The sequence below is a fragment of the Robertmurraya massiliosenegalensis JC6 genome, assembly GCF_000311725.1.
Lineage (GTDB): Bacteria > Bacillota > Bacilli > Bacillales > Cytobacillaceae > Robertmurraya > Robertmurraya massiliosenegalensis.
In genome coordinates this window covers 152546-210216 of sequence record NZ_HE978516.1, presented here as the reverse complement: position 1 = coordinate 210216, position 57671 = coordinate 152546, and the positions used below count along the sequence as shown (strand labels likewise).

The 57671-nt window shown below is 38.2% G+C and carries 55 protein-coding genes and 3 riboswitches (1 of these 58 cut by a window edge); of the genes, 44 read left to right on the top strand and 11 right to left on the bottom strand.

Annotation, left to right across the window (positions count from 1 at the left end; genetic code table 11):
- The 3 genes from ppdK to BMSHG_RS19905 all read left to right on the top strand — a co-directional run.
- Positions 1-1673, top strand: the 3' portion of a protein-coding gene (gene ppdK / locus BMSHG_RS19915; protein WP_019156236.1) for a pyruvate, phosphate dikinase. 991 nt of this gene lie to the left of the window's left edge; only the last 1673 of its 2664 coding nucleotides appear in the window; its start codon lies beyond the left edge, outside the window; its stop codon occupies positions 1671-1673.
- A 162-nt stretch (positions 1674-1835) separates the two neighbouring features.
- Positions 1836-2273, top strand: a complete 438-nt coding sequence (locus tag BMSHG_RS19910; protein ID WP_019156235.1) for a MarR family winged helix-turn-helix transcriptional regulator — start codon at positions 1836-1838, stop codon at positions 2271-2273.
- Between the two features lie 8 nt (positions 2274-2281).
- Positions 2282-3472: an MFS transporter gene (locus BMSHG_RS19905; RefSeq protein WP_019156234.1), complete on the top strand. Its 1191-nt coding sequence runs from the start codon at positions 2282-2284 to the stop codon at positions 3470-3472.
- Positions 3473-3513: 41 nt separating this feature from the next.
- Here BMSHG_RS19905 and liaG read toward each other — a convergent pair whose 3' ends face one another.
- The gene (gene liaG, locus BMSHG_RS19900; RefSeq protein WP_019156233.1) at positions 3514-4368 is read right to left on the bottom strand and encodes a LiaG family protein; all 855 of its coding nucleotides are present in this window, start codon (positions 4366-4368) and stop codon (positions 3514-3516) included.
- A 207-nt stretch (positions 4369-4575) separates the two neighbouring features.
- Between liaG and BMSHG_RS19895 the strand changes: the two genes are divergently transcribed.
- The 9 genes from BMSHG_RS19895 to BMSHG_RS19855 all read left to right on the top strand — a co-directional run bounded on the left by BMSHG_RS19895 (position 4576) and on the right by BMSHG_RS19855 (position 13595).
- Complete coding sequence (locus BMSHG_RS19895; protein WP_019156232.1) at positions 4576-4908, top strand: metal-sensitive transcriptional regulator; 333 nt, start codon at positions 4576-4578, stop codon at positions 4906-4908.
- A gap of 19 nt (positions 4909-4927) precedes the next feature.
- Entirely contained in the window at positions 4928-5134 is a 207-nt protein-coding gene (gene copZ, locus BMSHG_RS19890) for a copper chaperone CopZ (RefSeq protein ID WP_026073552.1), read from the top strand.
- Between the two features lie 93 nt (positions 5135-5227).
- On the top strand, positions 5228-7633 hold the full coding sequence (locus BMSHG_RS19885) for a heavy metal translocating P-type ATPase (protein ID WP_019156230.1): 2406 nt from the start codon (positions 5228-5230) through the stop codon (positions 7631-7633).
- A gap of 176 nt (positions 7634-7809) precedes the next feature.
- Entirely contained in the window at positions 7810-8385 is a 576-nt protein-coding gene (locus BMSHG_RS19880) for a nitroreductase family protein (RefSeq protein WP_019156229.1), read from the top strand.
- A 142-nt stretch (positions 8386-8527) separates the two neighbouring features.
- Positions 8528-9277, top strand: a complete 750-nt coding sequence (locus BMSHG_RS19875; RefSeq protein WP_019156228.1) for a glucose 1-dehydrogenase — start codon at positions 8528-8530, stop codon at positions 9275-9277.
- A 260-nt stretch (positions 9278-9537) separates the two neighbouring features.
- Entirely contained in the window at positions 9538-10491 is a 954-nt protein-coding gene (locus tag BMSHG_RS19870; RefSeq protein WP_019156227.1) for an ABC transporter permease, read from the top strand.
- Complete coding sequence (locus tag BMSHG_RS19865; RefSeq protein ID WP_019156226.1) at positions 10481-11434, top strand: iron chelate uptake ABC transporter family permease subunit; 954 nt, start codon at positions 10481-10483, stop codon at positions 11432-11434. The genes BMSHG_RS19870 and BMSHG_RS19865 overlap by 11 nt, the downstream gene beginning before the upstream one ends.
- Complete coding sequence (locus BMSHG_RS19860; RefSeq protein WP_019156225.1) at positions 11431-12198, top strand: iron ABC transporter ATP-binding protein; 768 nt, start codon at positions 11431-11433, stop codon at positions 12196-12198. Before BMSHG_RS19865 ends, BMSHG_RS19860 begins: the two co-directional genes overlap by 4 nt.
- 353 nt (positions 12199-12551) lie before the next feature.
- Positions 12552-13595: a siderophore ABC transporter substrate-binding protein gene (locus BMSHG_RS19855; RefSeq protein WP_019156224.1), complete on the top strand. Its 1044-nt coding sequence runs from the start codon at positions 12552-12554 to the stop codon at positions 13593-13595.
- Between the two features lie 91 nt (positions 13596-13686).
- Here the strand turns inward: BMSHG_RS19855 and BMSHG_RS28770 are convergent, their stop codons facing one another.
- On the bottom strand, positions 13687-13836 hold the full coding sequence (locus BMSHG_RS28770; protein WP_019156223.1) for a hypothetical protein: 150 nt from the start codon (positions 13834-13836) through the stop codon (positions 13687-13689).
- A 502-nt stretch (positions 13837-14338) separates the two neighbouring features.
- Between BMSHG_RS28770 and BMSHG_RS19845 the strand changes: the two genes are divergently transcribed.
- Together BMSHG_RS19845 and BMSHG_RS19840 are read left to right on the top strand one after the other, a co-directional pair.
- The gene (locus BMSHG_RS19845; protein ID WP_019156222.1) at positions 14339-14617 is read left to right on the top strand and encodes a hypothetical protein; all 279 of its coding nucleotides are present in this window, start codon (positions 14339-14341) and stop codon (positions 14615-14617) included.
- Between the two features lie 20 nt (positions 14618-14637).
- A complete protein-coding gene (locus BMSHG_RS19840) occupies positions 14638-15198 on the top strand; it encodes a spore coat protein (protein WP_019156221.1) in 561 nt (186 codons plus the stop codon).
- Positions 15199-15323: 125 nt separating this feature from the next.
- On the opposite strand, the gene BMSHG_RS19835 is transcribed toward BMSHG_RS19840, so the two are convergent.
- The 4 genes from BMSHG_RS19835 to BMSHG_RS19820 form a co-directional block, all read right to left on the bottom strand.
- Positions 15324-16058, bottom strand: a complete 735-nt coding sequence (locus BMSHG_RS19835) for an ABC transporter ATP-binding protein (protein WP_019156220.1) — start codon at positions 16056-16058, stop codon at positions 15324-15326.
- Positions 16055-16753, bottom strand: a complete 699-nt coding sequence (locus BMSHG_RS19830) for an ABC transporter permease (protein ID WP_019156219.1) — start codon at positions 16751-16753, stop codon at positions 16055-16057. Before BMSHG_RS19830 ends, BMSHG_RS19835 begins: the two co-directional genes overlap by 4 nt.
- 102 nt (positions 16754-16855) lie before the next feature.
- On the bottom strand, positions 16856-17752 hold the full coding sequence (locus BMSHG_RS19825; protein WP_019156218.1) for a substrate-binding domain-containing protein: 897 nt from the start codon (positions 17750-17752) through the stop codon (positions 16856-16858).
- 12 nt (positions 17753-17764) lie between these two features.
- Entirely contained in the window at positions 17765-18661 is an 897-nt protein-coding gene (locus BMSHG_RS19820) for a substrate-binding domain-containing protein (RefSeq protein WP_019156217.1), read from the bottom strand.
- Positions 18662-19094: 433 nt separating this feature from the next.
- On the opposite strand from BMSHG_RS19820, the gene BMSHG_RS19815 reads away from it, so the two are divergent.
- Both BMSHG_RS19815 and BMSHG_RS19810 read left to right on the top strand, forming a co-directional pair.
- Complete coding sequence (locus BMSHG_RS19815; RefSeq protein WP_026073551.1) at positions 19095-19859, top strand: DUF4931 domain-containing protein; 765 nt, start codon at positions 19095-19097, stop codon at positions 19857-19859.
- Between the two features lie 100 nt (positions 19860-19959).
- Positions 19960-21126, top strand: coding sequence for an FtsW/RodA/SpoVE family cell cycle protein (locus tag BMSHG_RS19810; protein WP_019156215.1), 1167 nt, complete (start codon positions 19960-19962; stop codon positions 21124-21126).
- 435 nt (positions 21127-21561) lie between these two features.
- On the opposite strand, the gene BMSHG_RS19795 is transcribed toward BMSHG_RS19810, so the two are convergent.
- The 4 genes from BMSHG_RS19795 to BMSHG_RS27805 form a co-directional block, all read right to left on the bottom strand.
- Positions 21562-22641, bottom strand: coding sequence for a Ger(x)C family spore germination protein (locus BMSHG_RS19795; protein ID WP_019156212.1), 1080 nt, complete (start codon positions 22639-22641; stop codon positions 21562-21564).
- On the bottom strand, positions 22638-23726 hold the full coding sequence (locus BMSHG_RS19790) for a GerAB/ArcD/ProY family transporter (RefSeq protein ID WP_019156211.1): 1089 nt from the start codon (positions 23724-23726) through the stop codon (positions 22638-22640). Before BMSHG_RS19790 ends, BMSHG_RS19795 begins: the two co-directional genes overlap by 4 nt.
- An 11-nt stretch (positions 23727-23737) precedes the next feature.
- A complete protein-coding gene (locus tag BMSHG_RS19785; protein WP_019156210.1) occupies positions 23738-25219 on the bottom strand; it encodes a spore germination protein in 1482 nt (493 codons plus the stop codon).
- A gap of 351 nt (positions 25220-25570) precedes the next feature.
- Positions 25571-25702, bottom strand: a complete 132-nt coding sequence (locus BMSHG_RS27805; protein WP_019156209.1) for a YuzL family protein — start codon at positions 25700-25702, stop codon at positions 25571-25573.
- A 328-nt stretch (positions 25703-26030) separates the two neighbouring features.
- Between BMSHG_RS27805 and BMSHG_RS19775 the strand changes: the two genes are divergently transcribed.
- The 27 genes from BMSHG_RS19775 (at position 26031) to BMSHG_RS27800 (ending at position 55344) form a co-directional block, all read left to right on the top strand.
- A complete protein-coding gene (locus tag BMSHG_RS19775) occupies positions 26031-28412 on the top strand; it encodes a 3-hydroxyacyl-CoA dehydrogenase/enoyl-CoA hydratase family protein (RefSeq protein ID WP_026073549.1) in 2382 nt (793 codons plus the stop codon).
- Positions 28413-28470: 58 nt separating this feature from the next.
- A complete protein-coding gene (locus tag BMSHG_RS19770) occupies positions 28471-29646 on the top strand; it encodes an acetyl-CoA C-acetyltransferase (RefSeq protein WP_019156207.1) in 1176 nt (391 codons plus the stop codon).
- A 64-nt stretch (positions 29647-29710) separates the two neighbouring features.
- A complete protein-coding gene (locus BMSHG_RS19765) occupies positions 29711-31495 on the top strand; it encodes an acyl-CoA dehydrogenase family protein (protein ID WP_019156206.1) in 1785 nt (594 codons plus the stop codon).
- A gap of 823 nt (positions 31496-32318) precedes the next feature.
- On the top strand, positions 32319-32681 hold the full coding sequence (locus BMSHG_RS19760; protein WP_019156205.1) for an arsenate reductase family protein: 363 nt from the start codon (positions 32319-32321) through the stop codon (positions 32679-32681).
- Positions 32682-32803: 122 nt separating this feature from the next.
- Positions 32804-33187 (top strand): glycine cleavage system protein GcvH, encoded by a 384-nt coding sequence (gene gcvH, locus BMSHG_RS19755; protein ID WP_019156204.1) that lies wholly within the window; start codon positions 32804-32806, stop codon positions 33185-33187.
- A 308-nt stretch (positions 33188-33495) separates the two neighbouring features.
- The gene (locus tag BMSHG_RS19750) at positions 33496-33849 is read left to right on the top strand and encodes a toprim domain-containing protein (protein ID WP_019156203.1); all 354 of its coding nucleotides are present in this window, start codon (positions 33496-33498) and stop codon (positions 33847-33849) included.
- A 26-nt stretch (positions 33850-33875) separates the two neighbouring features.
- Positions 33876-34178 carry a thioredoxin family protein gene (locus BMSHG_RS19745; protein ID WP_019156202.1) on the top strand — a complete coding sequence of 101 codons (303 nt, stop codon included), beginning with the start codon at positions 33876-33878 and terminating at the stop codon, positions 34176-34178.
- Positions 34179-34315: 137 nt separating this feature from the next.
- Entirely contained in the window at positions 34316-35584 is a 1269-nt protein-coding gene (locus BMSHG_RS19740) for an MFS transporter (RefSeq protein ID WP_019156201.1), read from the top strand.
- 154 nt (positions 35585-35738) lie between these two features.
- Positions 35739-36116 carry a hypothetical protein gene (locus tag BMSHG_RS19735; protein ID WP_019156200.1) on the top strand — a complete coding sequence of 126 codons (378 nt, stop codon included), beginning with the start codon at positions 35739-35741 and terminating at the stop codon, positions 36114-36116.
- A gap of 33 nt (positions 36117-36149) precedes the next feature.
- A riboswitch (SAM riboswitch) is annotated at positions 36150-36251 on the top strand.
- A gap of 240 nt (positions 36252-36491) precedes the next feature.
- Positions 36492-37808 (top strand): O-acetylhomoserine aminocarboxypropyltransferase/cysteine synthase family protein, encoded by a 1317-nt coding sequence (locus BMSHG_RS19730; protein ID WP_019156199.1) that lies wholly within the window; start codon positions 36492-36494, stop codon positions 37806-37808.
- A 126-nt stretch (positions 37809-37934) separates the two neighbouring features.
- Positions 37935-38038, top strand: a riboswitch (SAM riboswitch).
- 174 nt (positions 38039-38212) lie between these two features.
- Positions 38213-39241: a methionine ABC transporter ATP-binding protein gene (locus BMSHG_RS19725; protein ID WP_019156198.1), complete on the top strand. Its 1029-nt coding sequence runs from the start codon at positions 38213-38215 to the stop codon at positions 39239-39241.
- A complete protein-coding gene (locus BMSHG_RS19720) occupies positions 39231-39899 on the top strand; it encodes a methionine ABC transporter permease (protein ID WP_019156197.1) in 669 nt (222 codons plus the stop codon). Before BMSHG_RS19725 ends, BMSHG_RS19720 begins: the two co-directional genes overlap by 11 nt.
- Positions 39900-39910: 11 nt before the next feature.
- Positions 39911-40771, top strand: a complete 861-nt coding sequence (locus BMSHG_RS19715; RefSeq protein ID WP_019156196.1) for a MetQ/NlpA family ABC transporter substrate-binding protein — start codon at positions 39911-39913, stop codon at positions 40769-40771.
- A 276-nt stretch (positions 40772-41047) separates the two neighbouring features.
- A complete protein-coding gene (locus tag BMSHG_RS28615; protein ID WP_019156195.1) occupies positions 41048-41233 on the top strand; it encodes a hypothetical protein in 186 nt (61 codons plus the stop codon).
- Positions 41234-41742: 509 nt separating this feature from the next.
- Positions 41743-42528, top strand: coding sequence for a Fe-S cluster assembly ATPase SufC (sufC, locus tag BMSHG_RS19705; protein WP_019156194.1), 786 nt, complete (start codon positions 41743-41745; stop codon positions 42526-42528).
- A 17-nt stretch (positions 42529-42545) separates the two neighbouring features.
- Positions 42546-43856: a Fe-S cluster assembly protein SufD gene (gene sufD / locus BMSHG_RS19700; RefSeq protein WP_019156193.1), complete on the top strand. Its 1311-nt coding sequence runs from the start codon at positions 42546-42548 to the stop codon at positions 43854-43856.
- Entirely contained in the window at positions 43857-45086 is a 1230-nt protein-coding gene (locus BMSHG_RS19695; RefSeq protein ID WP_019156192.1) for a cysteine desulfurase, read from the top strand.
- Positions 45076-45510 carry a Fe-S cluster assembly sulfur transfer protein SufU gene (gene sufU / locus BMSHG_RS19690; RefSeq protein WP_019156191.1) on the top strand — a complete coding sequence of 145 codons (435 nt, stop codon included), beginning with the start codon at positions 45076-45078 and terminating at the stop codon, positions 45508-45510. Before BMSHG_RS19695 ends, sufU begins: the two co-directional genes overlap by 11 nt.
- Before the next feature lie 62 nt (positions 45511-45572).
- Positions 45573-46970, top strand: a complete 1398-nt coding sequence (gene sufB / locus BMSHG_RS19685; protein WP_019156190.1) for a Fe-S cluster assembly protein SufB — start codon at positions 45573-45575, stop codon at positions 46968-46970.
- Positions 46971-47036: 66 nt separating this feature from the next.
- On the top strand, positions 47037-47882 hold the full coding sequence (locus BMSHG_RS19680; RefSeq protein ID WP_019156189.1) for a DUF72 domain-containing protein: 846 nt from the start codon (positions 47037-47039) through the stop codon (positions 47880-47882).
- Between the two features lie 36 nt (positions 47883-47918).
- The gene (locus tag BMSHG_RS19675; protein WP_019156188.1) at positions 47919-48743 is read left to right on the top strand and encodes a sulfite exporter TauE/SafE family protein; all 825 of its coding nucleotides are present in this window, start codon (positions 47919-47921) and stop codon (positions 48741-48743) included.
- Between the two features lie 76 nt (positions 48744-48819).
- Positions 48820-49122: a YunC family protein gene (locus tag BMSHG_RS19670; protein WP_019156187.1), complete on the top strand. Its 303-nt coding sequence runs from the start codon at positions 48820-48822 to the stop codon at positions 49120-49122.
- Positions 49123-49466: 344 nt separating this feature from the next.
- Positions 49467-50573 (top strand): HD-GYP domain-containing protein, encoded by a 1107-nt coding sequence (locus tag BMSHG_RS19665; RefSeq protein ID WP_026073548.1) that lies wholly within the window; start codon positions 49467-49469, stop codon positions 50571-50573.
- Between the two features lie 51 nt (positions 50574-50624).
- Positions 50625-51371: a sporulation protein YunB gene (yunB, locus tag BMSHG_RS19660; protein ID WP_019156185.1), complete on the top strand. Its 747-nt coding sequence runs from the start codon at positions 50625-50627 to the stop codon at positions 51369-51371.
- A 48-nt stretch (positions 51372-51419) separates the two neighbouring features.
- Positions 51420-51598: riboswitch (Lysine riboswitch) on the top strand.
- 282 nt (positions 51599-51880) lie between these two features.
- Positions 51881-53443: a Na+/H+ antiporter NhaC family protein gene (locus BMSHG_RS19655; RefSeq protein ID WP_019156184.1), complete on the top strand. Its 1563-nt coding sequence runs from the start codon at positions 51881-51883 to the stop codon at positions 53441-53443.
- 285 nt (positions 53444-53728) lie between these two features.
- A complete protein-coding gene (locus BMSHG_RS19650; RefSeq protein WP_019156183.1) occupies positions 53729-55237 on the top strand; it encodes a sodium-dependent transporter in 1509 nt (502 codons plus the stop codon).
- Complete coding sequence (locus tag BMSHG_RS27800) at positions 55237-55344, top strand: methionine/alanine import family NSS transporter small subunit (RefSeq protein ID WP_019156182.1); 108 nt, start codon at positions 55237-55239, stop codon at positions 55342-55344. Before BMSHG_RS19650 ends, BMSHG_RS27800 begins: the two co-directional genes overlap by 1 nt.
- Positions 55345-55415: 71 nt before the next feature.
- On the opposite strand, the gene BMSHG_RS19640 is transcribed toward BMSHG_RS27800, so the two are convergent.
- The gene (locus BMSHG_RS19640) at positions 55416-56372 is read right to left on the bottom strand and encodes a M23 family metallopeptidase (protein ID WP_034659189.1); all 957 of its coding nucleotides are present in this window, start codon (positions 56370-56372) and stop codon (positions 55416-55418) included.
- Positions 56373-56675: 303 nt separating this feature from the next.
- On the opposite strand from BMSHG_RS19640, the gene lipA reads away from it, so the two are divergent.
- Complete coding sequence (gene lipA, locus BMSHG_RS19635; RefSeq protein ID WP_019156180.1) at positions 56676-57593, top strand: lipoyl synthase; 918 nt, start codon at positions 56676-56678, stop codon at positions 57591-57593.
- Positions 57594-57671: the final 78 nt, after the last annotated feature.

The following is a 57671-nucleotide window of genomic DNA, read 5'->3' as shown; positions in this document are numbered from 1 at the left end:
TCATTTTACAAACGAGAACAGGGAAGCGGACGGCGCAAGCAGCGATTCGCATAGCCGTTGAAATGGTAAAAGAAGGCTTGATTGATAAAAATACGGCACTTCTCCGCGTCGATCCTGATCAGTTGAATCAGCTTCTCCACCGTCGCATTGATGAATCCTATGCTCGTCAAATTTTAACAAAAGGGTTGCCAGCTTCACCAGGTGCAGCAACTGGGCAGGTTGTCTTTGATGCTGATGAGGCTGAAGCATTAGGGAATGAAGGGAAAAAGGTAATTCTGGTGCGCCCAGAAACAACTCCTGATGACATCCATGGAATTATTGCGGCGCAAGCGGTTGTAACGAGCCGTGGGGGAATGACGAGTCATGCTGCAGTCGTAGCTAGAGGAATGGGGAAAGCATGTATTTGTGGATGCGAAGCACTGAAAATCGATTTGAAGGCAAAGCAATTCTTCGTGGGGGAGACGGTTATCTCCGAGGGTGAAATGATCACAATTGATGGTGCTACAGGAGAAATCATGATGGGCGAAATTCCAATGATAGAACCACAGCTCTCTGAGGAATTCCAATTACTTTTACAATGGGCAGATGAAACGAGGAAGCTTGGAGTGAGGGCGAACGCCGATAATCCAGAGGATGCCAAGAAAGCATTTGAATTTGGTGCAGGTGGAATTGGCTTATGCCGCACAGAGCATATGTTTATGGATGCAAAAAGAGTCCCAATTGTTCAAAAGATGATTCTTGCGGAAAACTATGCAGAACGGAAGGAAGCTTTAAATGAATTACTGCCGATGCAGCAAGGGGATTTTGAAGGCATTTTTGATGCAATGCATGGTTTCCCAGTCACGATTAGATTATTAGATCCGCCATTACATGAATTTTTACCTGATAAGGAAGAGTTATTAGTCGAAGTGACGAAGCTGCAAATTTTGAATCCTGATGCTCCAGAATTGGTTGAAAAGGAGCTTCTTCTGAAAAAGGTTCGTCAATTAGATGAGTTCAATCCAATGCTTGGGCACCGTGGCTGTCGCTTAGGAATGATTCATCCAGAAATTTATGAAATGCAAGCAAAGGCAATCTTTTATGCAATTGCTAACTTAGAAGATAAAGGTGTTTCCGTTAAACCAGAAATTATGATTCCGCTTGTAGGTCATGTCAATGAACTGAAAGAAATGCGTCAACTTGTGATAGATTCCGCTCTTCAAGTACAGGAAGAAACGGGGAAGAGTTTCGAGTATTCTATCGGAACGATGATCGAAATCCCTCGGGCAGCACTTACGGCCGATGAAATTGCCGAAGAAGCTGACTTTTTCTCCTTCGGAACGAACGATTTAACACAAACGACTTTTGGTTATAGTCGGGATGATGCGGAAGGAAAATTCTTGCAAGCATATATTGAAAACAAAGTGCTCCCGGAAAACCCATTTGCTGTTCTGGATCGTGATGGGGTTGGAAAGCTCGTTGAAACTGGTGTCAAGCTTGGAAGGGCGACAAAGCCGGAGCTGAAAACAGGAATTTGCGGTGAGCATGGTGGTGAAAAGAGTTCGATTGACTTTTGTTATGAAACGGGATTGGATTATGTGAGCTGCTCTCCATATCGAGTTCCGTTGGCAAGATTGGCAGCGGCTCAGGCAACCATTCGTAAACAAGAGAAATCACTACAGGTTCAAGTATAACTATAGGAAAAGACGTATCAATACGATACGTCTTTTCTTTCTGTCATGGCTTTTTAAGGAGATATTGTTTATCTACATAAATATAGTTTGTATACAAAATATATTTACACGAATAATATTTTGCGGTATAATTGCACTTATTGCTTTGAGGAGTTGTTTCGTATGTCAATGGATAAATCAATTGGCTCAGCGTCCGTTCGTTTAAGTAAAAAGATTACACGGATCGTTAATTTTCATTTAAAGCCCTACCATATTACTACAGAACAGTGGGCCGTATTAAGAACGCTTCATGAAACCGATCAGATTACTCAAAAAGAGCTTTCACATAGAACCGATAAGGATCAAGCGACCCTCACGAAAATTCTTGATTTAATTGAGAAAAGAGGGTGGATCCAAAGAATTTCAAATCCAGCTGACAGGCGTTCCTTTTTAATTGAAATTACAGAACAAGGAAGAGCCTTAGTGCAAGAGTTAACCTCTTATATAGAAGAAATTTTTACGAAAATGATTGCTGACATCGAACAAGAAAAACTCAAAGTTTATCAGGAAGTCATGCATCTAATGGAAAGCAACATCGATCAATTACTAGATAGAGAGTAGGAACCATATTGAAAGAAGCATCTAAGTTATGGACAGGACGCTATATCACGATTTTAGTGATGGCTTTTTTATTTTTTCTCGGAATCCAGATTTTAACTGCGGGTTTTCCAGCTTATATTACAGATTTGAAAAATAATCCGACACAGGGTGGAATGATGACCACCGTATTTATGTTGTCTGCGATTATGACAAGACCATTGATTGGCTACTTCATGCATAAAGTGAATTTGATGGTGCTCAATATGGCAGCTCTTGTCCTCGTTGCCGTATCCATTGGCGCAAGTTATGGACAGGATTCCACCGTCTTACTCCTTTGTTTGCGCGCTCTACATGGGATAGGATTTGGCATATTATCGACCGTTTTAGCGACGATGGCAACAAATATGATTCCGACTAAAAAGTTAGGTGAAGGGATTGGCTATTACGGGCTGGCGACTAGTGTAGGCACAAGTATTGCTCCTATGATCGCATTATCACTACTGCAACTAACTTCTTATAATTTCATGATTCTATTAACGGTAGGACTTACAATCGCTACGCTGGTGATTTCCTTTTTTGTAAAATCACCACAAAAAAATCCATTGCCACAAAAAAAGAATATTTCTTTTAAAGAATCGATTTTTGATAAAGATGCCTTTATTCCATGTAGCCTAACGATCTTTTTTACGATTTCATTAGGCGGGGTCATTAGCTTCATGGGAGAGCTTGGCAAAGAGGCTGATTTAGCAGCTTCGGTGCCATTTTTCTTCTTAGTTTTATCGATCATGATGGTCCTTGTTCGACCGTTATCAGGAAGATTATTTGATCGTTATGGACATAAAGTGATCCTTTATCCAGGTGTGATGAGTGGCATAATTGGTTTAATCCTATTAGCAATAATGGATAGCACGGGTATCCTTCTTCTAGCAGGGATGTTTTATGGAATTGCTTATGGGGTGGTTACTCCAACCCTTCAAGCAATTGCGGTGAAAAAAGTAAAGAAGGAAAAACAAGGTACAGCGAATGCGATGTTTTTTTCCGGAATGGACTTTGGAATTGCGATTGGTTCAATCGGACTTGGAGCATTAGCTGCTATTACTAGCTATCACTTTATTTATGGTTTCTCCATTGCGTTTTTAATCATGCTTCTTTTGATTTATACAGTTGTCTTATTTGAAAGGAAAGGACAGGTAGATAAAAAGATATCAGAAGTAATGTAAAAAAAATGCTCCGCGCTCGATATCGAGTACAGAGCATTTTTTTATTGAATTTTCACAGTACCATTCGATACATTAATGTCAATATTATGCTTGCCCGTTCCGAGCGTTCCTTTAACATGATGTTTGTCTTGCTCTTCTATCGTTAATGGAAGATTGTAAGAAATATTCCCAGAACCAATTTTACCGTCTAAAGTGAAGTCCGCTTGATCTGGTAAGTCAAGTGTAACAGTACCAGAGCTTACGCCAATTTCAACCGAATCAACGAGCTCAGCAAACCCGATATCCAGTTTTCCTGATGAAATGTCCGCTTCTAATTCACCACTAAAATCAGTTACTTTGATATTTCCAGAGCTAATATTGATGGTACTCGATTTGGATGAAAGACCATCAATGGATGCATTTCCTGATGACCCATCATGAGAAAAATCATTTACCTGAAGATGACGTAGATTGATACTCCCTGACCCCATATCGATTGCAAGATCGTCAAGGGTGAATGGCTGTTTCTCCGAATTTCCAGCGAGTTCAACACTTCCAGAACCGATATTGATTTCCATATCTTTTTGATAATCTTCTGGAATGTAGACTATTAGTTTAGAATGATTGAAAAAAGAAAACCAAGAGTTCCATCCGCGTTCATGGGATACGGTAATCGCATTTCCACTCTGACGCACGTTGATCTTTCCCTTGCCATCAAAAACAGCTTCTAAGTCATTCCGTTTTTCAGGAATGATTTCTAAATTAACCGATGAAATATCAAAATCAATGCTCTTTATTTTATTCGTGATCTCTGCCTTCGTGTTATCTTTATCGGAAAACCAAGTCAGATTGCCAACCGTAGTGAATAAAATATACCCTCCAACAAGAATAATAAAAATTAATAAAATTCGTTTCATTGTCAAATTTCCTCCATACTTTATGCAAATATTTTTTTATAATTAGTATATAGCATGATCTCAAAACCTTGTATCTTCATCATAATTGATAAGCTCATAATAATCATTGCTCTAAAGCTTTATTTTAAACTAAGACTCTAGTCGTATGTATTTTATGTTTGCATAGGGTAGGTGGGTATAGTACAATGAAAGCGAGGAGGAATGTGAATGGAGAATATCGAACCTCAAGAAATGGAAGAATGTTGTCACGACCATGATGGAAGAAAGAGCCATCATTCAGATAAAACGAAGAAAAACCTTGTGACAAGACTTAACCGAATTGAAGGACAAATTCGGGGGATTAAAGGGTTAATTGAAAAAGATACGTATTGTGATGATGTCATCACGCAAATTTCAGCAACGACTGCAGCATTAAATAGTGTAGCCAAAATATTATTAGAAGCTCATATGAAGAGCTGTATATTAGAAAGAGTTCAAGATGGAGATCATGAAGCGATTGATGAGTTACTCATAACGATTCAAAAGCTAATGAAAAAATAAATGAAAGAGGGCAATAATGATGGCAAATGCAACATTAAACGTAAAAGGAATGTCTTGTGGACATTGTGTAAAAGCAGTTGAAGGAAGCGTTGGAAAATTAGCTGGTGTAAGTGAAGTCAAGGTTAATCTTGAGACAGGAACTGTTGCTGTCGATTTTAATAGTGATGTCGTAACGCTTGATGTCATTAAGGAAACAATTGATGATCAAGGGTATGACGTAGAATAAATTTATAGAAAAAGACGTGCTACATAAACACTAGCACGTTCTTTTATCCATTATATATACCCTTTGGGGGTATAAAAATAGAGGTGTAATGGTATGAGTGCCATAAAAGAAACGAATATGCAAATTACAGGGATGACTTGTGCTGCATGTGCGACACGAATAGAAAAAGGTTTGCGCAAGCTTGAGGGCATAGAAGCAGCAAATGTTAACTTGGCGTTAGAACGCTCGGTAGTTAAATATGACCCGAAGGTAACAAATATAGAAACGATTCAAAAAAAGGTTCGAGATCTAGGCTATGATGTTGTGACTGAGAAGGCAGAGCTTGAAATCACTGGAATGACTTGCGCTGCCTGCTCGGCGAGAATCGAAAAGGGTTTAAATAAGCTTGATGGTGTCGCAAATGCCAATGTCAATCTCGCCCTTGAGAAAGCAACAATTGAGTATAATCCGACAGAGATCGCAACAGGGGATCTCATTAAAAAAGTTCAGGATTTAGGCTATGGAGCGCGTGCGAAAGAAGAGGGCAAAGAGACGATCGATCATCGAGAAGCTGAAATTCAGAAACAGCAGCGAAAATTTATTTTTTCACTCCTATTATCACTTCCACTATTATGGTCTATGGTCGGTCATTTTGAATTTACTTCCTTCATTTATGTGCCAGATCTATTTATGAATGCTTGGTTTCAGCTACTCCTTGCAACGCCAGTACAATTTTATATTGGAAAGCAGTTTTATATTGGTGCCTATAAGGCTTTGAAAAATAAAAGCGCCAATATGGATGTGCTTGTCGCTTTAGGAACATCCGCGGCCTATTTTTACAGCCTATACTTATCTTTTAAAATGGTGGGCATGGATGGGCATTCACCAGAGCTTTACTATGAAACAAGTGCTGTTCTCATCACGCTCATTGTTTTAGGAAAATTATTCGAAGCGAAAGCAAAGGGACGCTCTTCTGAAGCGATTAAAAAGCTTATGGGCTTACAAGCCAAAACCGCCATTGTCGAACGCAATGGGGAGGAGCTAGAAATTCCGTTAGAGGAAGTTGTTGTAGGAGATCTCTTTTATGTGAAACCAGGTGAAAAGATTCCCGTTGATGGAGTAATTTTCGAAGGTCAGTCGGCGATTGATGAATCGATGCTGACGGGGGAAAGTGTCCCTGTTGACAAAATGAGTGGCGATGAAGTAATCGGTGCAACGATTAATAAAAATGGGTTCTTAAAGGTCAAGGCAACAAAAGTGGGCAAGGATACTGCGCTTGCACAAATCATAAAAGTAGTGGAAGAGGCACAAGGAACGAAAGCGCCGATCCAACGGTTAGCAGATAAAATTTCGGGGGTTTTCGTACCGATTGTTGTTGGAATAGCACTTTTAACCTTCCTTGTATGGTATTTTGTTGTCGCACCAGGAGAATTTGCGGAAAGCTTGGAAAATCTAATTGCCGTTCTTGTCATTGCCTGTCCTTGTGCATTAGGTTTGGCGACACCAACGTCGATTATGGCAGGTTCAGGTCGTGCCGCTGAGTTCGGGATTCTTTTTAAAGGTGGAGAACATCTAGAAACAACCCATCGAATTACCACTGTTGTATTGGATAAAACCGGTACGGTGACAAATGGTGCTCCTGTTTTAACCGATATTTTGACAAGCTCGGATGAAGAGGAATTTTTGATGCTTGTTGGAAGTGCGGAAAGAAAGTCTGAACATCCTTTAGCAGAGGCGATTGTCGCAGGTGTGAAAGAAAAGGGAATAGCTTTTAAGGAAGTGACAGATTTTGAGGCAATTCCAGGCTTCGGTATTCGAGCTACAGTTGAAGGGAAGGAACTCCTCATTGGTACGAGAAAGCTCATGGATCGATTTGAAGTAAACGCAAGTAAGTATTTCGTTGAAATGGAAGCCCTCGAAAAAGAAGGAAAAACGGCAATGCTTGTAGCTGTGAATCATGAGGCTTCCGGGTTGGTTGCGGTCGCAGATACGATTAAAGATACTTCAGTTGTGGCGATTCAGCGACTTAAAGAAATGGGTTTAGATGTTATTATGATCACTGGAGATAATGAAGAGACTGCTAAAGCGATCGCAGGTAAAGTTGGTATTGAGCATTATATTGCGGAAGTCCTTCCTGAAGGAAAAGCGGAAGAAGTGAAAAAACTTCAAGTGAATGGGAAAAAGGTAGCAATGGTTGGAGACGGGATTAATGATGCACCTGCATTGGCCGTTGCTGATATCGGGATGGCAATCGGTACGGGTACGGATGTAGCGATGGAGGCAGCAGATATCACGTTAATCCGTGGAGATTTGAATAGCATTGCTGATGCGATTGCGATGAGTCGCAAAACGATACGTAATATTAAACAAAATCTATTTTGGGCATTTGGCTATAATACGCTCGGAATTCCGATCGCTGCTATGGGCTTCCTCGCTCCGTGGCTTGCAGGAGCGGCAATGGCATTTAGTTCGGTTTCAGTTGTTCTCAATGCACTACGTCTGCAGAAAGTGAAATTATAAACTACATTTTTCTTGAGCTATCGATTGATTCGATAGCTTTTTTTTCGTGCTTTTCTATACAGGTAAAGGTGTTATTACTATTTATATAGTATTTATATAAGTTATACTCAAATTAATGGTTATTAGTGATATTACTGTTCATATACTTTTAATAGTTTTGAAATGGAGGAGAGCGGATGGAGGCTTTTGAAGCGTTACGTACAAGAAGAAGTATTGGTAGAGTACAAGAAAAGGAAGTAGCAAAAGAATTAGTTGAAAAAATTATAGAGACCGCAACATGGGCTCCAAATCATGTGAAGACGGAGCCATGGCGATTTTTTGTTTTAACAGGGGATGGCCGCAAACGTTTAGGAGAAACACTGGCACGTATTGTGGCAAGAGACATGGATGATCCGACAACAGAAGACAATCAGAGAAAAATAGAAAAAGCTAGAAAGAACCCTTTTCGAGCGCCAGTTATTATCGTTGCAGCAGTCGAGCCAAGTGATCACCCAAAGGTTATTTTGAAAGAGGAATATGCAGCTGTAAACGCAGGAGTACAAAATATGTTGATCGCAGCTCATGCTCTAGGACTAGGGGCTATTTGGCGGACAGGAAAGCCTTGTTATGATCGGGAAGTAAGTCATCTTTTCGGGTTATCAGAAAAGGGAGAAGTGCTCGGTTTCATTTATGTAGGCTATCCAGATATGACTCCACCAGCAAGAAAGATAAAATCAGTTGAAGAAGTTACCACTTGGATTGATAAAGAATAGAAATTGCTATACGGCACTGTCACTTAAGTGACAGTGTTTTTAGATTTAGTGAGTCGTGTAGATTGTCTGATGAAATGATTTGCTCTTTCACCCTAATTTTGCCAAAATTAAAGCTAGAATCGAAAGAAAGGTGGGAACAAAAATGAGCATTCAACATACAGTTGCCATTATTACTGGTGCTGCAAATGGTATTGGAAGAGGTGTTGCACAGGCGTATGCCAAAAAAGGAGCAACGGTTGTGTTAGCAGATGTAAATGAAGAAGAAGGGCAAAAGGTAAAAGAAGAGCTTCTTTCAATGGGTGTGCAATGTATGTTTGTTCACACAGATGTGCGCAAAGAACAAGACATCATTGACTTAATGAAAGTTACAAAAGATACGTACGGAAAAATTGATGTTTTGATCAATAATGCGGGAGTGAGCCAGTTTAAAAATGTGTATGATGTATCGCTTAACGAGTGGGACGATGTGATCAATACGAATTTACGAAGTGTCTTTTTAGGCTCAAGGGAAGCGGCGAAATATATGCGTGAAAATGATAAAGGCGGATCCATCGTTAATATCGCTTCAACGAGAGCCATCATGTCTGAACCTCACTCAGAAGCTTATGCTGCATCAAAGGGAGGAATTGTGGCCATAACCCACGCTTTAGCTGCTTCATTATCAAACGATCACATCACTGTTAATGCAATTTCTCCTGGCTGGATTGAAACAGGTGACTATTCGCAATTAAAGGAAAATGATCATAAGCAACATTTTTCTCATAGAGTTGGAAGAGTAGAAGATATCGCAAATGGTTGTTTATACTTAACGGATCCAGCGAATGATTTTGTCACAGGTATCAATCTAATTATTGACGGCGGGATGACAAGAAAGATGATTTATGAGGAGTAAAAATGATTTCAAACATACGTAAGAAAATGCTAGTTTTTAGTTCCTTGTCTTTTTTAGATAAGGGATTTTTTTTGTGAAATTATAGGAATATAAAAGGTTAAAATCATTCACCAAATTTTCATATTCTTGCTACTTCTCTCATTTCAATTAGCGTTTTAGGGTTGATTTTAGGGATATATTTACTTATAATGAAAATGCACTTGGAATGATAATCGTTTTCAATTATAGTTCCGAGAATAACCATGTAATGAGGATTATAAATGAGACTTTGGATGTTGATAATTGCAGCTATAGTCCTGTCTTTTGTATCGCTATTTGTCGGAGCAATTGATATTAAGCCGAGTGATTTACTAGATTGGGAGTCAGATGAAACACAAATATTCCTAATTAGTCGCGTCCCTCGACTAATGGCCATTATATTAGCAGGAGCAGGAATGAGTATTGCAGGTTTGATCATGCAGTCATTAAGCCGTAATAAATTTGTATCGCCTACAACTGCAGGGACTTTAGATGCAGCTAAACTAGGGATCTTAATTTCTATGCTTTTTTTCACTAATGTAACATATACACAACAAGTCATCTTTAGTTTTGCTTTTGCCTTAGTAGGTACTCTAGTATTCATGCAAATTCTTGATCGGATCAAATTTAAGGATGCCATTTTCGTTCCGTTGATTGGAATTATGTATGGAAATATTTTATCCTCTATTACAACATTCTTTGCATACGAACAAGACCTTCTGCAAAATATCTCTTCTTGGTTAATGGGAAGTTTCACTTTAGTTATATCTGGAAGATACGAGCTTTTGTATGTCAGCATACCAGCTGTCATTTTAGCATATCTATATGCTAATAAATTCACGGTCGCTGGAATGGGAGAAGATTTTGCGAAAAATTTAGGCTTAAGTTATAAGCTTGTATTAAATTTAGGTCTTATTCTCGTCGCCGTTATTGCTACAACTGTTGTTCTTACTGTCGGAGTTATTCCATTCTTAGGTCTAATTGTTCCGAACGTTGTTTCTCTTTATTTAGGAGATAATTTACGGAAAACGATTCCACATACAGCCGTGCTAGGGATTGTGTTCCTCTTAATTTGTGATATTATTGGACGCATTATTGTACACCCTTATGAGATACCAGTTAATGTTACCGTGGCAGTAATAGGCAGTGCGATCTTCTTAATTATGTTATTTAGGGGGAGAGCATATGCGAAATAGTACGAAGCTGATTTTATTAGCAGCCATTGCGATTGTCTGTATTTTGCTTTATGGATTTTATGATATAAAAGGTGGATTTGATTACGCCTTTCCACGCCGAATGATTCGAGTCAGTGCAATGATTGTAACAGGAGTTGCGATTTCATATTCAACCATCGTTTTCCAAACGATTACCCATAATCGAATCTTAACACCGTCTGTTATGGGACTTGACTCGATGTATCAAGTAGTTCAGACGATCATTTACTTCTTCGCAGGATCAATGTCGATTTGGGTCTTAAATAAGTATTTGAATTTTGGTGCAGCTATTATCGCCATGGTCTTATTTGCATTGATATTATATCGATTCTTATTCCGTGCTGATAAGCATCCTATTTACTTACTTCTTCTAATAGGAATGATTTTGGGTACACTTTTGGGCAGTTTTGTCACCTTTTTACAAGTGCTGATTGATCCACTGGAGTATTTAAGCTTACAAAGCCGTTTATTCGCAAGTTTCACAAGTGTGAAATCGGAGTTATTATATATTTCAATTGGAATTTTATTGCTAGCTTTCCTTTATGGATACCGGATTATGGGGAAGTTAGATGTTATGTCGCTTGGACGTGAAAATGCGATTAACCTTGGTGTCAACTATGACCGTATGGTAATGAACATCCTTATTTTATCATCAGTTCTCATTGCCACTTCAACGGCATTAGTTGGTCCCATTACGTTTTTTGGATTAATCGTTGCAAACCTTTCGTATCAATATTTAGTTACGTATAAGCACTCCGTCTTAATTTTAGGTGCGAGTCTAATGAGTATTATTGCGTTAGTCGGGGGACAGTTCCTCGTTGAACATATTTTAGAATTGCGGACGACGTTAAGTGTCATCATTAACTTTATCGGTGGTATTTACTTCATTTACTTATTATTAAAAGAAAGTAGGGCAGCAGGATGATTGAAATCAAAGGGATAACGAAGCGATTTGGTAAAAAGCCTGTTGTAGAAAACGTATCTGTAAAAATTGAATCAGGTGCCATTACATCTTTTATCGGCCCTAATGGTGCTGGTAAGTCTACACTTCTCTCGATGGTGAGCCGCTTATTAGACGCAGATACTGGAGAAGTATTATTAGATAAAAATAATGTGAAAAAATGGAAGTCCTCTGAATTTGCAAAGCGTGTTTCCATTTTAAAGCAATCGAACTTTCTTAATGTTCGTTTAACGGTACGTGAGCTTGTTGCTTTTGGTCGTTATCCTTATTCAAAAGGGCGTCTGACAGAGGACGACGAAAAGTTTGTTAACTTAGCTCTGAGCTATATGAATTTAACCGAGATGGAAGATAAATTTTTGGATGAATTATCTGGTGGTCAAAAGCAACGTGCTTTTATTGCGATGGTCATTGCGCAAGATACGGACTATATTTTACTTGATGAACCATTAAATAACTTGGATATGAAGCATTCAGTTCAAATTATGAAAATTTTACGTAAGCTTGTAGATGAGCTTGGAAAAACGGTTGTTATTGTTCTTCATGATATTAACTTTGCTTCTGTTTATTCTGATCGTATCGTGGCCTTAAAAGACGGAAAGTTAGTGAAAAATGGGCCAACCAATGACATAATCAACTCAGATGCATTGCGAGAAATTTACGATATGGATATCCCGATTCAAGAACAAAATGGCTGCCGTATTTGTGTATACTTTAATTCTCATGAGTAGATAAATGTAGTCATAAAATAGACCTAGGGAGTTCACTAGGTCTTTTTCTAGGCACAGAATGAAAGCGATTTATTATGGGGATGAATTTCATAATGGCGATCCTTAAGGTAAATAACGAATGAATTACAATTTTAGCGTGAGTTCGAATGAATAACGCTCAAAAAGTTTGTTTTTCATTTGCTTTCGTACATAGTGAAATCGAGTCAGTTCATAAAAATTTCACAAAAAATAGAAATTACTTTCAAAAAAATGATTGACGTTGATCGTCGATCACTCTATAATGAGAATTGTTATCAGTGATAATGATTATCATTAATGATTATAAAATACGAATCAAAAGGGGAGTTACAGACATGAAAAAGTGGAAATTAGCTAGTGTTTTATTAGTACTTATCTTAATGCTTGCAGCTTGTGGTAGTAATGAGGAAGCAAATACAGAAAAAACAGATGATACCAATGCAGCTGCAGATCAAAAAGAAACGGCGCAAGAAGAGCAAACTACTTCTGCTTATCCATTAACTGTTTCTCCAACAGTAGCTTCAAGTGATAGCATGGATGGTAGTGCATCTTATACATATGAAGATGTAACATTTGAAACAATGCCAGAAAAAATCGTCGTATTTGATTATGGTTTCTTAGATACATTAGACGCACTTGGGGTAGAAGGAATTATCGGAGTTGCGAAAGACTCTACTTTACCAGCTCACCTTGAAAAGTATTCAGGAGATGAGTATGTAAGCATTGGGAACTTAAAGGAACCATTACTTGAAGATATCGCTGAAATCGGACCTGATGTTATCTTCATTTCGGGCCGTCAATCAGCATTCTTAGATCAACTAAAGGAAATTACACCAAATGTAGTATTCGTTGGAACATCTCAAGATGACTACTGGAATACATTCCTTGCCTCAGTAGATATTGCAGCGAAAATGTTTAATAAAGAAGCAGAGGCTGAAGATTACCTTGCAAAATTTGATACAGCGTTAGATGAAGTTAAAACATTAGCTGGAAACTTTGATACATCATTAGTGACGATGTATAATGAAGGAAAATTATCAGGTTTCGCAACAAACTCTCGTTTCGGTTATATGTATGACGTTTATGGCTTCACACCAGTTACTGAAGATATTGAAGCTTCTTCACATGGTTCTAACTTTGGATTTGAAGCAATTCTAGACCTTGATCCACAAGTATTATTCGTCATTGACCGTACAGCAGCAACTGGTGGGGAGTCCAACATCAAAGCGGATATGGAAAATGATATCATTAAGAAAACTCAGGCTTATGAAAATAACCGAATTGTCTACCTTGATGGTCCATTATGGTACTTAAGTGGCGGTGGTTTACAATCTGAGCTTGCCAAAATTGAAGAAATTTTAGCTGAATTAAAATCATAATGAGTAAAGAGCTGCTTAAAGATGTATATACGAATTACATCTATAAGCAGCTCTGTTTTTATTTATCTATATATGAGGAAAACTCGACCAATTACGGTCGAGTTTTTTTGACATCACTTTTAGAGTGTTTTGCTTTATTACGTTTGTTCCCCTTACTGTTATCTCCACTCGTAATTTCTTCAGCAAATTCCGCATCTGGAGCATTCTGATTGCGGCTCCCTTTATTTTCTTTTTTTGTCATGAAGTCAACTCCTTTTGAACTATTTTGTTTCATGGTGGTTTTAACTATTCATGTTTTTACAAAAAGGCACTTTTCGCAAACATTATTGCTTTTGGATAGCATTAAGAAACAAAATGCCGTCGCACACTTCATGTATGTGATTTAAGGGTAAAATTCGACTTTTCGGGTTTTTTTTTATAAAGAACCACAATCTATACGCAAACAGCGTACAAAAAAAATGACCTCATTAAGAGGTCAAGAAAAAGGGGGAATTACACTTGTACTCCTATTGTTACCAACCCAGTAAAATTTTATTCATGTAATTTAAAAAATGATTGTGTATATGCCGTGGTAGATTTTTTTTCTTGAAATAGCATGAAAGAGACGATAGAAAAAGGGGCTTTATTTAAAGGGCGAAACTACTAATGCAAACGCCTTTTCTTGCTACTCTAGTGGAAAAGCCCGCAACGAAGGTAGGGCACAAACATATTAAGTAATATAAGTACTCAAGGGGGTGAGATGGTTGGGAGAAATGAATCAAAATCTGCAAGAACTTTCTAAATCGCTTCTTGGATTACATGTTAAAGATGTATTCAAGAAGAACAAGGAAGACCTTAAGTTAAGGGAGCTTTCGGGAGATGAAAAAGAGCATATTAAAAAGCTTTATCAAGAACTAGAACAACAAGTAAATGAATTTGTAAACAAAACAAAAGAAACAAACGAGAATACGGTACAGGCAAAAGACGAAAAACCAAAGAAAACCCGAACAACTTTAAGGGACAAAGTAAGAAAGAAAAAATAAAAAGTAAAGGAGAGATATAAATGTTAGGAGAAAGAACAGAATACGCACGCGATGTGCGAAACGACCGATACGATAACAGATACCGTCATGCTTCATGTAATAAATGTGGTTATGATACTTGTCAATGTGGAGCAGCAGTAGGAGGAGAATCTAGAAAGTGGAATGCACTTGACCCAACTAGTCAATTCCCATATTCAGACAACGATAACACGCAAGTTCTTCAAAACTTTGACCAAGTGTCTGATATTGAACAAAGATCAACTGAACGCATCATCATTAAAGATAGCTGTGATATCAAAGTAACAACTACAGATACTCAAGTTGCAGTTTCCCTACAAGTAGCTATCCAAATTGCGATTGCTATCGTCATCAACATCACAATTGCTGACAGTGACCAAGCAGAAGCAGTAACTCAAGACTTACTCCAATTCTCTCAAATGCAACAAGTAAACCGTCAAACAATCTGCATTGAAAATTCACGTGATATCGAAGTAACAACAACTGACACTGATGTAGCAGTATCGATTCAACTATTACTTCAATTACTTCTTGCACTACTTGTTCAAATCGACATTCTATAATATTCCTACTAAGCAGGCACGGTTCACATTTCACTTTTCCCCACAGACTAGGATATCCAAACAACCCACACCTCCTATATATAAAAGTAGCATGGAAACATGCTACTCTCTTTTTTATGTTGGAATTACTGAATAAATTCTTTCCACTGATTGATAAAGGCGGCAGTCATTTTATTTGGATGTTCAATAACATCTTCAGTCTTACCAACTTGCTGAATTTCTCCATTCATAAGGATAGCGAGGCGATCGGTTAAGTATTTGATCTCCAAAAGATCATGACTGACAAAAACGGTTGTCGTATTCGTTATGTTCAAAATCTCCTTTAATTCCTTTAAAAGCTCAACCTTTGTTGGAAAATCAAGTGCGGAAAAAGGTTCATCTAAAAACAATACTTCTGGCTCAAGAACCATTGCTCTTGCTAGATTGACCCTCTGAGCTTCTCCACCAGATAAATGATAGGCATGCTTCTTAGCGAGGTGAGAGATGTTAAATTTGTCTAACCAATAGCCTACTTTTTCATTGATCGAAGCTTTTGGCAGCTTACGAATTTTTAACCCGAGAGCGACGTTTTGATAGACGGATGTATGAAGAAGCAGTGATTGCTGAAGGGCGATAGCAAATTTTCTCCGCATATCGATCGTGATTTTTTGTCCGGAGAGGACGGTTTCTTTTAAAAAAATCTGACCTTCACTAGGCGAATCTAGTAAGGAGAGAAGTTTTAATAGCGTGCTTTTTCCAGCTCCATTTGGCCCCATAATGCCAATGATTTCACCCTGTTGAATGGAAAAAGAGGGAATCGCTAGAATGGTTTTACGATCAACCTCGTATTGTATATTTTCCATTTTTAATAGCGTGCTCATACTCTTCGACTCCTTTGCTGCAGGAAGGTTAAAATGAAGGTAATCAAAAATGCGAGTGTCATAATAATGAAAGAGAGGGCAAAGGCAATATCGAAATTCCCTTTTGAGACCTCCATAACGATAGAGGTCGTTAAAATTCGCGTATCTCCTTTAATGTTACCACCAACCATCATCGCTGCTCCAACCTCAGCAATTACTCTCCCAAAGCCTGTAATAATCGCTGCTAGAATGGCAACTTTCGTTTCGATAAGCAATATTTTTAATCCTTGAAGCTTCGTAGCTCCCAACGCTTTGATTTGCATGAGCATTTTTTCATCAATTTGCTGAAAGGCACTACTTGTAAGACCGATGATAATGGGTAATGAGACAAGTATTTGTGCCATGACGATCGCAGTCGGTGTGTAGAGGAGAGAAAGATGTCCTAAAGGCCCAGAACGCCATAGAAAAATCGTGATCCAAAGTCCAGCTACAACGGGCGGAAGTCCCATCCCAATATTGATAAATACTAATAGGAGCTTCCTTCCATGAAATTTAGTTAGACCAATGATAATTCCTAGCGGGATGCCAATGAAGGTACTGATTATCGTTGCTGTTAAAGACACTCGAAGCGTCCGCCAAGCAATTTCATAGACTTCTGGATCTCCGCTTGCTATCATTTCGAGCGCTCGTATTAGTCCATCTAGTAGTAGGTCCATAGATTAACCAACTCACTTTATTATGTATTCATTACTTCTATATGAAAGAAAATACCTAGTAAAATGAATTACTAGGTATTTTGTGTTCTTTTTGTTCAGAAGTTATTCTGTGTATTTGTAGAATAGGGATTGTCCATATTCCTCTTTACCGAATTCTTCAATCTTGTTTTGCACTTCTTCATCAACCATAAATTCAACAAATGCTTTTGCGCCGTCATTGTTGATTTGGTCATTTTTATCTGGATTTACTTCCATAACATGATAAATATTTAGAAGTGCTTCGTCACCTTCGACGAGAATACCCATATCAGGATAATTATCTTTTTGTGCTAAATAAGTAGCTCTGTCAGTTAAAATATACCCTGCTTTGTCAGCTGCGACTTGAAGGCTTGCGCCCATTCCTTGTCCTGTTTCTGCATATGAAGCGTTATCAGTTGGGGTAACACCAATTGCGTCCCATAAACCTAACTCCATTTTATGTGTTCCAGAATCATCGCCGCGAGAAATAAAATCAGCACTTTCATCAAATAATTTCTGGAAAGCTTCATTGACTGGTAATCCTTTGATTCCGGCTGGATCAGCTGTAGGTCCTACAATGATAAAATCATTATACATCACACGTTTATAATTTTGCACATCTCCATTGTCAACGAGTTCCTGTTCTGAAGCGGGAGCATGGGTTAAAAGTACATCTGCTTCACCATTTACGCCCATTTCAAGTGCGGCACCAGTACCGACGGCAATAATTTTAAGATCATAAGGGTGTGCCTCTTCAAACATTGGCTCAAGTAGTTCTTCTAAAAGGCCGCTATCCTGTGTGCTAGTCGTTGTTGCTAAAATTAAATCGGTAACCTCCGCTTCAGCTGTATCTTCTGTTGCAGGAGTTTCTTGCTCGGATGTTGCACCTTCGTTACTTTCATTATCTGTATTCCCGCAAGCGGCAATAAAGACAAATAGAAATGCGATTAAAGCTGTTGATAAAAAGCGTTTTAAATTCATTAACGTTTCCCCCTATTTTTTTTCATGAATGATTTTCCCGAATTCTTGGGTGTTATATCCTTTAAGAGAACTAATGCTCTCTTTAAAGCTAGTTAATTGGATAACGTCTAGCAAATGCTGTAACGCCATCTCGTTTTTCTTATTCCAGCGTAAAACTAAATCAAATTGCTCATTTGTAACTGGAATAAAGTCCAAGTCAAGCTGTTCAGCGGCAGAGCGAATACCTAATCCCACGTCTGCAATTCCTCGACTAATATACGAAGCTATAGAAAGGTGGTTCCATTCTTCATTTTCATAGCCTTTTATCGAAGATGGATCAATTTTTTCATTAGCTAAGGATGAATCTAGTAAAAATCTTGTTCCAGAACCTTTTTGACGATTAACGAAAGTGATATTCTTTCTCGTTAAATCATGAAAATTCTTGATCTCTTTTGGATTTCCTTTCGCTATAATAAACCCTTGCTCTCGACTTGCTAGGCGAAGAACTGTAAGTGGTTCATGAACAAAGAATAGCTTTATAAAAGGAAGATTATATTCTCCAGAAGAAGGATCTAACAGATGGATAGCCGCTACATCACTGCTGCCTCGGTAGAGCATCATAAGACCTTCGAGACTGCCGATATATGTTGGTTGAATGGATAAGAAATCAGCTTGCTTTGTGACATATTTAATCAAATGCTCGATTAGAAAATCGTGACTTCCAGCGATTTGGATGGATAAGAGTTGCTCGTTCTTCCCGGTAGGAGAGTCGAGGTTCTTGAATCTCTCCACTTCGCTTTTGTCTATGCGCATTTTGTTTCCGACCTTGAATGCTTGGAGCTCACCCCGTTTTACAAGTTCATAGACAGTATGCTTTGAAATTTTAAATAGTTTTGCAATTTCATCGGGTGTATATGTTTCATCATTCATCACCAATCACCTAGCCTCATCTTTTCTTGTCTTAGGTTACTAAATTGAATGGAGTTTAAACTGTGATCTTTATTACATTTTATTAAGTTTCGTTAAGTTTTGTCTAGTTTGTTCACTTTTTGTTCACAAATCAATTTCACTTTTTGTTCACAGATTAATTTCTCTCTTGTTTTAAAAAGGCTCTTTTCTCCGTTTTGGAAAGCGTTAAGAAACAAAATTCTAGATTTAGGGAGCGAAAAGTGCCGTTTGACACTTCATGTATAGCATAACCGTGATATTAGGGTAAAAACCGGCTTCTAGGTTTTGATAAATAACCATAATCTATACGAAAATAGCGTTTGAAAAAGAATATTACGAGTGTGAATAACTCGCTTATTTACGCATATTCCAATAAAATAAAGGTAATCGAAAAGGGGAAAAAGTGGGTGAACCGATGAGGAATACACATTTGTTTTTTAATACAGAGATAGGGGTCAAAAAGCCTGAAAGCATTCGCAATAAACATACAAGATGTCCATTTTGTGCACGTGACGAATTAACGGACATTATCGATGTGGACGGCCCGATCATTTTACTAAAAAATAAGTATCCGGTACTAGAAAATGCGTATCAAACGGTATTAATTGAAACTGATGACTGTTCGGGGGAGCTTTCGATCTATTCGAAAGAGTATTTAGTGAAGTTATTTTCGTTTGCATTAAAGCATTGGAAGGCAATGGAGGAAAGCGGCGAATATAAATCTGTCCTCTTTTTCAAGAATCATGGTCCTTTATCCGGTGGAACGATTGCCCATCCACATATGCAACTAATTGGTTTAAAGACGATTGATTATATGGAAAATATCTCATCTGTATATTTTGAGGGGTTGAAAATAGCTGAGGAAAATGGTGTGCATTTCTCAATATCGACAGAACCAAAGGTTGGTTTCTATGAGTTCAATGTGAGGATGACGAATATAGAGCAAATAGAATCATTTACTTCTTATATTCAAAAAACAGTTCATTATATTCTCAATCAATTTCCATTTAGGGCGAGTAGTTATAATCTCTTTTTTTATCGTATGGATGAAGCGATCTATGCGAAAATTGTTCCTCGTTTTGTTACGACGCCGCTATATATAGGTTATTCGATTCCACAGGTGCCTGATAATTTGGAGAAGGTACGGGAAGATATTTTGCAAAAATATATCAATGGATAAGCGGTAATAATATCCAACGATTTTTGAAAAGTTGTGATTTGCCACTTAGATAAAATATAATGAAGTAATGTGAAATGTTATGTCTTAAGGGAGAATAATCATGACGACTGAGAAAAATTCGACATCTAGATTTGATTTTAACCTTGTGTTTATTTTATTTTTATTATTTATTGCAAGCTGTATAGCGATTTATAGTGCCCAAAGTACAGGACAATATGGTGAGAACTTTCTATTAAAACAAATTGTTTGGTATTGCATTGGAGCGGTCATTATCGCAGTGATGATGGTCTTCGATTCAGACCAATTGAAAAAGCTTTCCTGGTATCTTTATGGATTGGGTCTATTATTACTTGGATTTTTACTTGTTGCTCCAAGTAGTATTGCTCCTGTGATCAATGGGGCAAAAAGTTGGTTTCGGGCTCCTGGTATAGGATCTCTACAACCATCTGAATTTGTGAAAGTATTTTTAATTTTAGCATTGGCAAAACTCATAACCGCTCATCACGAAAAAACGCAGTTTAAAACGATTCAAAGTGATGGTTGGTTATTGTTGAAAATTGGTTTGATAACAGGAGCTCCATTGCTGCTCGTTATGCAACAGCCTGATTTAGGAACAGCTCTAGTACTTATTGCCATTATGCTCGGAATGATTTTTATTTCTGGAATTACATGGAAAATTCTTGCGCCGATATTTGCCCTTGGGACAACATTGATTTCCGTGATTTTCTACTTTGTTCTTGTAAAGCCAGAGCTTTTAGAGAAGTACTTGGGAGTTAAACAATATCAATTTGGTCGAATCTATTCGTGGTTAGACCCGTACAATTATTCAAGTACTTCTGGCTATCAATTAACGAGATCGCTTCTTGCAATCGGTTCAGGAGAGACGAGTGGAAAAGGTTTTGGGACAAGGGAAGTATATTTGCCAGAAAGTCATACGGACTTCATCTTCAGTGTCATTGGAGAAGAGTTTGGCTTCATTGGCGCAAGTCTTGTCGTGAGTTTATTTTTCCTCCTGATTTATCATATGACGAGGGTAGGAATGGAAACGAAGAACCCTTTTTATACCTATATTTGTGTAGGGGTAATCAGTATGATCACATTCCATGTTTTTCAAAATATCGGGATGACGATCGGAGTTCTTCCTATTACCGGAATTCCCTTGCCGTTTATTAGTTATGGGGGAAGCTCATTAATGGGGAATATGCTAGCCATTAGCTTAATCTTTTCCATTCGCTATCATTATAAAAAATATATGTTTTCCGAATGAACGAAAAAGTCCATTTCAATTGAAATGGACTTTTTTGTTGTCAGGATTATATAAATTCCCTCGACTTGAGGATAGTGTTCGATAACATGTTCGTATAAACAGTTGGAATATCGGTATGAAAAAATAACAGGAAAAACTCCGGTTAATGAGCAACCATCATGAAAAAGAGCTGAAATAACAGGATAAATTCCTGCTATTCCCTCAAAAAAAGCCAAAATAAACGCTTTTGCTCTCCATAAGCGGAAAATCTTCCGTTATTTTCCCCAAAAGGGAGTCCTTTGAGGAGGTAACAGGAAAAACTCCGGTTAAGGGTGAACGATGGTTGGAGCGAATGAATCAAACCGGAAGCTTCCTACATATGATAGGAGCTTCGTCTTTGTTTACGCAGAAATTGTGGTTTGTACCCATATTTGATGTTTGCGAAAAAGGCTTTGTTCATTCAATTACCCCGGCTTCAACGATGGTGACATCAGGTTTGATCTTCACAGTCAAATTTTGAAATTGCGTATCTGTCCAGTCAGATAAATCACATTTTCGAGTTCTTGTTTTTACAAAATGACCAAAGCCAACGGGATCAATTTTTTTCTCTTTAAAATCATCGATTAGCATTAAGCACTGTTCTGTTATTTCCTCTTCGAAGGCTTTTTCTAGTTTTTTAATGATCGGGGGATCGGCTTTATTTCCAGTAAATTCATTGATAATTCCATGTACCTTTAACTGAACGATAATTTCCATTGGAGCGCGATTGGTTAACTTGAATACATGGACAGAACGAATACTTCGAATCGCTGCTTCGCCTTCATCAATTTTTACTCGGTGTAAGCCATTGCTATACTTATCTACTAAGAGTCTAAAGAAAAACATTTCTTTTGGTGAAATCGTTTGAACCACTTTACCATGCTTAAAGAAGCAAATCCCATTTAAGAGTACTTTATCTTTGGATAGCTGTTTAACCTGAGGCATGAATGGCGTTTTTCCCTTTTGATAGTATGCCGAGAGAAACTTGTGGAGATTGGTTTTCGGAAGATCTTCGTTCTCAATATTCGTTTTAATTAGATTGGATAAATGGGTTGCATTTCCTCTGATACCGTATTCTCCTTCCATTAATTCTTTTGCTTGCCCATCAACGACGGCTAAATATAGGCCAGATCCTACTCCAGGATCTCTTTGGAAGGGATCAATTAATTCAAGGACACCTTCATTCGTTGCTAATTCTTTTCCAAAAAGAACAATTTCCATACTACCTGTTACAATTGGGTTAGCCGACTGAAGTTGTAGCTCTTGTAAGATTGATTTTTTGATATGAGCTTTTGCTGTTAAGGTTCTATTTTCTGGTGGTTTTTCAGGTTGATATATCGGGTAAAGAATCGTCCCAATCGTTTCTGTATCATCAGAATGATCAAAACCAATTGCTTCTATCAAGTTGATATCATCTAATATCTCCTTTTTAACACAGCCAGTTAGCACAAATGAAATACAAACAACGAATATGATCTTATACATGAACTTTATCATCTTTTTTTCACCTTTTTTACAATTAAAGTTGCGATAAAGAGTAATGGAATGTAAACAAAAGTAAAGTAAAAACCTACCGTTCCAACGAGATCGCTGAGAAAATTGATTTGCGTTCTAGTAAATAGAGAACTTGTGGCAATTAAAGAGAGAATAGCTAGAACCGGGACCGTTTTTCTGATTTTAAAAGAGAATAGTCTTTTTGCTAAACGGCTAGCACACCATAAAGCAATACTTGCATTTGGAAGAATGATTAAGCACCAATTGGCAAGTCCAATATATTCAAATCGTTCAACAAAGGGCATCATAATAATCTTCCACATCGTTAAGGTAGGCCATATATTCAATTGCAGTTGCTCCTCTGGAAAATAAGCGAACGTTAGTATAGACAAATAAAGACAAAGAAACGTTGTATACAAAATGGCTAAATGTCCCCATTTTTTTGACTGTTCAGGATTCTTCACAAATGGATAAAAAACGAGTAATGTCTCAAAGCCGATAACGGTGAGGGACATATTTCTGCTAGCTTTGAGGATGTCCATTATAGAATGATCAAAAATAGGGAGTAGATTATCAAATTCTGCATACGGTATCGTAAAAAGAAATAATACAAGTATGTAAGAAGGTAGGACAATGCCAAAAAAGGATATCCCTGTAACCGTCCTAAATCCTCCGAAAATACCATACACAACAACAGCTAAAAAGACGAGAGCAAACCAAAATGTCTCTAAATGAGGAAACATCCAGACTTGGACTACCTCAATATAGGTTCTCAAAACCATCACAGTTAATAGACAGAAGTAAAGGATTAGGAAAGAACTTAATACCTTACCCAATTTATTTCCGAACACATAACTGTGGATACTGACAATATCTCCACCTGCAATGTTGAGCATTTTATAAATCATCCAAAGCAAAATGTGGATTCCTATGCCGGTGAGAATAATAGACATCCAGGCATCATAGCCAGCAAATTTGGCAATGACTCTCTGGAAGCCTAGGATTCCGATCCCAAATTGCATCGAGTGAATGATGAAAAATACGAGAAATGGAGAGATTTGTTTAGTTTCAGGAACGTTAACATTCATGAGGTAGACCTCTATTCATCAATATCTTTTTTTTCCTTTGTTTTTTTCTCATTTGTACGTTTTGGTTGCTTTGAATCTAAAAATAAGGGTCTTTTCGTTTGATTTTTAAAAGACAATCGAATTAAGGCATCCTTAAAATCTACTATCCTTGGTGGGTATAATGGTTCAAGATAAGGTCGTCCTAATGAAGTAAGTCGAATTAAATGGATGAGCAAAATACAAAAGCTTAAGAGGATTCCTAAAAAGCCCCATAACTCCGCAAAAAATAAAAATGGAAAGCGAAGTAATCGAATCGTATTGCCCATACGATAAACCGGTGTTGTAAAGGAAGCTAAAGCGGCAAGGGCGATAATGATCAGCAGTACATTGCTCGTAAGACCAGCTTCAACACTTGCAGTCCCAATGACAATTCCTCCAACGATACCGATTGTTTGTCCGACCTTTGTCGGAAGTCTTGCACCAGCCTCTCTAAGCAATTCAATTGTAAGTTCAAGGAAGAGAGCTTCAAGAATGGGTGGAAAAGGAATGGCCATTCTCGAAGCAACTAAAGCACTCAAAAGGTCTCTTGGAATCAACTCATAATGATAGCTTAAAGTTGCGACATATATGGGCGTTACTAAGATGGAGAACGTTACAGCGAATAGTCGAACCAATCGGAAAAAAGATGAAATTGTCCAATTTAAAAAATAATCTTCAAATGAACTGAAGAATTCGACTAGAGTAGTTGGTCCCGTTAAAGCGTGCGGTGAGCCATCCACAATAATCGCTACTTTTCCCTCGATAATACCTGCCGAGACGCGGTCTGGTCTTTCCGTATCTAGAAGCTGAGGGAAAGGAGAATTTTGATTATCTGAAATAAGTTGTATTATAAAAGAACTGTCGGTAATTTCATCAAATTCGATTTCTTGGAGACGCTGCCGAATCGTATTCACATTCTCTGTATTGGTCACATTTCCTAAATAGAGAACAGCAACCTTCGTTTTTGACAGGGAGCCAATGGTGAATTCCTCAATAATGAGATCTTTTATCGGAATTCTCTTCCTTACGAGATTTAGATTTTGTTCGATTGATTCAACGAAGGATTCTTTAGGTCCAATGACACTGAATTCAACCTCAGGAACGCCAACGCTTCTCCCAACTTTTTTTTGTGCACCTAAAAAGCAAAAATGTTTGCTGTCATTTTCTAACATCAGAACGACGTACCCACTAAAGAGTTTCTTTTCAATGTCCAAAGGGTTATCCGAAAATTCTATATCCTCAAGTGGAACGATTTTTTTGACATCTTCAATTTGTTTGAATTGCCCTTCTAAAAGAAAAGGTAGAAGACTTTCATGGATCGTTCTTTCTTCCACCATTGTAGACATGAACATCAACGAAAAAGAGATTTCTGTTTGATTGTTCAAGTAAGTTACATGTTTAAAGTCTTTAGACTTTTTTAGAAGTTTCGAAAGATCTTCAATTTCTTGATTCTTTTTCGAAAATGGATTTCTCATAGAAGGCATTCTCCTAAAGCAAGGATATATGGAGTTATTGTTTCCTTTTTTGGTAGGTTTATCCGAAGAAATGAACATGAAAAAGAGCCCGTAATTTTACGGACTCTTAATGTAAAAAAAGAGGGGGGCTCAATTTAAGTTGAGGGGGTAAATTGAGCCGGGCAATCTATAATAGGAAAGGTATTCGCAATGTTCCCAGTTACAGTTGCTAATGATAATCATTATCAACTATAACTTAATAATAATCTCCATTTTAACAAAAGTCAACACGATTTTGATAAAAGAATTCATGAACCATTTCGTTTATCAAAAAGGAGACAGAAGTGAAATTGCTTCTGTCTGCCTCAAAAATTATCTTTTGAATTGATTATTTTGGCTATTCTTTTTATCCTTATGACCCTTTTCTGGACCAGGACCAGCATTTCCTTCTACACTAGCTGCACTTACACCAGCCTTAGACGGGTCCTTTTTTCGTTTTGCCATACGAGCACCTCCACAAATATAATTCAAATTTAAGATTCCCAAATCGTTCAAGACTTATGAAAATGAAACTTTCAAAAAAATTTAAAAATTGCATATCTAATTATTGCGGAAACAATGTAAATATTTTATGATGATAATAACAGAAATCATTTAACCGTGGTCGTGTGTGACTGGCCACACGAACATCTTTTGCGTCAACATCGTTTCAATTAAGTAAGGATCATGCCAGAATGGACATGACATTTACTGTTAAAAGAAGTATGCATATTTTTTTGAGCAAAAAATGAATGAGTATTCATTCAAAGAATTGAAGGAGGAGATGTAATTGATCCAACAAATCAAAAAAGCGGCTGTTTTAGGATCTGGAGTGATGGGTTCTGGAATTGCCGCACATTTAGCGAACATTGGAATCCCGACATTATTGCTTGATATTGTACCCCGGGAATTATCGGAAGCAGAGAAAGCAAAAGGGTTGTCTTTAGAAGATAAGCAAGTACGCAATCGCATGAGCGAAACGGCGATTCAAAAGCTGTTGAAGCAAAAGCCAGCTCCACTAACCTCTAAGAAAAATCTTGCTCTAATTGAGGCTGGCAATTTTGAAGATGATTTACAACGATTAGAAGAAGTCGATTGGATCATAGAAGTTGTTGTTGAGAATCTTGCGATAAAGCAGCAGATTTTTGAAAAAGTAGATAACTATCGCAAGCTAGGAAGTATTGTCACCTCGAACACTTCTGGAATCTCGGTGGAGGCAATGGCAGAGGGTCGTTCAGAGGATTTTCAAAAACATTTCCTCGGTACTCATTTTTTTAATCCACCACGTTATTTAAAGCTATTGGAAGTGATTCCGACGAAACATACGGATAAAGAAGTGCTTTCATTTATGAAAACATTCGGGGAAGATGTCCTCGGAAAAGGTGTAGTCGAAGCGAAAGATACACCGAACTTTATTGCTAATCGTATTGGGACATATGGCTTGCTTATTACCGTTCGTGAAATGGTAAGTCGAGGCTATAGTGTGGGTGAAGTGGATTCTGTTACTGGACCACTGATCGGAAGAGCGAAGAGTGCCACATTTAGAACCCTTGATGTAGTTGGACTTGATACGTTTGCTCACGTAGCCAAAAATGTATATGACCAAGTTGATGGGGAAGAAAAAGATGTATTTAAAGTGCCAGCTTTCTTACAAGAAATGATTGAAAAGGGCTGGCTTGGTAGCAAATCAGGTCAAGGCTTTTACTTAAAGAAAGGGAAGGAAATTCTCGAGCTTAATCCGACAACACTTGAATATGGACCACGTAAAAAACTCCAAGCCCCATCTATTGAAATGGCAAAACAGGCAAAAGGCTTGAACAATAAAATGAAAACGCTTGTATTTGCGAAAGACAGAGCTGGAGAGCTATTATGGAATATTTTAAGTCCGGTGTTTATCTATGCCGCAGACCTACTTGGAGAGATTGCAGATACCATTGTTGCTATCGATCGAGCGATGAAATGGGGCTTTGGCTGGCAGCAAGGACCATTTGAAGCTTGGGATGCAATCGGTGTTGAAAAGTCGGTGCAAAAAATGGAAGAACAAGGTTTAGTAGTTCCAGCATGGGTGAAAGAGATGCTTGCGAAAGGCTTTACTTCTTTCTACCAAGAAGATGAGTTAGGGAATATCTCTTTCTACCACAATGGTGAGTATAGATTAATTGAAGAAAATCCTAAGGTTATCAACCTAGCAAAAATCAAAAAGCAAAAAGGCGTTATCAAAAAAAATAGCGGAGCAAGTTTAATTGACATTGGAGATGGGGTTGCCCTACTCGAATTCCATTCAAAGAGTAATGCGATTGGTTTAGATATTTTACAAATGGTCAACTTCGCAATTGATGAAGTTGAAAAGAATTACAAGGGCCTTGTCATTGGGAACCAAGGAAAGAACTTCTGTGTTGGTGCCAATCTTGCGATGATTTTGATGGAAGCTCAGGATGATGTGTTCGAGCTTGATCTAGTCGTTCGTCATTTTCAGCAAGCAAGCTTAAAGATTAAATATAGTCGAAAACCAGTTGTTGCTGCACCATTTGGAATGACACTTGGTGGCGGAGCAGAGATTTGCTTGCCAACAGCACATATTCAAGCTTCCTCTGAAACTTATATGGGCCTTGTTGAAGCTGGGGTTGGTCTCATCCCTGGTGGTGGTGGAAATAAGGAGCTTTACTTAAAGCACTTAAATAACCTGCCAAATGGAGTTGAATTTGATCTCCAAAAAGTAGCCAATGCTGTCTTCGAAACAATTGCAATGGCGAAGGTTTCAACATCTGGAGAAGAAGCGCGTGATCATAATTTCTTAACTAAAGCGGATGGCATCAGTATAAATGGCGACCACCTAATTTATGATGCAAAGCAGGTCGTGCTTGCTTTACATGAGCAAGGCTACACACCGCCTATTCGTAAAAAAGTACCAGTCGTTGGAGAACCTGGTTACGCAACATTATTATTAGGAGCGCAAAACATGTTTTACTCCGGCTATATTTCTGAACATGATATGAAAATTGCCAAAAAACTTGCCTATGTCATCGCTGGTGGGAAGGTACCGTATGGGACAGAGGTAGATGAACAATATTTACTCGACTTAGAAAGAGAAGCTTTCTTAAGTCTTGTGGTAGAACCAAAATCCCAACAACGTATGCAGCATATGCTCCTTAAAGGGAAACCTTTACGTAACTAAAAGAGAACAGTAGATAACGAGATTCGGATTTACAATGAGCAGAAAGAGAGGGAATAAGATGAGAGAAGCGGTAATTGTAGCAGGAGCCAGAACGCCAGTCGGGAAAGCAAAGAAGGGCTCACTGGCAAATATGAGACCCGATGATTTAGGTGCTCTTGTTGTCAAAGAAACGTTAAAAAGAGCCGGCGGGTATGAAGGAAATATTGATGATTTAATCATTGGCTGTGCAATGCCTGAGGCAGAGCAGGGATTAAATATGGCGCGAAATATTGGGGCGCTGGCTGGTCTTCCAGATACAGTTCCAGCTGTCACCATCAATCGCTATTGTTCATCTGGTCTGCAAACAATTGCGTATGCAGCCGAAAAAATTATGATTGGTCATGCAGACACAATTTTAGCTGGTGGAGCTGAATCAATGAGCATGGTACCGATGATGGGGCATGTCGTTCGACCAAATGCGAAGCTAGCTGAGACCGCTCCCGAATATTATATGGGCATGGGGCATACAGCTGAGGAAGTTGCGAAAAAGTATGGAATATCGCGTGAGGATCAGGATGCTTTTGCGGTGCGCAGTCATCAAAGAGCTGCTCAGGCAATTCAAGAGGGGAAGTTTGTCGATGAAATTGTCCCTGTGGAAGTAACAAATCGCTATGTCGACAGTAAAAACAAGCTTGTCGAAAAGACATTTTCTTTTAGCCAAGATGAAGGGGTTCGTCCAGAATCGACTGTCGAAACGTTAGCAAAGCTACGCCCTGCCTTTTCTGTAACAGGTTCCGTTACAGCAGGGAACTCTTCACAAACCAGTGACGGAGCAGCAAGTGTGCTCGTTATGGATCGTGAGAAAGCAGAAGCACAAGGACTAAAGCCACTTGTGAAGTTCAGATCCTTTGCTGTTGGTGGAGTGCCACCTGAAATTATGGGAGTTGGTCCAGTCGTGGCTATTCCGAAAGCACTGAAACTAGCAGGACTTGAACTTTCTGACATTGGTCTATTTGAATTAAATGAAGCCTTTGCTTCCCAATCACTTCAAGTCATTCGTGAGCTTGGTTTGAACGAGGAGATCGTAAATGTTAATGGGGGAGCGATTGCTCTTGGGCATCCACTTGGCTGTACAGGTGCGAAATTAACGCTTTCTTTAATCCATGAAATGAAGCGCCGTAATGAACAATTCGGTGTGGTGACAATGTGTATCGGTGGCGGTATGGGTGCTGCTGGTGTTTTTGAACTACTGTAATGAAATGTAAATGGGGGTGTAAGGCATTTACACCCTTTAATAAAATGAATGGAGGAATTGTCACATGTCTAATCAAACTGAAAACCTAATTAAAGGTGGAAGCTTCTTAATTGAAGACGTAAGCTATGAACAAGTCTTTACTCCAGAGGATTTTTCCGATGAGCAAGTTATGATTGCGAAAACAACAGAAGATTTTGTTGTTGGTGAAGTGTTGCCAGAAGTACCATATCTTGAAAAGCATGAATTTGATCGTTCTGTGAAATTATTAAAATCAGCAGGGGAACTAGGACTTCTTGGAGCAGATGTACCTGAAGAATACGGTGGTCTTGCGTTAGATAAAGTAAGTTCCGCATTAATTGCTGAAAAAATGGCGATTGCCGGCGGATTTGGTATTACACATGGAGCTCACGTAGGGATCGGTTCTCTTCCTATTGTATTATTCGGAAACGAGGAGCAAAAGCAAAAGTATCTTCCTGAGCTTGCAACTGGGGAAAAGATTGCTGCCTATGCACTAACTGAGCCAAGTTCTGGTTCAGATGCACTTGGAGCAAAAACAGTAGCAAAATTGAATGAGGCTGGCACGCACTATGTATTAAATGGGGAAAAACAATGGATTACTAACGCTGGGTTTGCTGATGTATTTGTTGTATATGCGAAAATTGATGGAGATAAGTTCTCTGCTTTTATCGTTGAAAGAGAGTTCCCAGGTGTATCTACTGGGGCAGAAGAAGATAAAATGGGAATCAAGAGTTCTTCTACTCGTACACTGATCCTTGAAGATGCTCAAGTACCAGTCGAGAATCTATTAGGGGAAATCGGCAGAGGGCATATTATCGCTTTTAATATTTTAAACATTGGACGTTATAAATTAGGGGTTGGTGCCTTAGGTGGCGCGAAACGTGCATTAGAGATTACAATTCCATATACAAATCAACGTCAACAATTTAAAACACCGATATCATCCTTTAATTTAACGAAAGAAAAAATTGCCACAATGGCGTCTAAATTATATGCAGCGGAAAGCTCCATTTACCGTACTGTAGGATTATTTGAGGAACGAATGAGCAAACTGACAGATGAAGAAGTAAATGGTGGAAAGGCCGTAGCAGCTTCGATTGCTGAGTATGCGATTGAATGCTCATTAGGAAAGTTCTTTAATACAGAGGTACTTGATTATGTAGTTGATGAAGGGGTCCAACTTCATGGTGGCTACGGATTTATGGAAGAATATGAAATTGCCCGTGCCTACCGTGATTCACGGATTAATCGAATTTTTGAAGGAACGAACGAAATTAATCGCTTATTAGTACTAGGAACTTATTTGAAGAAAGCACTTAAAGGAGAACTTCCATTATTCCAAAAGGCAATGGCTCTTCAAGAAGAACTGATGATGCTTATGCCAGAGGAGCCAGGTGATGAACCATTAGCGCAAGAAAAGCAACTTGTCAGCAATGGGAAGAAAATTGCTCTACTTGCTGCGGGTCTTGCCGCTCAAAAGTATGGCAAAGATGTCGATAAGGAGCAGGAAATCTTCGTCAATGTCGCTGATATTATTGCGAATGTCTATGCGATGGAATCTGTTATCCTTCGTACAGAAAAGGCAATTGCCAAAAATGGTCTTGAGAAGAACGAGCAAAAGCTTCTTTATACACAAATTTTCTGCCAAGAAGCCTTTAATAAAATTGAAGCAGACGCAAAAGAAACTTTAGTGGCAGTTGAAAGTGGAGACACATTACGGATGATGATCTCAACTCTTCGTAAACTGACTCGTCACACTCCAACAAATGTGATTGGGAAAAAGCGTGAAGCAGCTGTTAAGTTAATTGATGCGGAAAAATACGTATTATAATTTTTAAATAGAGGCTGGGTCAAAAAGTCGGTCTAGTTTGGAGTGGATAAATTCCCTCGATTTGTGGATAAAGTGTTGGTATAAACGGTAGCAGTATCGGTATGAGAACATAACAGGAAAAATTCCGCTTAATAAGCAAGCATCATGAAAAAGAGCCGAAATAACAGGAAAAATTCCTGCTATTCCCTCAAAACACGCCAAAATAAACGATTTTGCCCTCCATAAGCGGAAAATCTTCCGTTATTTCTCTTGAAAGGAACTTCATTGAGGAGATAACAGGAAAAATTCCGCTTAAGGGTGAGAGATGGTTGGAGCAAATGTGATAAACCTCAGTCCTACCTATCATCTACGTATGATGCTTAAAATTATTCTAGGTACCTACACAATCAATCTGTCTGTTTCAGGGCAAAAGACAGTAGCCTTATGAGCTGGTTGGTTTAGTAGTGAAATTGGGCGATAAATCTGTCATTTCTGGTAGAACATGAAATCGGTTGATTGTTTGGTAGCTTGGTCCATACAAAAATAGAGAAAGGTGAATTTGAGGGTACTCAAATTCACCTTTCTCATTATGTCCTATTCTCTTTTCCAGTTATGTAGAGTTTTCACGTGGTTGGAAGTGAGAAATGAATTTGTCCGATTATTAAGCGCTTTTAAGCAGAACCGCTTCGACTATACTCATTTTTTAAATTGTCGAACCCTTTTGCTAAAGTTGTAAAAACCTCTTACTTCTATCGTTGTGATGACCAAGCCTATATGTTACTATTCAAATATAGATTGCAAAATTTATCTAAATATGGATAACATAACTTAGGTAGGTGAAAACATGGGATTAACCTTTTATTGGTATCCGAAGTGTGGAACATGTCGAAATGCAAAAAAGTGGTTGGATAATCACGAAGTTTCCTATAAGGAAGTACATATTGTTGAAAACCCTCCTTCCCGTTCAGAGCTTGAACTGCTTTATAAAAGCAGTGGTTTGGAGCTGAAGAAATTTTTCAACACAAGTGGGATGAAATATAGAGAACTTGGCTTAAAAGACAAAATGAAAACCGCATCTGAGGATGAGTTACTTGATATTCTTGCATCTGATGGCATGCTCATTAAGCGTCCTTTATTAACAGATGGGGAAAAGGTTACGTTAGGCTTTAAAGAAAATGAATATGAAAGTCTCTTTTCTGCAAAGTAGCATTTGTCCAAACAGATTTAATAATGGGTTACAAAAACCTTTGTTAGTAAGAATCAAGGGGATTGATAGATATAATACGGTCTTGGTTAATGTAACAGTATAATTATTTTGGAGGGATTTGCATGAACACACCAAAAGAACTGCGTTATTCAAAAGAACACGAATGGGTGAAGCTTGAAGGGGAAACAGCACGAATTGGAATTTCAGACTTTGCACAATCAGAGTTAGGCGATATCGTATTTGTTGAGCTTCCTGAAGTCGGAGATGAAGTTGTGGCAAATGAGCCTTTCGGAAGTGTAGAATCCGTTAAGACGGTTTCTGAATTATATGCGCCAATTAGCGGAAAAGTTGTGGCGATTAATGAAGACTTAAATGATAGCCCAGAATTCGTCAACGAATCTCCATATGAAAAAGCATGGATGATTGTGATCGAGCCTGCTAATGCTAGCGATGTAGATAATTTAATGTCTGCTGATGAGTATGCCCAATTGATAAATGAGGCTTAAATGAACATCGTATGCGCTCCTACTTAGGGGCGTTTTTTAATAAGGCTGTATTCGTAAGTATTGTGATTGATTTTGGGAATGGTCCTCCTGTCACCCATTCCGATTTAGACGTAGCACATTACCACGGATAGAATAAGCAAGCTCTTTTTGTTGGCCAAAATCATTTAGGGTAGAAAAGAATCTTTACTAATAAACGGGTATGACCATCCAATTTGTAGTCATGTTCGGAGGCGGATGCAGGAGAAGAACCTTTCCTACTAGAATACATATAGTGAGGCAAATACAATTCTCGTTGATGGGTGATAAAGATGCTTGAGTCAAACACAGAAAAGATAATCATCGTTGAAGGTACTTCTGACAAAAAAAAGGTCAAAAACATTGTTAAAGAACCAGTCGAAATTATTTGCACCAACGGAACGATTAGTATTTCTCGCCTTGATGAATTAGTGGATTATATAAGTGGTAAAGACGTCTATATTTTAGTAGATGCAGATGATGCGGGAGAAAAATTACGAAAACAGTTCATTCGTGAACTTCCAGAAGTTGAGCATCTTTATATTGATAGAATGTATCGAGAGGTTGCAAGTGCTCCTGAGCATCATTTGGCTACCGTCCTTCTCGCAGCCAATATTGATGTTCATACTGAATATTTGGAGCGCTAATGCTGTTTTTGAAGGTGATAAAGGATATGGAAAATTGGAATAGCGAGGAAATTACAAGCTTAATAAACGAGAAGAAACATTTTTTTCTCTATTTGTATACGCCATTATGTGGAACATGTCAGGTGGCAGGGAAAATGCTTGAAATTGTAGCAAAACTATTCCCAAATGAAATTTGGGGAAAATGTGATTTGAATTACATCCCTGATTTCGCTCTAGAATGGGAAATTGAAAGTGTTCCTTGCTTATTAATCTTTAATGAGACCAGTATTGAGAAAAAGGTGTACGCTTTTCATTCAGTACCATATTTATACGAATTAATTAAAAAATAAACAAAAAAACAGTTTTTCGAAAGGGCAAGAAAGCCTTTTGACAAACTGTTTTTTAATTTTGCAATTTTTTGTTTACTTTTAATAGGTCAGGGATTATGATGTTTAGGAATACGAAATAAACGAAGGGATACCATCCTATGCCTTTTTTCCAAGAGTGGTCTGTACAAATTAAAAGCTACAATAAAAATATTAAACTTTCAATTTTAGCCAATGTCTTTGCCCAAATTGGGTTCGGAATTTTTATGGTTATTTATAATTTTTATATTCGAGAGCTTGGCTATGATGAACAGGTAAACGGGCAAGTTATTTCGTTAACCTCTTTAGCGACAGCACTGATTCTCGTCCCAGCCGGGATGATTAGTGATCGTTTTGGTCGTAAGAAGGTCATGTTGATCGGTAGCATTCTTACAGGATTCGTTTTTCTGTTAAGAGGTATCTTTGAAGCGCAAAGTTTATTACTTATTTTAGCCTTTGTTACAGGTTTAACGATGGCATTTATCACGGTTTCATCAATTCCATGGCTGGCGGAAAATTCAAAGCCTTTACAGCGAGTACATCTATTTAGTATGTATTCCGCAGTTATGACAGGTGCAAGTGTTATTGGGAATCTCTTTGGAGGGATTTTTACAGATTTATTTTCCTTGTTTTTATCGCCATTAATGAGCATAAGATTAACGCTGATAATTGCAGGCTTATTCTATTTTTTCTCATTCATTCCGATTGCGAAATTTAAGGAAACACGAGAAATCAAACAGGAGAAAAAGATTCCTTGGAAGGAAAAAGTACATCAACAGCGAGAAGGATTTAAAATGATCTTCTTGTTTGCGATAGCACAATTAATTATTGGAATTGGAGCAGGTCTTGTCATCCCATATTTAAATTTATATTTTGCTGATCGATTTATGGCTTCTAACTCGATTATCGGAATTATTATATCCTTAGGTCAAGCAGCAACAGCTATTGCAATGATTATTGGACCCCTAATGGTGCGGAAGTTTGGTGAAGTAAAGGCGGTCGTGATTTTGCAATTATCATCTCTGCCATTTCTCTTACTCACTGCTTACACTGAAAATCTAGTATTAGCAGCGGTTGGTTTTCTCTTTCGACAGGCCTTAATGAATGCAGGAAATCCGATTCAAACGTCACTGATGATGTCAAAAGTGAATGACTCAGTTAAAGGGTTGGCGAACTCCATTAACCAAATGGTTTTTAATCTTGGATGGGCAGTAATGGGACCAGTATCAACAGGAATTGTCGTTATGTATGGGGCTTATTGGGGATATGCAATGGTCTTTACGATAACAGCATCTCTCTACCTTATTGGCTCGATTTATTTCCTCACTGTTTTTAAAAGTATTAATCGCCCAAATAGTTCTTCGACAGCAAAGTCGGTTCAATCGCAATAAGCAACATGTTTCTCGGGAAATTCTAACCTAAATTTGGGTAACGGAATTAAATAGAATGATGGGATTTGTCGAATCAATTTTAAAGGGGTTTTCCTTTTTGAAATCGAATTAGTTCAGGTAGAAGGAACGATATCATGATATAGGAGGACTCGCCTTGCAAGAAATACTCCGTAAATTGATAGATGAAGTAACTGAAAGAGGTCACTTAGCCCCTTTATTACATAAAACATCATTATCCGTTCGTTTAATATCAGGTGAAGAGGAAGCGATTTTACAAATTGAAAATGGCGTAATCGAATTGCTCGAATCAATTAATATGACGACGAATGCTGTTATAGAAGGAGATAAGGCTGTTATGCAAGCCTTGTTAACTGGAAAAATGAAACTGAGGAAAGCAAGTGAAGCAGAACAGTTGGAATGGCAAGGAAGTATAAGAGCCTCACTATTACTAGAGTCATTCTTTAGCTTAGCGATTCCTAAATATGGGGAAGAGAAAACAGAAATTTTCGAAAAATCAATTGACTTAACTTAGATATTCATGATACTATCACGATAAATTACATAACACTTATCAAGAGTGGTGGAGGGACTGGCCCTTCGAAGCCCGGCAACCGGTATAACGAAACACGGTGCTAATTCCAGCAGATGTAAGTCTGAGAGATAAGGAGAGTGCGTAAGCTAGCCCCCTCTTCTTAGGAAGTGGGGTTTTTATATTATAAAAAGGCTCTTTTTGCAAACATTTGTTGCTTTTGGAAAGCAATAAGGAACAAAGAGGGAGCGAAAAGTGCCGTCGCACACTTTATGTATAGCCATAACTTTGATATAAGAGTAAAAACCGGCTTCTAGGTAATTACAAATAACCACAATCTATACAAAAACAACGTATAAAAAAGAGGGAGAGGTTTGAATGGGTGAGAAGAAGAAATATCGCTTAGAAACATTAGGTGTTCATGGAGGATTATCGCCAGATCCAACAACAGGGGCAAGGGCGGTACCGATTTATCAAAATAATGCATATCAATTTCAAAATACCGAGCATGCGGCTAACTTATTTGCTTTAAAAGAACCTGGGTATATTTATACACGTATTCATAATCCAACGGTGACTGTTTTTGAAGAACGGGTTAATCTTTTGGAAGGTGGTATTGGAGCACTTGCTGTTTCCAGTGGAATGGCAGCGATTACATTATCTGTGTTAAACATTGCAGAAGCTGGAGATGAAATAGTGGCAGCAAGTAATTTATACGGCGGTACATATAATTTATTCGCAATCACTCTTCCTAAGTATGGAATTAACGTCAAATTTGTAGATGCAACGGACCCAGAAAATTTTAGAGCGGCAATAACTGAAAAAACAAAAGCGGTTTTTGCTGAGACAATTGGAAATCCAAGCTTACGTGTATTAGATATTGAAGCTGTAGCAAAGATTGCCCATGCCTCAGGAATTCCTCTGATCATAGACAACACATTTGCTACTCCGTATTTATGCCGGCCAATTGAGCATGGAGCAGATATCGTCATTCATTCTGCTACAAAATGGCTGGTTGGAAATGGGACGACATTAGGCGGTATTATCATTGATGGTGGTAACTTTGATTGGAATTCAAAGAAATTTCCTGGTTTTACAGAACCAGATCCAAGTTATCATAATCTTGTATATAGTGAAGCGATTGGAGCCGCAGCTTATATTACAAAAGCGAGGGTTCAATTATTAAGAGATATGGGGCCAGCGTTAAGCCCGCAAAATGCGTTCCAGTTTGCTCTCGGCATAGAAACATTACATGTAAGAATGAAGGAGCATGTAGCTAATACAAAGAAAATAATCGCATATTTACGTGAGCATCCTGCGGTAAAATGGATTTCTTATCCGGGTGATGACAATCATCCAGATCAAGAGCTTGTTGCAAAATATTTACCAAAAGGAGCAGGTTCAGTTGTTGTTTTTGGGATCGCAGGTGGGAGAGAGTCGGGGGCGAAATTAATTAATAGTCTAGAGCTTTGGGCACATGTTGCCAATGTTGGAGATGCGAAGAGCTTAATTATTCATCCTGCGAGCACGACCCATCAGCAACTTGATGCCGACGGATTAGAAGCAGCTGGCGTTCCTGAAGATTTGATTCGACTTTCTGTTGGGATCGAAAATGTAGAGGATTTGATTGAAGACTTAGAACAGGCAATTGAAGTTGCAACAGGGGTGACATCTTCTTTAACAACAAATGCGTAAATGTTATTACCGGCTGATATTGAACATTATACGAAATCAATTTTAATCTAAAATATTATCGTTGACATGCTAATTTTTACATGATACGATAACATTCGTATTTAATCATGAAAATTTAATAGTGTGCTCTTATCAAGAGAGGTGGAGGGATGTGCCCGATGAAGCCCGGCAACCGTCAAGAAATTGAAATGGTGCCAATTCACACAAAGCATTGCTTTGACAGATGAGAGGAAGGACTTTTTATATTTATGCCTTTCTGCTTGTCTGCAGAAGGGCATTTTTGTGTAATAGCGCTGTTATGAATGAAAAAAGTTGGTGTGCTAAAGCTATAAGTAGCATAATGTCTAACGTTTATAACTTGGTTAACACATAAGAATAATAGGATTTTGAAGTAGGTGAAAAAATTGATTTCCATCCAGAATGTCAAAAAAGTGTACGCTTCTCTTAAGGGGAAAGTTACAGCTGTTGATGATGTCAGCATTGACATAAATGCAGGCGAAATATTTGGTGTTATCGGCTATAGTGGTGCTGGTAAAAGTACACTTATTAGAATGTTGAATGGCCTTGAAATTCCGACAGAAGGGTCCGTTACTGTAGCTGACAAACAAGTATCACGGATTAAAGGTGGGGAACTAAGAAAAGCTCGCCAAGAAATTAGCATGATTTTTCAACATTTTAATTTACTTTGGTCTAGAACGGTTAGAGAAAATATTGCTTTTCCGTTAGAAATTGCAGGTATTCCAAAAGCCCAAAGGCTTAAACGAGTAAATGAATTAATCAAGCTAGTTGGTCTAGAAGGGCGTGAAGATGCCTATCCTTCCCAGCTTAGTGGCGGTCAAAAACAAAGAGTCGGGATTGCCAGAGCACTGGCAAATAATCCGAAAGTTTTACTTTGTGATGAGGCAACTTCGGCACTTGATCCACAAACAACGGATTCGATATTGGACTTATTAGTAGATATTAATAAACGATTAGGCTTAACAATCGTTCTCATTACCCATGAAATGCATGTGATTCGTAAGATATGTCATCGTGTAGCAGTAATGGAAGATGGAAAAGTTGTTGAGACTGGTCGAGTGTTGGAAGTATTTAAGAATCCACAGCAGCAAATAACGAAGCGATTTGTTTCTCAAGTGACTGAGCCTGAGGAGACGAAGGAAACAATTGAACATTTATTAGAGCGCTACCCTCAAGGGACAGTTATCCAATTAGGGTTTGTAGGTGAATCAGCTGAACAACCTCTCATTACGAACTTAATCCGTAATTTTGAGGTCACTGTTAATATTTTGCAGGGGAAGATTTCGCAAACTCAAAATGGTTCCTATGGTACTTTATTCGTCCACATTGATGGAGAAGAACCTGAAGTTTCAAAAGCGATTGCCTATATTAAGTCCCAGCAGGTTGGAGTAGAGGTGATAAAAAATGGTGAATGAGCTCTTTCCAAATGTCAAATGGGATAAAATGTGGGAAGCAACAGAAGAAACATTATATATGACAGGGATTTCGGTCGTTGCTACATTTGTAATAGGCATTATTTTAGGATTATTACTCTTTTTAACTGCGAAGGGGAATATTTGGGAAAATGCATTGGTGAATAAGATTATTAGTGCAGTTGTCAATATTTTCAGGTCGATTCCTTTTATCATCCTGATCGTACTCTTAATCCCGTTCACAAAGTTTTTACTCGGAACGATGATTGGAGAAAATGCCGCATTGCCAGCCTTAATAATTGGGGCAGCTCCCTTTTATGCGAGAATGGTTGAAATTGGCTTAAGAGAAATTGATAAAGGCGTCATTGAAGCAGCAAGATCGATGGGGGCGAAAACGAGTACTATTATCTGGAAGGTTCTACTGCCTGAGTCCATGCCAGCACTTGTTTCTGGGATAACGGTCACAGCCATTGCTCTAGTTGGATATACAGCGATGGCAGGTGTTATTGGTGCAGGAGGGCTTGGAAATCTTGCTTATTTGGAAGGATTCCAGCGTTCTAGAACAGATGTTACCTTAATGGCGACGATCATTATTTTAATTATCGTATTTATCATCCAATTTATTGGTGATGTGATAACAAATAAATTAGACAAGAGATAGGAGTGTTTACAATGAAAAAATGGTTAAGTATTTTTGTACCTTTTGCACTAATTTTATTTTTAGCAGCTTGTGGTACATCAAATGATGAAACAACTGAAGGTGGCAACGCTGATGGTGGAGAGACTAAACCTGAAGAAACAACTACCCTTGTTGTTGGAGCATCAAATGTTCCTCATGCTGAAATTTTAGAAGAAGCGAAGCCAATCCTTGAAGAACAAGGAATTGAACTACAAATCGAAACATTTCAAGACTATGTCCTTCCAAACCAAGCATTAGCTGGTGGAGACTTAGATGCAAACTATTTCCAACACATTCCTTATTTAAATGCACAAATCGAAGAGCATGGCTATGATTTCGTGAATGCAGGTGGTATTCATATTGAGCCAATCGGCGTATATTCAAAGAAATACGATAGTTTAGATGATTTACCAGAAAAAGCACATATTATTATCAGTAGCTCTGTACCAGACCATGGAAGGATTTTATCTCTTCTTGAAAAAGAAGGTCTCATCACTCTTAAAGACGGCGTTGAAAAAACAACTGCAACGATTGATGATATTGTAGATAATCCGAAAAACCTACATTTTGATACAGAATATGAAGCATCACTTCTTCCGCAAATTTATAACAATGACGAAGGCGATGCCGTTCTTATCAATTCAAACTATGCGATTGATGCAGGGTTAAACCCACTTGAAGATTCTATCGCAATTGAAGAAAGCGATTCTCCATATGTGAATGTAATTGCTGTTCGCAGTGGAGACGAAAACAAGGAAGCGATAAAAGCTCTTGTTGAAGTGCTACGTTCTGAAGAAATCCAAAACTTTATTTTGGAAAAATATGAGGGTGCTGTCGTACCAGTATCAGAATAAGTAATTGTGAGCCAGTTCCTTTGTCGGGAGCTGGCTTTTTCGTATTCTCTTTATAAGCATATTGGCAAAATTGTAAGAAAAGTTAACAGCTTTTAAAGGATACTCCTGTATACCGATGCTCAGCAGCAAATATGCTGAATTATCGTTTTTGAGTTAAAGCAAAAGGGATGCTAACATTAAAAACGTATCAAATCACTTGCCTTAAGTGACGTAACACGAAAGGACGGATACTATCAATTATTTTCGTATCTCCCTAAAAAAGGGGGCGAAAACAAAATGACGGCACTTCAAATGAATTACACGAGTGAAATGGAAAAAGCGATGGTAGGAGCTCACCGCGTGAATTATGCTACTTATTGCCACAAACACGAAGTTAGAATGAGAGTGGAAAGAAGACGTGAAAAAGAATACGCTCAAAGTCAACGCATTGTAGCCGATTTGACGAGAAATCAATTACGATAATGAACGCAGCAATTTGCATTGTTAACAAATAATATATAATAAGGAAGAAAAACAAAAACCAGTGTTGTGGCACTGGTTTTTGTTTTCATTGTTTTTTTGAAAGCTAAGAATGTCCTCATAAAGGGGTTCATGATGACAACCTCAGGTGTTTTTTTGGGGAAATAAGAGGTTTATAAGGACAACCATGAGCGACGGGAATCCACTAATCAGAAATGATGTTCATTCTCAATTAGAATATCGATACATACATAATTTTGTTAAGGTAAAAATATATTGAACAAATTTTTTAAACAGTAGTAAATTAGAATCCTAAACGTAACAACTGTGCGGTGTACATATAGCCACTGGAGAGATATTTTTTTGATATATATTAATATTTTTTAACACTGCTAAAGAGTTGCTAACACTTTTCATTTGTTATAAGATTGTAATGAGAATAAAATGAGAATCAACGATTGGCTTAGGCCAGCGAGGATAAAATCTTTCTTTTATATTACGGAGGTATAATTATGGCAGGATCTACTTTATCAATCAAAGACCTTCACGTTTCCATTGAAGGTAAAGAAATATTAAAAGGGGTTAACCTTGAAATTAAAGGTGGAGAAATCCATGCAATCATGGGACCAAATGGTACTGGTAAATCTACTTTATCATCTGCAATTATGGGTCACCCTAAGTATGAAGTAACAAGTGGTAGCATCACATTAGATGGGGAAGACGTATTAGAGATGGAAGTTGATGAGCGTGCTAAAGCTGGTCTATTCCTAGCAATGCAGTACCCAAGTGAAATTAGTGGTGTAACAAATGCAGACTTCTTACGTTCAGCTATTAATGCTCGCCGCGAGGAAGGCGATGAAATTTCTTTAATGAAATTCATCCGTAAGATGGATTCACAGATGGAGTTTTTAGAAATGGATCCAGACATGGCACAACGTTATTTAAACGAAGGATTCTCTGGTGGAGAAAAGAAGCGTAATGAAATTCTTCAGTTAATGATGATCGAACCAAAAATCGCCATTCTTGACGAGATTGACTCTGGTCTAGATATCGATGCATTAAAAGTAGTTTCTAAAGGAATTAATGAAATGCGCAGCCCAGATTTTGGTTGCTTAATCATTACTCACTACCAACGTCTATTGAACTACATCACTCCTGACCATGTCCATGTAATGATGCAAGGTCGTGTTGTTAAATCTGGTGGTCCTGAGCTTGCGCAACGCTTAGAAGCAGAAGGATACGACTGGATCAAAAAAGAACTTGGCATTGAAGACGAAACTGTTGGGCAAGAAGCATAAGTGTTAGGAGGATCGCAATGACTACTGAAATAATATTACCATTTGATAAAGAGTATGTTAGCTCTTTTTCTCAAGAAATGGGAGAACCTGCTTGGTTAACAACTCTTCGTCTAGAGGCACTCGAGAAAGTGGATGCACTTCCTCTCCCTAGACCAGATAAAACTAAAATTGATAAATGGAACTTTACACAATTCGATAAGCATATTGTGAAAAGTGATGATTTCGCTTCATTAAATGATCTTCCAGAAGATGTGAAAGCATTAGTAGACATTGAATCAGGAGATCAAAACCTTTATATTCAACGTAATAATCGTCCTTCCATTCTTACTGTATCAAAGGAACTGCAAGAAAAAGGCGTTATTTTTGTTGATATTTTCACTGCAGCTAGAGAGCATGGAAACCTTTTACAAAAATATTTCATGAACGATGCTGTCAAAGTTAATGAGCATAAATTAACGGCACTACATGCAGCATTTTTAAACGGTGGAGCATTTTTATATGTTCCGAAAAATGTTGAAATCTCATCACCGATTCAATCAGTGTTTATTCATGATGAAAAAGAAGCAAATATGTTCAACCACGTGTTAGTCGTTGCAGAAGATAACAGCTCAGTCACATATGTTGAAAACTATATTTCAACACTTGATTCTGCTGAATGCATCTTCAACATTGTGACAGAAGTGATTGCTGGAACAAATGCAAAAGTACAATATGGAGCTGTTGATACATTAGCAAAAGGAACAACAACTTACGTTAATCGTCGCGGTGTTGCAGGAAGAGATGCTCGTATCGAATGGGCACTTGGATTAATGAATGACGGTAACACAGTTTCAGAGAACGTAACAAATCTTGTTGGTGATGGTTCTTTTGGCGATACGAAGACAGTTGTTGTTGGACGTGGCGAACAGATTCAAAACTTCACAACAAAGGTCGTTCACTTTGGAAAGCACTCTGAAGGATATATCTTAAAGCATGGTGTTATGAAAGATAAAGCAAGCTCTATCTTTAACGGTATTGGAAAAATTGAGCACGGTGCAACGAAGTCAAATGCAGAACAAGAATCTCGTGTTCTCATGTTAAGTGAAGGGGCTCGTGGGGATGCGAACCCAATCCTACTTATCGATGAAGATGATGTAACAGCCGGACATGCTGCATCTGTAGGTCGTGTCGATCCACTTCAACTTTACTACTTAATGAGCCGTGGTATTTCTAAGGCTGAGGCAGAAAGACTTGTTATCCATGGATTCTTAGCACCAGTTGTGAATGTATTACCAATCGAAGGGGTTAAAAATCAACTTCGTGCCGTAATTGAAGGGAAAGTTAAGTAAATGAATATCGAGGATGTTCGTTCATATTTTCCGATTTTAAATCAGGAAGTCAATGGGAACCCCCTTGTTTATTTAGATAGTGCAGCTACTTCTCAAAAACCAGTTCAGGTTATTGAGGCGCTTGAAACGTACTATCGTGAATATAATTCGAATGTTCACCGTGGTGTGCATACACTAGGAACAAGAGCTACAGATGGATACGAAGGCGCAAGGGAAAAGGTAAGAAAGTTTATTCATGCAAAATCTACTGAAGAGATTATTTTTACAAGAGGTACGACTACTGCGTTAAATACTGTCGCAGCAAGCTACGGCAGAGCCAATGTACAACCAGGTGATGAAATTGTCATCACGTACATGGAGCACCATAGCAATATCATTCCTTGGCAGCAACTTGCAAAGGCAACTGGCGCTACGTTGAAATATCTACCATTACAAGAAGACGGAACGATCTTACTTGAGGATGTAAAGGAAGTCATTAATTCCAATACGAAAATTGTTTCCGTAACGATGGTATCGAATGTTCTAGGTGTCATGAACCCGATTAAAGAAATAGCAAAAATTGCCCATGAAAATGGTGCGGTTATGGTCGTGGATGGAGCCCAAGGTGCACCACATATGAACATCGATGTTCAGGATTTAGATTGTGATTTCCTCGGCTTCTCTGCTCATAAAATGTGTGGTCCAACTGGAATTGGGGTACTTTATGGGAAGAAGCATTTATTAGAAAATATGGAGCCAATTGAATTCGGTGGAGAAATGATCGATTTCGTTGACCTCTACGACTCTACTTGGAAAGAGCTACCATGGAAATTTGAAGGTGGAACTCCGATTATTGCAGGAGCTATTGGATTAGGAGCAGCGATTGATTTCTTAAATGAAGTTGGACTTGACAATATTCAAGCTCATGAGCATCGCTTGGCAGCTTATGCATTAGAAAAGATGTCTGCGGTTGAAGGAATGACGATTTACGGTCCCATGGATCCAGATAAACGAGCTGGACTTGTCACATTCAATATTGCAGACGTTCATCCACATGATGTAGCAACTGTTTTAGATGCAGAAGGAATTGCTGTCCGTGCTGGACATCATTGTGCACAACCGCTTATGAAATGGCTGAAAGCATCAGCCACTGCTCGTGCCAGTTTCTATCTGTATAACTCGGAAGAAGATATTGATAAGCTTGTTGCCGGGCTTATCAAAACAAAGGAGTATTTTTCGGATGTCTTCTAATCTTGATCAACTCTACCGTCAAGTCATAATGGATCACTATAAAAATCCTCGTAATAAAGGTGTCTTAGAGGATGATAGTTTAACGATTAATATGAATAACCCAACTTGTGGTGATCGCATTCAATTAACTTTAAAAGTCAATGATGGGATCGTTAACGATGCGAAATTTGAAGGGGAAGGCTGCTCAATTTCGATGTCTTCTGCTTCGATGATGACGCAAGCGATTAAAGGAAAAAAGATTGAGGATGCACTTAAGCTCTCAAAGATTTTCTCTGATATGATGTTGGGAAAAGATTACGATGATGATATCGATTTAGGTGATATCGAAGCACTTCAAGGAGTTGCCAAATTTCCAGCACGTATCAAGTGTGCAACATTAGCTTGGAAAGCGATGGAAAAAGGACTCAAGGAAGATGAACAATAAAAAGAAGTGAGAAAGGGCCAAGAATCATGCCCTTTCCACTTTATAAAGGAGGAAGACTTTCGATGGCTAAAAAAGCGCCTGAGATCGGTGATTATAAATACGGCTTTGCCGACAAAGATGTTTCCATCTTCCGATCAAAACGTGGTCTTACACGTGAGATCGTTGAAGAAATTTCGAAAATGAAGGAAGAGCCTCAATGGATGCTTGACTTCCGGTTAAAATCTTTAGATCACTTTTACAACATGCCAATGCCTCAATGGGGTGGAGATTTAAATTCTCTCAACTTTGATGAGATTACGTATTACGTAAAACCATCTGAAAAAACAGAACGTTCTTGGGATGAGGTTCCAGACGAAATCAAGCAAACATTTGATAAGCTTGGAATTCCAGAAGCAGAACAAAAGTATTTAGCTGGAGTTTCTGCTCAATACGAATCTGAAGTGGTTTACCACAACATGCAGGAAGATCTTGAAGCGCTAGGAATTGTTTTTAAGGATACGGATTCTGCTTTAAGGGAAAACGAAGATATTTTCCGTGAGCATTTTGGAAAAACAATCCCACCTACAGATAATAAATTTGCTGCATTAAACTCAGCTGTTTGGTCTGGTGGATCTTTTATCTACGTTCCAAAAGGTGTGAAGGTTGAAACTCCTTTACAAGCTTACTTCCGTATTAACTCTGAGAATATGGGACAATTCGAACGTACGCTTATCATCGTTGATGAAGGCGCACATGTTCACTATGTTGAAGGTTGTACAGCGCCTGTTTATACAACTAACTCCCTTCACAGTGCGGTTGTTGAGATCGTCATCAAAAAAGATGCTTACTGCCGTTACACAACGATCCAAAACTGGGCGAACAATGTGTATAACCTTGTAACAAAGCGTGCAGTTTGTGATGCCAATGCGACAATGGAATGGATTGATGGTAACATCGGTTCTAAATTAACAATGAAATACCCTGCGGTTATCTTAAAAGGTGAAGGCGCACGTGGTATGACATTATCTATTGCAATCGCTGGTAAAGGCCAACACCAAGATGCTGGAGCAAAAATGTTACACTTAGCACCAAATACTTCTTCAACGATTGTTTCAAAATCTATCTCGAAACAAGGTGGAAAAGTAACCTATCGTGGTATCGTTCACTTCGGACGTAAAGCAGAAGGTGCTCGTTCAAACATCGAGTGTGACACATTAATTATGGATAACAAGTCCACTTCAGATACAATCCCTTACAATGAAATCTTAAATGACAACATCTCATTAGAGCATGAAGCGAAGGTTTCAAAGGTTTCTGAAGAACAATTATTCTACCTTATGAGCCGTGGTATTTCTGAAGAAGAAGCAACTGAAATGATCGTAATGGGCTTCATTGAACCATTTACGAAAGAACTTCCAATGGAATACGCTGTTGAAATGAATCGTTTGATTAAGTTCGAGATGGAAGGTTCCATCGGTTAATGATTATGAAAATCCGCTCAGGGCTAATCTGAGCGGATTTTTGCGTAAAAAAGGAGGCAAGGGGAATTGATCTATATTGGACTTACAGGTTGGGGAGATCACGACAGTCTTTATGATCCTGAATCCTCACCGCGAAATAAATTAACGGACTATGCCTCTTATTTTCCAACTGTGGAAGTGGACTCAAGCTTTTATGCGGTCCAACCATTAAAAAATGCGCAAAAATGGGTCGATGAGACACCGCATGGATTTCAATTTATTGTCAAAGCGTATCAAGGGATGACCGGTCATCAACGGGGAGAAATTCCTTTTGACAATAAAAAGGAAATGTTCCATGCCTTTAAAGATTCATTAACCCCTTATATTGAGGCAAAAAAATTAGCTATGGTGTTGTTTCAATTTCCACCATGGTTTGACTGTAAAAAGGAAAACGTGCAATACTTGAGATGGTGTAAACAGGAGATGGGGGAGATTCCCTGTGCTCTTGAATTCCGTCATCAGTCTTGGTTTTGGCCGGCTTACCATGAAAGTACTCTCGGGTTTATGGAGAAAGAACAGTGGATTCATAGCATTTGTGATGAGCCACAAGCAGGGGATGGCTCTGTGCCGACCGTGTTACGGGCAACAACGAAAGATAAAGTGCTTGTTCGATTTCATGGAAGAAATGTACATGGCTGGCAGAAGCGAACAGATGTGAATTGGCGAGAAGTTCGCTATCTATACCGTTATAATGATAAAGAATTACGTGAGTGGGTTCAGCACTTAAAGCAACTGGAGAAAGAATGCCAAGATGTATACGTCGTCTTTAACAATAATTCTGGTGGCGATGCAGCTGATAATGGCAAGCAATTGATTGAGTTGATGAATATTGAATATGAAAATCTTGCACCGAGACAATTAGATTTATTTTGATGTACAGTCATGTGAGACAATAGGGGATATGTGAAAATGGAATGGTTTGTTTTAATATCAATAGGGTTAGCTGCAGGTACAATCGGTTCACTCATTGGTTTAGGTGGTGGAGTCATTATTGTCCCATCTCTTTTATATTTTAGTATGTATACGAATTTTTTACATAATATTTCACCACAGGTTGCTGTTGGAACTTCTTTAGTAATTATGATTTTTACTGGTCTTTCATCGACACTAGCCTATTTAAAACATAAAACGGTAGATTATAAAAGTGGATTGATCTTTTTCCTTGGGAGTGGCCCGGGTGGAATGGTCGGTGCATGGGTCAATCAGGCCTTGAATATGCAAACATTCAATATCTTTTTTGGGATTTTCATGATTTTTGTTTCAATTTTATTAATGGTGAATAACAAGCTGAAGCCCATGCCATTAAATGCGGATAATGGAATTCACCGGCACTTTACCGATAATCGAGGACGTGAATGGGAGTATGGATTTCGCCCGATGATGGCGATTATCATTGCTTTTTTGGTCGGATTTTCATCTGGATTATTCGGCATTGGAGGCGGGTCTTTAATGGTTCCGGTTATGCTACTCTTATTTATGTTCCCGCCACATGTGGCTGTAGCTACCTCGATGTTTATGATTTTCCTGTCCTCTATTGTAAGTTCAGCTACTCATATTAGCTTAGGAAACATTAATTGGCATTATGCCCTACTTTTGATTCCTGGTGCTTGGGTAGGAGCAAGACTTGGAGCATATATAAATATGAAATTAGCAAGTAAAACGGTTGTACATATCCTTCGCTTCATCTTAATATTGGTCGGTCTACGCTTGATCTATCAAGGGATTACAGGATAAAAGAAGACAATAATCTGTTTACACGCTTTTCCTACTCTCAGCATACAGTATAGGAGAGAGGAAAGGAGCGTTGAAAATGATTGATTTATCGCCGATTAAAATTGAAGATCATACATTTTTAAGCGTATCTGTAGTTCTACCAAAAACAAATCTACTTGTGGTGACAAATGATAAAGGATATATTATGTGCGGTGCATTGGACGTCGCTTTATTAAATGAAAAGCTCAAAGACAGGAAAGTGATCGCAGGTCGAGCGGTCGGAGTAAAGACGATTGAACAGTTATTAGAAGCGCCGCTTGAATCAGTTACTTATGAAGCGGAAGCGCTAGGCATTCACAAAGGTATGATTGGAAAAGATGCATTGTTAAAAATGGTTTAAGTGACTCTATTTTTAGAGAAAAAGTCATCCATGATGGTAAACGGATGACTTTTTGTATATTCTCACATGTTTTGACAAATTGTGCGTAAAAATAGGACTAAAGTCTCATGAAGGGACTATAATGTAAAGGATATGGTAGAATAAAAATAAGGTTATTTTTGTACGGATGGTGGTTTTTGTAGGTGGTCCAAATACTGCGGTCTGCGTTTCATACTTAGTCCAATTTCACGGGAAAAAGATGCAAGCTATAGATCTTCTATTAATTAATGAATGCTTTAAACGGCACAACGTTTGAGAAAAGAGAGCCAATAATAAATAAAAAAGTAGCGGAAATGGAGTTTGAGATGAGATACATAGCAACATCGTCGGTGGAATCTGGGGCCATTCTTGCTCGAACGATCTATAATGATAAAGGTCAGGTCTTGCTTAGTGCAGGTGTCCAGTTACAAGAGAGCCTCATTCAACGGTTATTGAATATTGGGATTCCATTTATATATATAAAGGATTCACGAACAGATGATATCGGTTACAAGGAAGTAATACCTAGAGAATTAAAAACAAAAGCGATTTCATCGATCCAAGATACATTCGAGCAAATAAGAGTCGTGAAGACTTTACCAAGTTCAGTCGTTATTGAAAAATCTTCCCAATCTTTAATGAGTGTAATTCGAGAATTACATACCCAAATCCAGAATAATGATAGCTTACTATCGTTGTTATCTGATGTTTATGCTTATGATGATTACATTTTCACCCATTCGTTTAATGTAACCCTCTATTCTTTAGCGATCGGAAAAGAACTCGGATTTTCGACAAAAGAATTAGAAGTGCTTGGTTTAGGTGCTATCCTTCATGATGTGGGAAAAATGAAAACTCCTACCGATGTTTTGCTTAAGCCAGGGAAGTTAACAGCGGAAGAATTTGAACAAATTAAAAAGCATGCTGAAGATGGCTTCGAAATGTTGCGTAATGTTGCAACGGTTTCATTAATAGTCGCCCATTGTGCCTATCAACATCATGAAAGACTTAATGGTTCTGGATATCCTCGTGGCATAAAAAGAGAAGAGATTCATCCTTATGCAAAAATTATTGCAGTGGCCGATGTTTTTGATGCTGTTACGTCTGATCGGATTTATCGTGGAGCAATGTTACCTCATAATGGACTGGAAATCTTATTTGCCGGAGCTGGTACTCTATTTGACGAAGAAATAGTCAAAGCATTTCGTCGAGCAATTGCCATTTATCCAGTTGGACTTACAGTTGAACTTAGCGATGGACGTAAAGGCGTTGTATCGAAACAAAATATTAATGTCAGTGACCGACCAATTATTAGAATTCTAGAAGAAGAGGGACAAAGCGTCCCGCCTTATGAGATCAACCTAGAAGCAGAACTTTCTGTTGTCATCACGGGCTGTGATACAACATTTCAAAGAAAAGATTCATTTAATTGAGATAGTCCCCCTTTGTACAGCATACATATAGCTTGTAAAGGGGGGATTTTTTTGGCTAAGTTTCGCGGTCGGATACCCCGAAAAGGTCCGTTGCCGTTCAAATATGTCTTACTTCTTACGGTTGTATTCTTTATTTTTTCAACAATAGCTGGGCTCTGGATCATTAATAAAGGCTTGAAGCCGACGCTTATGTCTTATGCAGAATCGCAAACAAGGCAAATTGCTTCTTTGATCATTAATGAAGCTTTATTAGAGCGGTCAGTTGTTGATATTAATGATGTGATCAAAAAGGATACAGAAACCTCTCTCACAAACTTTGATACAGCCAAAATTTATTCCATGCTAAGGGATACAACTAGTTTGATTTTGAATAATATCAAGAAGGCTGAGGATGGCGATTTAGAAGAACTACAGAGGATTTCAGATTTTGAATTTGAACAGATTGAGACAAACAACGGAAAAGGTATCCTCTATTATGTCCCACTAGGGCAAGCTACGAATAACGCATTACTCGGGAATTTGGGGCCGAGAATCCCCGTACAATTCACGGCGATTGGAGACATGGAGTCAAATATCGAAACAGAATTTAAGGAAGTCGGCATTAATAACGTTTATATTGAAGTAATCATCAGATTGAAGGTCAATGTTCAGGTGATTATCCCGTTTGCCACTGAGGTTGCAACATTAGAACAACGTATTCCTATTGCCTTAGGAATATTAGAAGGGGATGTTCCCTTATATTATAATAATGGCGGACAAGAAGCAGTCCCTGCGATCGAATTATCAGTAGACGAATAAGTGATTAAATGTTATAGTAAAAACATAATTTCATAAACCTTATCATTTCGGTGGGGTAGAGGTGCATAATTTAAAAGTAGGCTATGTGAGGATGACAACGTTGAGCATAGCTAAAAGGAAATTGTGCCGAAGTAATAGAGTTGTGTCAGCGACTTATTACTGGGGTTACTTTGAATAAGAGTAACACTGTCATTATGGGATATCCATAATGGGGAGCTACAGGTCGGATGGAGAAACGAATTACTACAACAAAGAGTAATGGTAGAGTTTTTCTATCGTTACTCTTTTTTTGTTTTATATTGGACCATCTGCATTGATTTCACAGTGTACGAAGACTAATTAAAAAACGAATTCTTAGCATACTTCACATGATGAAGTGTCTGAGGGAATTAATTTCTAATCGCCATTCTTCATGGAATATTCGTTTTTTAACTATAAGCGTACATGACGAAATTGATGAATTATTCATTCATGTACAAGCTCCCTCTAATTTCAGAGGAGGAAGAAACATGTCAAACACGATTTTTTCATTAATACCCCCGATCGTAGCCATCTTAATGGTTATTTTAACGAGAAGGGTACTGTTGTCATTAGGAGTGGGGATTGTTGCTGCTGCATTCCTACTAGCAGAGTTTCAGATTGGAGAAACCTTGCAAATTACATTTGAGGCAGTTAAAGGAATATTTATCTCTGATGGGGAACTGAATACTTGGAATGTGTATATCATTCTTTTCCTACTCATTTTGGGAATCATTACAGCATTCATCTCCATTTCCGGTGGAAGTCGTGCCTTCGGTAAGTGGGCGATGAAGCGTGTGAAAACTAGAGTAGGTGCTCAACTTGTCGGCGCCGTTCTAGGGATCGTTATTTTTATTGACGACTATTTTAATGCACTTGCTGTAGGGCAAATATCAAGACCGATTACAGATGGTCAAAAAGTTTCTAGAGCAAAACTTGCATATTTAATCGATTCTACTTCTGCACCTGTGTGTGTCATTTCACCTATTTCAAGCTGGGGAGCTTATATTATTGCGATTATTGGGTCTATTTTCACAGCCCATCAAATTACGGAATATACACCTTTCTCAGCCTTTATTCAAATGATACCGATGAATTTATATGTATGGGTATCTTTTGCAATAGTTTTCCTTGTGATATATCGAAATATTAATATAGGTCAGATGAAGCTACATGAAGAAAGAGCGATTTCAAGCGGTCAGTTGTACGATCCAGAAAAAACGATTCCTGGTGAGTTGAAAGAGGATTTACCTGTCAGCTCAACAGGCACTGTAGGTGACCTAGTATGGCCGATTGTCGCACTTATAATTGGAACTGTTGGTTCTATGCTTTGGACTGGTGCGAATGCGATAGAAGGAAAGGCAACCATTCTTGCTATTTTTGAAAATACAGATGTTTCAGCTTCTCTACTCTATGGGGGATTAATTGGTTTAGTAGTTACGATTCTGATGTATATTCGCCAAGTGAAGATTAAAGAAGGCGTATCAGGCAAAACGTTTTCAATTGGAATTATTGAAGGGTTAAAGTCCATGTTGCCAGCTGTATATATTCTTTTATTTGCTTGGGCCATCGTCGATCTTATTGGTCAACTTGAAACAGGTAAGTATTTGGCAAGTATTGTGGAGAGCTCACAAATGAATACGGCATTCCTACCGGTTATTCTTTTCGTGATTGCTGGAATTATGGCTTTTTCAACGGGAACATCTTGGGGATCATTCGGGATTCTATTACCGATTGCTGGAGAGATTGCCGTTTCAACAGATGTTGCTTTACTATTGCCGGCAATGGCTGCTGTTTTAGCTGGGGCGGTATTCGGAGACCATTGTTCTCCTATTTCTGATACAACGATTCTATCATCTACTGGTGCTGGATCAAATCATATGGATCATGTATTGACGCAATTGCCATATGCCATTATTTCAGCCGCTATTGCAGCTGTTGGCTATGTTTTGATCGGGTTTACTGGAAGTACGATCATTGCTCTTGTCACAGTTGCCATTCTTTTAGTCGTGTTTTATTTCCTGTTAGGCAAAAAAACACAAGTACATGAATAGAAATTAAGGAGACGATACTTTTTCGTCTTCTTTTTTTGTCTATAAAAGAATAGACTTATTAAGAGAGGCAAGTTGTATGAAAATAAGTTTATTGCGATAATAATTGACTGAAAAAATATTTTTTTAAAAAAATTATTACTTTTCCTAAAATAATGTTTTGACAGATGAAAAAAAACTAGCTATACTAGCTTTAGTTATAATAAATAATCTGAAAATATAAAAAGTTTCCATTCTTCATTGAATTAGGGAAAAAGGATGGATACGCATGGGGAGGTAGAAAGGACTATGGAAAATCGTCCGCAATGGGGAACTAGAGCAGGCTTTATCTTAGCTGCCATTGGTTCTGCTGTAGGACTAGGAAACATTTGGCGTTTTCCTGCTACAGCATATGAAAATGGTGGGGGAGCATTTTTTATCCCGTACTTATTCGCATTATTAACAGCTGGGATTCCATTGCTTATTATGGAATTTACACTCGGACATAAATATCGCGGCTCTGCACCATTAACATTTGCCAGAATGAATAAAAAAGCGGAGTGGCTTGGCTGGTGGCAAGTGGCTATTTCATTCGTAATTGCAACTTATTATGCAGTTATTATTGCTTGGGCATTATCTTATACGATTTTTTCCATTAATCAAAAATGGGGAAATGACACGGTTGGGTTCCTTGTCGGGGATTACCTGCAAACAGCAGATCCAGGTGTAGTTGGTGGCATTGTTCCAGGTGTATTCATTCCATTAATCATTGTTTGGGCGATTACACTCGGTGTTTTATTTAAAGGGATTAAAAAAGGGATTGAAATTGCAAACAGAATTATGATTCCAGCACTTGTTATCTTATTCCTTATTATCGTAATTCGAGCTGTAACATTAGATGGAGCTGCAGCAGGTCTTGATGCATTCTTCAAGCCTGATTGGAGCCAGATCGCCAATTCCAAGGTTTGGGTAGCCGCTTATGGGCAAATTTTCTTCAGTTTATCGATTGCCTTTGCGATTATGATTACGTATTCGAGTTATTTACCGAAGAAAACAGATATTACGAATAATGCCTTTATTACAGGCTTAGCGAATTCAAGTGTAGAATTACTTGCAGGTATCGGTGTATTTGCAGCCCTTGGATTTATGGCCGCAAATGCAGGAGTACCAGTTGATGAAGTGGTACAAGGTGGAGTTCTATTAGCCTTTGCTGTCTTCCCGGAAATTATTAATCAATTTCCAGCCTTTAATGGATTCTTTGGTTCCTTATTCTTTATCTGCTTAACACTTGCCGGACTTTCTTCTTTAATCTCTATCGTAGAAACTTTTGTAGCTGGGGTAGAAGATAAGTTTAAAGTTTCCCGCACAAAGTCTGTTGCAATCGGTGGAGGATTAGCAGCTTTAATTTCTATTTTATTTGCGACTAAAGGCGGGTTGAACTTCTTAGATGCAGCCGATTACTTTATCAACCAATTCGGTGTTGCGTTAGCAGGTCTTGTCGAGGTTATCATCGTTGCTTGGGTATTGAGAGAACTTAAGAATATTCAAGACCATGCAAACAGCATGTCTGACATCCAGATTGGCACATGGTGGAGAATAAGTTTAGGTATTATTACTCCGATTGTACTCGGGGTAATGATGGTTCAAAACATAATTACAAATATTAAAGAGAATTATGCTGGTTATCCGACAAATTTTATTATTTACTCTGGTTGGGTGGTAGCAGGAGCAGCTATTATTATAGGCTTCATTTTTGCCGCATTTAAATGGCAAAAAGGTACATTATCATTACCAGAACAAAAGGGGGTCTCTAAATAATGTCAGCAAGTTCAATTGTGATGATGATTGTTGGAATGGTCATTATTTGGGGAGGCTTAGGTGCAAGTATCCTCCATGCAGTGAAAAAATCAAAAGAAGCAAAATAAAAATAATGCAAAAAATCGGCAAGAGGTGATAAAACCTCTTGCCGAATTTTTGTCTTAAAAACAGACGGTGTCTAACGAGATTTTTGTCGTTCTTGTCTTTCCCAAAGTCGTAAGTGTGGATACGGGTCAAATGACCATTCTGTATATCCGTTATCTTTATACATTCCATAGTGAAGGTGAGGAGGGAATTTTCCCGATGTTCCAGGTGGTCCATAACCTGAACTCCCCACACCACCAATCACCATTCCTGGCTCAACGATTTGACCGAGTTTTAGCTCTTTTGCAAATCCGCTCAGATGTGCAAAATAGTGATAGTTATTATTCACATCACGAATTCCAACTCTCCATCCTCCGTAACGGTTCCATCCTTTCATCTCCACGATTCCATATGAGGTCGCTCTCACAGGCACTCCATAATCAGCAAATATATCCGTTCCTTCATGAATTCTCCGACCACCCCAACCGCGAGCATCTCCCCACGTATTTTTATAGCTATGATTGCTTCTTAATGGAAGGGGAAAAGCATGGCCTTCGAGATCAATTCGTCCAAAATGCTTATATATTTTTGCCTTATCAATGATAATCCCAACGGTCTTATCACGCTTAAAATAATCCCATAAGGCAATTTTGATATTATCATGATCGACTCCATAGGTTAGAAGGTATTGGGCAAATGCATGAATAACATCCTCTTCATTATTAATGTCAGCTTTTCCATCTCCATTGCCATCATAGCCCAACCCGTTAAAAAATTTGATCGAAGTGGGATTTTGATCGTTAAGATTTGGATTCAATAAACCTACCCATTCTTCCGGCTTAAAATAAATGCCGATAATGCCATCTGTATCTGGAAGATCACGTCTCGCATTACGAATATTACGTTCATACTGGTCGACCGCAGCGATGTAATACCAAGGAATATTCGTTACTGCCTCTACTTTTTTATAAAGTATCATTCTTTGCTTATATATATCTTCTTCCTTTTCCGCATGTACAGGTATTGTGCTGATAAGTAGGGAAAGTATCATGATAGGTAAAAATAATCGAAAATACCGCACAAGAATCCTCCTCTAAAAAATTGTCGTTTCCGAGCTATCCCGATAGTTAAGGAGTCAGTATAATGTCAATAAAGTTGCTACTCGTTTATTCACATAACTTAGTTTGTGACAATGGTTGGAATAAATAAATATCAATAATTGGTAATCTTATGAACCATCATTTTCCAATAGGAACAACTTTCTTGTCTGTGCTACTAAGAATATGATACAGTGACATGAGTGGTAGTTTTGATACATATTGAACACTGATCATTAAAGGGATGGTGTATTAAATTGAGTCAGAAGCAGGAACAATTACGTAAACCTGAGTGGTTAAAAATAAAGTTGAATACAAATGAGAATTACACAGGCTTGAAAAAAATGATGCGTGAGAAAAGCCTTCATACCGTTTGTGAAGAAGCGAAATGTCCTAATATTCATGAATGCTGGGCTGTAAGAAGAACAGCAACCTTTATGATTTTAGGAGATACATGTACAAGAGCTTGTCGTTTCTGTGCAGTTAAAACAGGTCTGCCGACAGAGCTTGATTTGCAAGAACCCGAGAGAGTAGCTGATTCCGTAGCTCTAATGAATTTAAAACACGTGGTTGTGACTGCGGTGGCACGCGATGATTTAAAGGATGGGGGAGCAGCTGTATTTGCTGAAACCGTTAGAGCGATTCGAAGAAAAAGTCCTTTTACAAGTATTGAGGTACTGCCATCTGATATGGGTGGTGTGTATGAAAATCTTGAAACATTAATGAATGCAAAGCCAGATATCTTAAACCACAATATTGAAACGGTAAAGAGATTGACACCAAGAGTCCGTGCTCGCGCAAAATATGAACGTTCTTTAGAATTTTTAAAGCGTGCCAAGGACATGAATCCGGACATCCCGACAAAATCAAGCTTAATGATTGGTTTAGGGGAAACGAAGGAAGAAATTATCGAAACAATGGATGATTTACGTGCGAATGACGTTGATATCATGACGATCGGACAATATTTACAACCGACGAAAAAACATCTGCCGGTTATCAAATATTATCATCCAGATGAGTTCCAAGAACTTAAAGAAATTGCTTTAAGTAAAGGATTTAGTCATTGTGAAGCAGGTCCGCTCGTTCGTTCTTCTTATCATGCTGATGAGCAAGTAAATGAAGCAACTAAGCATAAACAAATGCTTGCAGAACAACAAGCGAAAGAAGCATAAATAGCAAGGGGCTGGCTGAAACGTCAGCCCCTTTTCAGCAGAGAGCAAGAGTACAGTGGGAAAATAGACGGAGAAATT

What these genes read in the sequence shown, in the direction of transcription:
- BMSHG_RS19730 (WP_019156199.1), top strand. Translation starts at nt 36,492, where the DNA reads ATGGGTGAGAAGAAGAAATATCGCTTAGAAACATTAGGTGTTCATGGA.
- sufD (WP_019156193.1), top strand. Translation starts at nt 42,546, where the DNA reads ATGACTACTGAAATAATATTACCATTTGATAAAGAGTATGTTAGCTCT.
- sufB (WP_019156190.1), top strand. Translation starts at nt 45,573, where the DNA reads ATGGCTAAAAAAGCGCCTGAGATCGGTGATTATAAATACGGCTTTGCC.
- BMSHG_RS19655 (WP_019156184.1), top strand. Translation starts at nt 51,881, where the DNA reads ATGTCAAACACGATTTTTTCATTAATACCCCCGATCGTAGCCATCTTA.
- BMSHG_RS27805 (WP_019156209.1), bottom strand. Translation starts at nt 25,702, where the DNA reads ATGGCAAAACGAAAAAAGGACCCGTCTAAGGCTGGTGTAAGTGCAGCT.
- BMSHG_RS19740 (WP_019156201.1), top strand. Translation starts at nt 34,316, where the DNA reads ATGCCTTTTTTCCAAGAGTGGTCTGTACAAATTAAAAGCTACAATAAA.
- BMSHG_RS19910 (WP_019156235.1), top strand. Translation starts at nt 1,836, where the DNA reads ATGTCAATGGATAAATCAATTGGCTCAGCGTCCGTTCGTTTAAGTAAA.
- BMSHG_RS19820 (WP_019156217.1), bottom strand. Translation starts at nt 18,661, where the DNA reads ATGAATGATGAAACATATACACCCGATGAAATTGCAAAACTATTTAAA.
- BMSHG_RS19750 (WP_019156203.1), top strand. Translation starts at nt 33,496, where the DNA reads ATGCTTGAGTCAAACACAGAAAAGATAATCATCGTTGAAGGTACTTCT.
- BMSHG_RS19650 (WP_019156183.1), top strand. Translation starts at nt 53,729, where the DNA reads ATGGAAAATCGTCCGCAATGGGGAACTAGAGCAGGCTTTATCTTAGCT.
- BMSHG_RS19665 (WP_026073548.1), top strand. Translation starts at nt 49,467, where the DNA reads ATGAGATACATAGCAACATCGTCGGTGGAATCTGGGGCCATTCTTGCT.
- BMSHG_RS19895 (WP_019156232.1), top strand. Translation starts at nt 4,576, where the DNA reads ATGGAGAATATCGAACCTCAAGAAATGGAAGAATGTTGTCACGACCAT.
- gcvH (WP_019156204.1), top strand. Translation starts at nt 32,804, where the DNA reads ATGAACACACCAAAAGAACTGCGTTATTCAAAAGAACACGAATGGGTG.
- BMSHG_RS19880 (WP_019156229.1), top strand. Translation starts at nt 7,810, where the DNA reads ATGGAGGCTTTTGAAGCGTTACGTACAAGAAGAAGTATTGGTAGAGTA.
- BMSHG_RS19825 (WP_019156218.1), bottom strand. Translation starts at nt 17,752, where the DNA reads ATGAATTTAAAACGCTTTTTATCAACAGCTTTAATCGCATTTCTATTT.
- BMSHG_RS19760 (WP_019156205.1), top strand. Translation starts at nt 32,319, where the DNA reads ATGGGATTAACCTTTTATTGGTATCCGAAGTGTGGAACATGTCGAAAT.
- BMSHG_RS19835 (WP_019156220.1), bottom strand. Translation starts at nt 16,058, where the DNA reads ATGAGCACGCTATTAAAAATGGAAAATATACAATACGAGGTTGATCGT.
- BMSHG_RS19830 (WP_019156219.1), bottom strand. Translation starts at nt 16,753, where the DNA reads ATGGACCTACTACTAGATGGACTAATACGAGCGCTCGAAATGATAGCA.
- BMSHG_RS19875 (WP_019156228.1), top strand. Translation starts at nt 8,528, where the DNA reads ATGAGCATTCAACATACAGTTGCCATTATTACTGGTGCTGCAAATGGT.
- copZ (WP_026073552.1), top strand. Translation starts at nt 4,928, where the DNA reads ATGGCAAATGCAACATTAAACGTAAAAGGAATGTCTTGTGGACATTGT.
- BMSHG_RS27800 (WP_019156182.1), top strand. Translation starts at nt 55,237, where the DNA reads ATGTCAGCAAGTTCAATTGTGATGATGATTGTTGGAATGGTCATTATT.
- BMSHG_RS19790 (WP_019156211.1), bottom strand. Translation starts at nt 23,726, where the DNA reads ATGAATGTTAACGTTCCTGAAACTAAACAAATCTCTCCATTTCTCGTA.
- BMSHG_RS19640 (WP_034659189.1), bottom strand. Translation starts at nt 56,372, where the DNA reads ATGATACTTTCCCTACTTATCAGCACAATACCTGTACATGCGGAAAAG.
- sufC (WP_019156194.1), top strand. Translation starts at nt 41,743, where the DNA reads ATGGCAGGATCTACTTTATCAATCAAAGACCTTCACGTTTCCATTGAA.
- BMSHG_RS19785 (WP_019156210.1), bottom strand. Translation starts at nt 25,219, where the DNA reads ATGAGAAATCCATTTTCGAAAAAGAATCAAGAAATTGAAGATCTTTCG.
- BMSHG_RS19765 (WP_019156206.1), top strand. Translation starts at nt 29,711, where the DNA reads ATGTCTAATCAAACTGAAAACCTAATTAAAGGTGGAAGCTTCTTAATT.
- BMSHG_RS19715 (WP_019156196.1), top strand. Translation starts at nt 39,911, where the DNA reads ATGAAAAAATGGTTAAGTATTTTTGTACCTTTTGCACTAATTTTATTT.
- BMSHG_RS19770 (WP_019156207.1), top strand. Translation starts at nt 28,471, where the DNA reads ATGAGAGAAGCGGTAATTGTAGCAGGAGCCAGAACGCCAGTCGGGAAA.
- BMSHG_RS19675 (WP_019156188.1), top strand. Translation starts at nt 47,919, where the DNA reads ATGGAATGGTTTGTTTTAATATCAATAGGGTTAGCTGCAGGTACAATC.
- BMSHG_RS19670 (WP_019156187.1), top strand. Translation starts at nt 48,820, where the DNA reads ATGATTGATTTATCGCCGATTAAAATTGAAGATCATACATTTTTAAGC.
- sufU (WP_019156191.1), top strand. Translation starts at nt 45,076, where the DNA reads ATGTCTTCTAATCTTGATCAACTCTACCGTCAAGTCATAATGGATCAC.
- BMSHG_RS19695 (WP_019156192.1), top strand. Translation starts at nt 43,857, where the DNA reads ATGAATATCGAGGATGTTCGTTCATATTTTCCGATTTTAAATCAGGAA.
- BMSHG_RS28770 (WP_019156223.1), bottom strand. Translation starts at nt 13,836, where the DNA reads ATGACAAAAAAAGAAAATAAAGGGAGCCGCAATCAGAATGCTCCAGAT.
- BMSHG_RS19795 (WP_019156212.1), bottom strand. Translation starts at nt 22,641, where the DNA reads ATGATAAAGTTCATGTATAAGATCATATTCGTTGTTTGTATTTCATTT.
- BMSHG_RS28615 (WP_019156195.1), top strand. Translation starts at nt 41,048, where the DNA reads ATGACGGCACTTCAAATGAATTACACGAGTGAAATGGAAAAAGCGATG.
- BMSHG_RS19865 (WP_019156226.1), top strand. Translation starts at nt 10,481, where the DNA reads ATGCGAAATAGTACGAAGCTGATTTTATTAGCAGCCATTGCGATTGTC.
- BMSHG_RS19745 (WP_019156202.1), top strand. Translation starts at nt 33,876, where the DNA reads ATGGAAAATTGGAATAGCGAGGAAATTACAAGCTTAATAAACGAGAAG.
- BMSHG_RS19720 (WP_019156197.1), top strand. Translation starts at nt 39,231, where the DNA reads ATGGTGAATGAGCTCTTTCCAAATGTCAAATGGGATAAAATGTGGGAA.
- BMSHG_RS19855 (WP_019156224.1), top strand. Translation starts at nt 12,552, where the DNA reads ATGAAAAAGTGGAAATTAGCTAGTGTTTTATTAGTACTTATCTTAATG.
- BMSHG_RS19885 (WP_019156230.1), top strand. Translation starts at nt 5,228, where the DNA reads ATGAGTGCCATAAAAGAAACGAATATGCAAATTACAGGGATGACTTGT.
- liaG (WP_019156233.1), bottom strand. Translation starts at nt 4,368, where the DNA reads ATGAAACGAATTTTATTAATTTTTATTATTCTTGTTGGAGGGTATATT.
- BMSHG_RS19815 (WP_026073551.1), top strand. Translation starts at nt 19,095, where the DNA reads ATGAGGAATACACATTTGTTTTTTAATACAGAGATAGGGGTCAAAAAG.
- BMSHG_RS19810 (WP_019156215.1), top strand. Translation starts at nt 19,960, where the DNA reads ATGACGACTGAGAAAAATTCGACATCTAGATTTGATTTTAACCTTGTG.
- BMSHG_RS19860 (WP_019156225.1), top strand. Translation starts at nt 11,431, where the DNA reads ATGATTGAAATCAAAGGGATAACGAAGCGATTTGGTAAAAAGCCTGTT.
- BMSHG_RS19840 (WP_019156221.1), top strand. Translation starts at nt 14,638, where the DNA reads ATGTTAGGAGAAAGAACAGAATACGCACGCGATGTGCGAAACGACCGA.
- BMSHG_RS19870 (WP_019156227.1), top strand. Translation starts at nt 9,538, where the DNA reads ATGAGACTTTGGATGTTGATAATTGCAGCTATAGTCCTGTCTTTTGTA.